The organism is Yersinia bercovieri ATCC 43970 (genome assembly GCF_013282745.1).
Classification (GTDB): domain Bacteria; phylum Pseudomonadota; class Gammaproteobacteria; order Enterobacterales; family Enterobacteriaceae; genus Yersinia; species Yersinia bercovieri.
Genome location: NZ_CP054045.1, coordinates 1 through 55,689, shown reverse-complemented (window position 1 = coordinate 55,689; position 55,689 = coordinate 1). Strand labels below are relative to the sequence as shown.

The following is a 55,689-nucleotide window of genomic DNA, read 5'->3' as shown; positions in this document are numbered from 1 at the left end:
CGATAAACAGGTAGAGAGCCATGTTCCTTATATTCAACTTCAGGGTTAGTCGTTACCTGGATTGGTTTTTCAGGGTTTAATTCAGTAATAAATGAGACAGTAGTAAACTGAGTGACCTTCTTCTCTCGTTCGTTGAATTTCTTCCTCATTGCTTCACTTCTTGTTGGATGAACCATCGCCAGGAGAGAAGCGTTAGAGTTTTTCACCGTGGTGGGCGAAACCGTCCCATAATAGGCGGTGACCAGTTTAGCCATACGATTAACATAACTCTCTGATGCTGTTGTTCCGGTCACCCAAAAATCACCAGAATCTACGCTAGCGAAAGGTGCAATAACGATTTTTGCGTTATCCGCCGAATTACTGACTTCGTAATATGTCAGCGCTGTTAAGACCAAAATGGCGTAGAGAATAAATTTAGTTTTCTTTTTATCTGCTTCATCTCGCTGAGATTCATTAATTGCGATCCCTCTTTGACGAGTTCTTTCGTTATTACGCTTGAATTTAAAATTCCCGATGCTCATAGAATACCCTTACTCGTCAAATTTTTCAGCGGTGGAGTCTGGATATAATTTGTATTCAACTAATCCAAATTTATATAGGAAATGGCGAAAGTATCCTCGACCATGACTACGCTTAATAGAGATAGCTATGGTTGTGGCGGTAAAAAAAATAAAATAACTAATACCACCAATTTGCATAGCACCAATGTATGATGCGATCAATAACAACCACTCATCACGGTCAAACCAAAATACCTGAATTGGTAAGTGGGGGTATTTATATAATCTGCCATTATAATCCATAGCTACCTCTGAATTTTTAGTGAATAAGAGCGCCGAGTGAAGTTGTTAATTCTTCTACTTTGATTAAGCAAGAACCCGCCAACACGAATGCAATTGCTTTAGGCCATGATTCATTGATTTTCATTGCACCCGCAGCAATAAGGAAAGCACCACCGGCAAAACCTATTGGGCCTTTGGCAATTTTATTGATGCCTACATCATAAATTTGATAACCAAAGTCACCTGCTGTGGGAGCTGTCCAGGCCATTGCAACCGTAGGTATCAACGTTAGTAATAAACCCAAGGTAAACCGCTGTGGAGCGTTAAGACTTAAGTACCAAGTTTTTAATTTAATAAAAGTAGATTGCGTATTCTCGTGAACATGTGTGCTTAGTGATAAAATCATGTTTTAATTCCTTAACGTAGATTAGTTTTAAGTTCAAAGATGTTTATTGGTTATTACTATTTTTGGGGCGAGTTTTGTTTTATTAACTCGTTGGCTTTAGCTTTTACTTTGTCTGTTGCTGTAGTTATTGCCTCCATAACTTTACTTTTATTAAATCCAACGATGAGTTCAGGTTCTTCGTTAACATCAAATACAAATGATGGTGTACCGTTCACACCTAATGCTTTAACGATGTCTTGATGTTGTTGAATAATGCCTTTTGCTTCGGGGCATTTTTCAAGTGCAACGGGTTTTTGTTCGAACATATCGTTAATTGCCTGTTCTTTATCTTTAGAACAAATGATGTGTTCAATTTTCGCCGGTGCTTCTGGATGACCAGGGTTTAACATAAAGATAAGATTGCGTTGTACAGGATTAGTTTTGGCGTAATCTTTTATCCATTCATGATAGGAATGGCAGTAAGGGCAATCAGGGTCAGTTATTTCATAATAGGAAGGTGCATTTTTATCACCGATTGAAATAGCACTACCCACTGGAAGTTTTTTCCATTCACTTTTGATTGCTTTTAATTTGCTTTCATTCGTCAGGCTTACACCATTTGAATCCCACATCTCACCAAAAATAATTACCCCTTTTCGGTCTTCCGATTTAGGGGTGAAATAAATAACATTGCCGCCAGTATGTAATTCATAAATTCCTTTCACTGGAGACTCAGCAAAGTTAGTGAAATTCATTTGAGAAAAAGTCTGTTTAAACTCATCTTGCGCGGCTTTAACTTCAGCAATTGAACCAGCTTGAGCTTCTTGAAGCTTTTTAAATGCCGGTGTCTCGGTTGCATTCAATGCTGCTACACCAGATGCGTTTTGTGCATGCACAAAACCGGAGAGAATAAATAGACTTAATAACGCAGGTTTAAACATTTTGCTAATTTGCATTTTCACGCTCCAAACGAATAAAAATAGAATCAGTATCTTTATGTTCGATAACTGTTCCGCTTTTCTTTTTGTCACTCTTCAAAAATGTACTTTTACGAGGAGTTGTAATCACTGTAGGTCGGTCAGCCAGTGTGGGTAGCTCTAAAAATCCAGTCAGATTCAAATCAAAAATTCGTTTTGCTTCGGCATTGGATACAATCAAAAACTCACCAGACCATTTTTGAATGATCGTATCAGCAAGGGCCGCGTTCGATAGAACCCCTATCCCTGCAACAAATGCTATCTTGAGTGTTGCCTTGCCTTTCATTTCCCCTCCATTCTCATGATATAAATTTGTATCATCAATGGGGTGATTATAGCTACTTCATTTCTTCAGGCAAACATCATTTCATTTTTTTATGAAACTTTTTTGTATCATCATTAGTTATTCAAAATTTGAAGAGTGTTTTTGGAATTAATAGGTGAGGTTTTTGAGAGGGAGGGAGCACAAAAAAGCCCACTCTAGGAGTGGGCTTTTTTCACTTTTTTTCTACATATCTTGCAAGTGCTGTATAAAGAACTCTTGAAGCATTTGTTCCATCAGTTTTTGCAAGTTCTTGAATTCTCTTTGCAGTTTCTTTTCTGATCCAGATGGGTTCATATTCGGCACACGTTGGACTTGCGAAATAGCGAGGGGGAATCTCCCCTTTACTACGTTGTGTTGCGAACCAATCAGCAGCATCAGAAATAAGGTCTTGCTTCATTCCATCTTTGATTTGCGTTTCACGATTAATTTTTTCTATGATATCTTCATCAATTCGAAGTCTAAAGAATTTTAAATGATCGTTTGGCGTACCCATATGATTTCCTTTGTTGTAGTTGTTTTATTTTGTGATGTATCCTTATCACTGCCTAAAAGCAGGAATGATAGCTATACTTTTAGTTGCTATTAGCGTTTTAGTTTTGTGCATTAAAGCAACTTATTGTTCAGTCCGTTGACCCTGGCATAACAAATGATAGCGTTGTAAACAATCTCTGCATTGCTCTTTTGATCCTCGATACCTCGATTTTGGATCTGAGCAAACACGCTATTACTTACGAATACATTATAGCGATTTTTATCATCATGGGTTGATGGCACGTATCTTATTTCTGTTTCTGCATGTTTAAGAAGAAAAGCCCCAACTATTTGATTTTGTAGCTCATAAAGAGAGAGGTTTCTGGATTTAGCGAGTAGTTTCAGATTATTCGCAATAACCTTACTTAACCGTTCAAGCGTTACATGCTTCATCATTCGAACGTTGTTAGTTTGTTCATTAGCCATAGAATGATCCTCGATCCAGAAATCTGCATATTTTACTGACTATGCTATATTTAATTGGTTCAATATAGTAATATTTATGGGTTTTTGGGGAGAGATCGCATGCGCTATGGTTGGTCACTTAAGACGGCTAAATTGCTCGTTGAGGAACGTTTCGTTACTCAGCTCGACATCGTTCTTGATCCTACTACTTTCTTGCGTCCGTGGGAGATCCATTTTAAAACGCTCTGTGGCGATAATGCTCGTTTGCTAACCAATGGCTATAGCGATAAATCTAAAGTTGGGGCAAGGCGATTTGCGTCAGTCAGCGCAGCACAGCGTTATATTGAGGAACGCTTACCGGAGGCTCATTACTTGATGGGTAAATCTATCGATTAGATAAAGCACAAAATATTACGCCCCTGATTTTCATCAGGGGCGTGAAAGTTGGCGGTAGTGTTACCGCGCTATAAAACATACTCCATTTAACTTCGAATCTGCTCTGTTTGGCGACGGCACAGAATCGAGGCTTAGGGTCATTATAGCAAAAAACTTGGGTAAACCAAGTGCGGCACTACCACATTTCCAATATTTTTGGGTAAATGTTATGGTTTTGGCCGCAAAAAGCTTTACATGTGATACAAATATGTATTACGAAGAGACTCCAGGTGCATTTTTTGATGCTCTTGGCGGCTTAACACCTTCCCAATACTGCCGGTGGTTGTGGCGGCGTAACTCGAATGAGAACGGTCGCCATTTATATGTCCCTGTAGGTCAAACTAAGCGGCAACGCAAAGTTATCTCTTCTCTATCTTCTTTCTACCTTCAAACCAATACAGATGAAGATCTCTACTTTACCCCCAATACGTTTTTTGATTGGCGTAAAAAAGCGCTGCTATCAGGGCTGTGTGCAAACTATGTCGAGATAGATACTTCTATTGAACGGATGCTGACTGCCAGTGAATCTCAGCAGGTTCTTGATGAGGTATTGCAGCAGGTGGCGGCTTCAGGTACACCAACCCCTAACGCCATTGTAGAGAGTGGCTCAGGAGGTCTTCATCTATATTGGTTCTATGAAATGATAGATGCTTTTCCCGCACAGAAACTAGCATGGGAGTCTATCTCTAAGAAGCTTACTGATAGGTTTACTGGTGGTGATCTATGGCATGTAGATACAGGTGCATCCCATGACATGACCAGGTTTTTACGGTTACCAGGTTCGAAGCATTCTGCTAGCGGGAAGCGCGTTAAGATTTGGTTGTCAGAACAACAATATTCTTTCAAAAGTTTGGCATCTAAGTTGGATGTTGTTTATTCGCCAACAGTGATGGAATCAATACGGGTAAGTGCATCAGTAGTTCCCAACGAGACACCGTTACCAAGATCTACGGAGCCAGAAAACAGTACACCGGCTAGACACAGTATTGCTAATTGGTGGAGCCGTATCTATTGGCACCTATCCAGCTTTATCAGAAGTTCTAAGCGAATTAAGTCAGGTCAGCGTGATAGCGTTGCGTTTATCGCCTTTGTTGCACTACGCCGCATTACGTCAATTAATAAGGCTTGGGAGTTAATTCGAGAGCTTAACGATAAGCATATAGGACTGACTCCAAGTGAGCTAGAACAGTATTTATCGAGTGCTGTAAAAACCATATATAGGTATAAGAAGTCAACGCTTGTGAAGTATTTTGCAGGGGCCGGTATCCCTATTCCTGATTTTCTATTAGGTGAAACCAAACGCTGGAATGTGTCACTTGGTTTAACTGTCGATGAAATAAAGAAAAGGCAAATAGAGTCAGGGATCAATTCAGCCAGGAAGAGAAGTGAGCGCAATAGGATAGCAATATTTAATGCTATTCAAACATTACTCTCACGGGGAACAAGTGTTATTTCGTCATTATCTGTTGCGTCGATGGCTGGGTGTTCGAGAAGGACGGCGCAACGTGTTTTAGCGTCATTCGGTACTATTGTATATCCGCCCCCCGCAGGGGAAGTGTCGTTTAGCTGATGTGCGCTGAGGATTATTGATTATTTGATTTGAGTGTTCTTTATTATTCGACGTTATTTTTGTCGGTATGATATGTCGAGTCTTAGAAGCTAGGTTTGGATAGCGTTATCACGGATGTGACGGTTTTCATTTTACTGATTACTCTATTTTGCTGTTTGGTCATCATTCATGCTTTATTTATTGTTGTCAGTGCAGAAATATTAACTATTCCACTAGATGTATATAATTCACCTTCTGATGCAATAAGTATGACTGCTTTGACAATATCTGACACGGTTGCTTTGTCGGACAGCATTAGTTTATTTTTCAATTGCTCTATTTGTTCCAGTTCTTCTTTCTCAAAGTATATTTTCTTTATAGCGCCACCTTGTTCTTTTAGTCGATTTACATAGTTCTGATAACGTTGTTTGTTGGGGATATAGTGCTTGGTTTTGATAGCCATTTTTAACCTCTTAAAAATAACACTTTTCTGTATCATAGATATGATATAAATTTGTATCAAGGACTGATGATGTTTTTTGTTAGATGAGTACAAATTTTTGTGCATGCACAAATTTGAGTCTGATTATGAGCGTTGTTTTGTGCATGCACAAAAATTTAGCAAAGTGAAATTTTAGATGTGAGTTTTGTGCATGCACAAAATATTGAAATTTTCTGATTAACTTGCTGTATAGACAGTGTTTTATGCAAATGACTGTCAAGAGATAAGTTTGTGATTGTGGTCAATTTTTTAGAATAAATCCTACAAAACTCAGTTGCTAATATGACAGATAAGTGTAATATCTATCATGAGAACGCCATCGGAGGCGCAGGATAATCATCCATAACCGGAGATTTCATTAATGGTTCAGTCTGTTAAGAGCAAGAAAAGTCTTTCGTCTGCTAGCTTGTTACATAAGAAAATTGTAGAAGCTATTCGTACTGCTCGTCCCATCTTTGGTAACTCTAATGATAAAGGTGGGGTTGGTAAAACGACAGTCACCGCGCATGAAGCTTGGTATTTAGCTAGCCTTGGCTTAAAAGTGTTGGTAATTGATTTTGATAAACATATAACGAAAATGTTTTTCGAAAATGTTATCCCTGATTTATCTGAGTTTGCGCGGGCCAGTGATCTCTTCAGTGATGAAGGCATTACAAAGCCGATTTATGAAATGCCCAACCACCCGAATATCTGGCTATTGCCTGCTGAACATGAAATGAAAGGCATTGATTCGCGTCCAATGAGTGATGGCATCGTTGTTTATCCATACTTCCATTTGCAATCTTTACGTGATGATTTCGACGTGATTGTAATTGATACCCCGCCAGGAGAAGGTAACCGGCAACAAGCAGGTCTGCTGGCATGCACTCATGCTGTTTTAGTTACTGAGATGGGGGGGCTTTCAATAGGCGGTGTAGGTGACGCCATTTCTATAACCAATGAACTTATTGACAATATTAATGCTAATAATCCAGGTCAGAATATGACGAAGCCCTCTTATATTGTCATTCCAAACAAATTTAACTCTCGTAGAAGCCGCCATAAAGACTATCTAGCACAACTTAAACAGCTAGACGTGAATTTGACACCGTGCATTAACGACCGTGAAACCTTCGGCATATCGACAGATACAGCGATCCCTGTCTGGAAATTTGATGATGGTAATGCCCGTCTAGCAGCTAAAGAAGTTAAGAATGTCTTAAACCATATTTTCTTAGGGGTGGCACAATGAGCAAGAAACCTATTACTTTAAATATTCCAGCGCTTGAATCAATTTCGCGTTCAGCTTCCGCTAATCAAAAAAACATTGCCGGTCAGGTGTTCTACGTTGATCCTGAAGAGTGTTATGTCGTAGTAAATCCACGAAAAAAATATAATGAAGCGCTGATTGAGTCCTATGTCAAAGAGTTCTTAGATGAGCGCCAGGGACAGCGTGAGCCTTGTACCGTATATCCCAAGGATGATAAAGGTTATCGCATTCATCATGGTGCTACGCGTACCCTTGCAGGTATAAAAGCTAAAGAGGCTAAGCCTGATTGGAAGTTGAAGATAATAATAGATCCAAGTTTGCAAAATCGTAGTGATTTCGAAAATTATTGGGAACAAGGCACTAATAATGTTGCCCGAGATAATATGAATTTACTCGATGTTGCTAATTGGATAATTGAATGTAAGGCGTTGGCAAAAGCTGAAGGCAAGACCCTGACTCAAGAGTCTATAGCGAAGAGTATTGGTCAAACAGGGGCTTGGGTATCCAAAGTGCAAGCTCTTGCTGAGTTACCGGACTACCTAATTAAAGTATATCAAAATGGTGAAACGGTTGATCCCTGGACGCTCAACTCTTTATTAAAAATCCATAAAGCCAATGAAAGTTTATGCCGAGCCTTTATTGACAGTGGAGAAGTAGATCGCAGTAGTGCACAGAAAGTGTTGAAAGCAATGTCTCTAGATGTGCTGAAAGCACCTACAGACAGCACTAAAGATTCAGGACACCAAGCGGTTAATAGTCAAAGTCTAACAAATGAAGTTACTTCAAAAGAAAATGTTGCGACTAAAAACCACAATGATGAAGTGGCTTTTGATTTTGTGCATGCACAAAAAATTGAAGTGATGGGAGGAGAAACGGGTGAAGCATTCATATATTTGCAGCCTGTAGATAATCAATGGATCTCTACAGCTGAGACTACTTTTGCACATGAGTTTAATGTCGCACCTTCAACTTCATCTAACTTGAAGTTTGCGAGTAAAGAGGCCGCCGAACTTGCAGCTCTCGTGTCGTTAAAATCAGTGGCTGAGAATATCCTAACGCAACGCCGCTCTCTGACTGAAGAAGAAAGTATGGATGCTGAAATGCTTCTATCTGTGATAGATATAAAATTAAGCACCAATGGTACAGAGAATAGTGGGGCAGCAGGAAGTGGCAAAGATAAAAAGAATAAGCCAGTTAAGAAAATTGAGTTACAAGTTGCGGGACGCTGGAATGATACCGACTGTGTGATTTTGATGAAAAAAGCAGAGCAGCCAAATCATGTGGTGATCAAACTTTTATCTGATAGTTCAATTAAAGAGATAGCAGCGGAAGAGTTTACCTTAACTGGCTACTTTGAAGGCGGTCAATAAATATGACTTCATCCGCTAAGCAAGAGGATCGGGGCGACCCGATCTCTTTACAAGAACAGCATGCAGCTACATATTATGCAGCCCTGACAAATAAAGACCGTGGGATTCCAATTTCCCTGTTTGTGCAAACTTGCGCAATGAACCAAGGTTTATCAAAAGAGGAAGCTGGAACACTTCTAGGTAAATTGGCGTTCGAGTTAGGATATAGGCAATTGGATAAGCCGATTTATTCGAATACGTTGTTTAGTTGGATGAGAAATAAGACCACCCCACTTTGGGCTGCGAAAACAGCTTGGCACTATTTGGAGAGTCAAAAAGTACAACCTACCAATGATCTTGATTGGTGTTCCTGGGCGAGAACGTTCACTGATTCAGGCCGAGATATGGATCAGGTGCCTGATTATTATGATGTAAATGAAGCTAGCAAATGGCTTATTGCTGCCAATAAATATCAGCAATTTAGGGATAAAGTTAGAGAAGTAAACCAGGAGCCATCGAAAGAATATTTTGATAAGTATTCAAATCCAGAATTAGCACTAAGAGCGTACTGTTTTTTATCTGTCTATGATGACCAAGACGGGTTCAGTAACGTCAACATCGCTATATCGATAAGTGCAAAAAGCTCGGTTCCTTTGATTACCGATGTTAGTGCTGTGTTAGATGAATTGCTTAAAGATGATTTGTTAATATGTTTTGAAGGAAAATATAAAATTAAAAAGTCTACGAATTATTTTCAATTATTCCATTAATAAACTCTAATATCCATTGGTTAGCTTTTTGCCTGGCATGACCTAGCCTTTTTAAATCTGATATTTTAGGGTCATGTAAATTTAAAAAGAAAACTTTAGTATATAAGCCAGCAATACGTTCTCTATAACGTTCGTGAAGCATACTCAATTTTTCAGCAACAAATATTCTATCGTCAATATGGCACATAATGGGCATAGGGATATATTTTAATTTATCAATTTGACTCTTCTTTTCAGCTTGCGACTTAGTTCGCATAAATAGCACCTTGCAGCTTTTGTCTGATTAAGAACAAAGATATAATTAGTTAGCGTAATAATATTAAAGTTCAGCGCTTACCTTATTTAATATAGCATTAATAATTAGGGATGGGAATAAAGTGAAAGAGTGTAGTTGGAGAGAAGCCACATATTCAAAGAGTTTTTTAAGCATGGAAAGTAGACCGTATAAATTGGGTGATTTTGCAGATCAATTAATAAAGATTTTTGATCGTTCGCATCACTGTTTTTTATATTTATTAGAGTCATCATTCCAACAGACCAGGTGCCTTTCAGACGCAGACCTTACAGCCATGATGGAGTACGTTCAAACCACGATAGGGACTATGAAAATAGAGCAATGCTTGACAAATTTAGGTGATGAAAATCGCTTAAGTTTAAGTGAGTTAACCCACTTGTCTGATGCAGCCAAGGATATCTGTAAGAGTCATAGCATTTGCCTGGATATCTACGTAACCAGGCACAGATATTGTGATTTTTCGGAGACTGAAATTGAAACTATCAACCAATCAAAACTGTCATTAAAGGAGAAGTCAGGTAATTATGTATCAACATATAAATTTAGACATCTTAACTTAATTATAACTACTAACTTAACTAAAAATACAACTGAAATTGATGTCTGCGTTTCATGATAAGTCATTTCTAACTGAGGTGAAAAACACGAATGGGTTTCGCCCTCCAGTCAAACTTGATGTTTTAGCACAATATTCTTTTAACTGATTTATTGGCCTATATGCATGAGTTGCATTTACACCTGAGTTAATTGCGCAGTTATAGATTGTATCGTTGGGTTTTTTTAAAAGAGTTTCAAACAATAGCTTATGATTACTATCTAAGGATGATTTCTTATTTTTTAATGTGATTAATAATGTGCAAAAAATTTCTATAGAAAACCCAAAATATTCTAATGATAATTCTGATTCAATAACAGATATATAATTATCACTTATTACAAAATCACATGACGGTGAATATTCTTTAGCCCAGGTTAAAAATGTTTTTGCATCCTGGCTGGACTTAATACGTAATATTGATTTTTTTTTAGTTAAATCATTTATATAATACATAGCAACCTCGCAATTAATAGATTATTTAAACATATAACTCATTACCATTCAAACGGTAATGGGTTTTTTGTTTTGTTGTCAACGTTTACCACAATCGCCGCCCCGTGCTTGCTCCGCACGGGGACACTCCCGCCACATCGCCCCCTTTGGTGGGGGGCTTACTGGCTGGCTCGGCTCATGTGGAAAACGGTGACAACGGCGGCTCTGGTTTCGACTGTTAGTATTAGGTGATTTTGTGCATGCACAAAATCAGGAGGCACTCAGTGATAATAGTTGCCAACGTTTACCACAATCGCCGCCCCGTGCTTGCTCAGCGCGGGGACGCTCCCGCCACATCGCCCCCTTTGGTGGGGGGCTTACTGGCTGGCTCGGCTCATGTGGAAAACGGTGACAACGGCGGCTCTGGTTTCGACTGTTAGTATTAGGTGATTTTGTGCATGCACAAAATCAGGAGGCACTCAGTGATAATAGTTGCCAACGTTTACCACAATCGCCGCCCCGTGCTTGTTCCGCGCGGGGACGCTCCCGCCACATCGCCCCCTTTGGTGGGGGCTTACTGGCTGGCTCGGCTCATGTGGAAAACGGTGACAACGGTGGCATTGGTGGCATTGGTGGCATTGGTGGCATTGGTATCGGCTGTTGGTTTTAAAAGTGCTTTATATATGAATGATAGATTTAATAACCCAGCCATCGAAGAACTTCTTGAGCGTCATAGTGTTCTTTTTCATTTAGCTCATTAAAAAATTCAGTTGGATCTTCAATACCATGTTTTTTGAGTTCTAATAGTGCTCGTTTCTTCGTAACTAATTCACCTTCAGCAGATTCGTAGTAAGGGTCTGTAAATATTGTATTCATAATCTATTCCTATTTTTAATTAGTTGTTTAGTAGTTATTAACTAAATTTCTACAGTGATAATTCTAATAATTTGACATATGTCGTATTTTGACGCGGCAACTTTTTTTCTGGTTAAAAAACTATAACAGATATCTGTACTTTTTACTTGTTTATTACCGTATAAATGGTAATATTGATTGTAGGGCAATCGCTCATAACCGGAGGTGAAGATGAAATACATAATGAAAGTTAAAGGCCATTCCATTGAGTTTCATTCAATTTGTGAATTAATAACTCTTAAGTTTGATAAGTTAGTTGATGTATTTTATGTGATAAAAAAACTTGGTGCCTTAAATTGTTTTGATAAAAAGATTATTATTAGTGCCATCAAAAATTGTGAATGTGAACTAACTTCTGGAATAGAAGTTTTAATTAACAAAATATCCGTATGTCGAATCAATCCAATTATTGAAGTTGAAGAACTACCACAGTTATTCATATTGCATGAAAAAGCTGCACTTTTGGCAATGTTATCTGAAAGAGGGGCTTTAGCATGAGAGTTTCAATGATTTGTTTGAATAGAATGGGGTTCCCTTTGGGGAAAGTAGTCGTGAAATCTCAATCAGATAATATCGATAGTGTAATCAAGAATAACATCCATGTAATTACGTCAATGTATCCTGCCGCCGTCAAAATTAAAATTAAAGGGAATATGCACAAAATTCCCAAGAGACATAAATAGGAAACAAATAAATAATTTCAGTACCTTATGGAGAATTAACGAATGAGTAAAACTAAAAGCACTGAACTAAAGGATCTTAAAACTCAGTTTGATATTGTAAACGCTAAACTACGCCATCTAGTTATTGAGAATTCGAGCCTGATAGAAACGTCAGCCAGGGAGTTGTCAAATTCATGGTTGTTATTTCGCACTTTTTTAGGTGCTCAAATAGCCCTTCACTGCTTACAACTCAATAATATGTCTGAGGCGCAACGTTGGCTTGATGGCACTATCGAGGGTGCCATAGATGAGTCTAGTCTCGAGATTCCTGCTGATATATCGATCTCAGACTTGCAGGTTTGGTTTGATAAAAAAATGGTTGGTAATATAACTCATGCTAAAGCAGTAGATATAATTAAAGCAGAAGTCCCAGTAACAACCCAGGCGCTTTTGACCTCTAACCACCTATTCCAGCCTTGGCGTTCATTTGTCACACATGATGATATTTCCGCGCTCAAGCGCTTTACTGAGTGTTGTGACGATCCGGACTCTGGGGGTCATGACCTTGAGCCTGAACAAGTGCAGCGGCTTGTTGTTATTGGTGTTCTGCGCAAAATTAAGCGCAATTATCATGAAACGACAGATTTCGGAGATTACGTGATTTCAGCTGTTATGCGAGGGGAGTAGATGTCTATCACTCACAATGAACTCAACTTGATAGCTGTGAAGTGGCTGAAACGCCCACAAAGTAATAATGGGCCAGGTTGCCAGGTTGCGCTAACGGAGGTTGGCGGGCTTTACGGCGGAGAGCGTGCTGATGTGTTCGGCTACCGCTGGGGTTTTGACGGTGGCTCAATTGTCGTTGAATCAAAAATTAGCCGCTCTGACTTTTTAGCCGACCGTTCTAAACCGCACCGCAATGGCCAAACTGCCGGAATGGGAACGTACCGATATTACATCTGTCCAGAAGGAATAATCGATATAGCTGATTTACCTAATGCCTGGGGGCTACTGTGGGTCAATAAGCGCGGTCATGTAAAAATAAAAGCCGGTCACGTCTGCTGCCATATATTCAGCGGTTACGGTGTGGCGCGTCAGATGTCCAACTTCTGGCGACACGATGCCGATCTGCGCTTTGAACTGGATATGCTGGCTCACTCCTTGGTACGGTTTGGAGATCCAGAGGAAGCGAAAACAATGGTGAGAGGTGCAACGCGTGAAGCTTCAAGATTAGCTAACGAAGTAAATAAGCTAAACGAAGAGCTGAAGCGCACACGAACTGACCGGTTTTGGTTGGCTCGATACAAAGAAAAATACGGGGAACTGACTCATGACTAACAAGGAGAAAGTTGCACAAAAATACCGCCATTGAAAGTGCTACAATGCCCACTAATCATATTAGATATGATTAGTGGGCATCTCTTGTTACTATAGAAGCGTTATATCCGAGGTGTCGCTACTGTGTTGTAGCACCTCGATAATAAGTTGCATGATGAGGCAATGCGTTGTGAGAATATCGTCAGTTCAGCAAACAACTTTAGTAGCTTTGTATATCATTGAAAACCGTCAGAGTTTCCAAGGTGAGGCGATTAGGCCCACACCCATAATGGATTTATATTCTATGATAAACAAGACTAAATCAATGGACATATACGTAAATAATTTTCGAGTATCATGTCACACGTTGTGCAAAAACAAGTTGTTAGCGAAGTATAGAAATGAATCGTTAAACTTAGCTTTTATGCTAACTGATAGCGGTAAGGTACTTGCCAAAGAACTTCACCAAAAACTACTTTCTACTCTCTAAGATAAATTTCGACCATGACGGATACCCGATCAGGCTTTACTCACTGTTTTACCGTTTGTGAACTGACCCCAAATTGATGCAATTGGGGTCGCGTGTAAGGGAAAAATCATTCAGCCTAATCGCTGCTTAGGAGTAGAATCTAGCCTCCCGTTCAAAACGTCCAACAGCGGGTATTGAGGCGACTTTTCATTGCATATTAGAGAAATCAGTTAGGAGTTGTGCAAATGTTTTTGCTGTGCGCGTTGGGTCATTAGTCCATGCTAATGTAATATTTCTTTCTTTAATAGATTCGATGAAATCTGATATATCATTATCACAGCCGTTAATGTATAGGTATAGTTTCCTCAGAGTTTTATCTTTAGGTCTACTTTTTTCTGGAAGCTTCTTCAGACCTATAAGGATGGTTCTATCTGCCTCGTCGATGATGTTTCTCATATCATCTTTTATATATTCCCATGTGTTCCTTAATGTTTCACCCTTCGTTGTTGGGGACAAGAATTGAGGGATGCTTTCATTTAGTTCATTGAGAAATTCATTGAAGTTAAAGGGATTTCCTCTGCCTTGTAATCGTAATTCTTTTCTAATTAAATCCTCTTCCTTTGCAGAAATATAAGCCTCGAAATTTCCACCTAGATGATAGCCATACAGCTTAATTTGGTGAAGGGTCTCTATGTTTCGAAAGTAAATAAATAGCCTGTCGTTTTTATCAGTATCTTCTTTGGATAAAAACATCATAAAGACAAAGCAACCAGCACCTATCCTAATTTCGAATGCAATAGTTGGGTCTTTTCTTTCCCATGCATCGACATATATTTTTTGTAATTTGCTGAAATTAAATTTTATTGATGCCATGTAAATATCCTTATTATAAACTTAATTTATTTCAATCGTTTCATGCATCAATATATAGCTTAAAACGTCAGGGCGCTATGTTGTGTTGTCGTATTGAGTCTGGTTGTTACAGCTATTGCGCATGAGACGGGGCCACCTTCGGCTCATGGCCCCAGCAGGGGCCAATCGTCAGCTCCACTCAGCTAAGCGGGTTCCCCGCCAAGCTTCGCAGAACCCCGCGAGCGGGTTTCTGGCCTTCGGCTAGGGTCTGATGGCTATAAACCGCCACGCGGCACTTGCTGGCTACGCCAGCGCCGCAAATGACGTCATCGACCCCGCTGCGCGGAGACGTTGCCGAGGTTGTCCCATTTCGTTTGCACGTTCAGTGAAATTTGTTGCCCCGAATCTCACCGCCCCGCTGTTGTACCCCAACCAGGACGCCCAACAATAGTTCGCTTACGCCGCCAGCGTCACCCGTTCGCACTCACTGCGTTCGCTTGCGCTGCGGCTTTCTTGTCGCTATTGCAGTTCGTCTTAACTGGTCGGTGTACTACGCGTTTTCGGCGGCGAGACACGGGGAAACAATCATCAATCACTAGAGGGGCAAACCAAATGGAACAACAGACAAATTCAAAAGCGGCAGCAAACGCCAGGGAAATAATTTTATAAACCAGAAGTGAAAAAAGATGGTGCCTGACACGGTTGCAACGTGTCAGGCAAATATCACATACAGTTGAATAGGAGTTGTATATGACATCTGAACGTATTGAATCATTAGTTTCTCTGATTGTAAATAGTATTAATGGTGACGTTAAAGAGTCTTTTAAACTGCCACCAATAAGCGGAAAAGAATTTAGTTTAGTTATGGATAAAGTGAGACAAGCCAATAAATCATTCACCAATGAAAACAAAATAAAAACTCATGGGTAGACTATAAATATGGTTAATAAAAAAATCATTGCTGATACTTATGTACATAACAATGGTGACATATATCACCGTTACCCTAATACCTCACTTTTATTCACTATTGTTGATAATTTTATTTATTGTTACGACGAGGAAAAACCAAAGATAAATATTCTACAATCAGTAGTTGATATGGGGCGAATGCTTATATCTTACGGGATTTCATTACAAGATTTTAAGCAGGACTTTGGAAATAAAAATCTTTTTTTAGCTGATTGGTTTCTTACAATGGACACATCAGTTGACCTATTAACTGAATAATAATAATCACTAAAACAAATAAAGGTCGCTTAACCGATCTTTATTTATTACCTTTTAAATGACAATATTGATATATAGGGTGATAACCCACAACCGGAGATAAAATGACAACTATTATTAATAGTAAAATTGGCGAGAATAAGGGTAATTTAAGAATCTGGCTTGAGGGCGGTAAATTATCACGTAACGGCTTTCAACCTAATGACTCATACAGTATTATCACAAATGAAGATTCTATCATTATCACTAAGTGCAATGATGGTGAATACAGTGTTAGTCGCAGAATGAAAGGAGAAAGGGCTGATCCTGTCATTGAAGTTACAAGCGTTCGTTGTAAGTCTATGATTGATTTTTTCGAGCAAGATCAATTAATTCGTGTTGTTGTGACGTCACAAAAAATTGTTATTACAAGCCATCACTTACGTAATCGGATCAAACAGCGTGAAGAAACCTTTTTAAATAAAATTAACGCTAGCGAAACAATGAATGTATGTGAGTTATTCTATGGTTACGGTGTTCTAGCGAGATCTGCACATGATGGATTTAAATCAAATGGCATTAAGCTGAAAAATTCAGTTATCGTAGAGAGAGAAAGAAAATACATTGATGCATCAATAGAAATGAATCCTGATATGTTCGATGCAGAAAGTATTATTATTGAGTCTGCAATCCAAGATGTTGACATTAAAAATAAAATGAAAGTAGACCTCTTATTTGCTGGTATTCCATGCACAGGTGCAAGCAAATCAGGAAGAACAAAAAACAAGCTAGCTTCAGCTGAAGAACATCCCGATGCTGGCAGCATGTTTTTTTATTTTCTCAAGTTTCTAGAGTCAAGTAACCCAGCGGCTTTTGTCATTGAAAATGTATGTGAGTATCTTAATACTGAGAGTATGGCTGTAATTCGCAGTGTAGCAAACCATTTAGGGTATGCCTTGCATGAAGTTATTATAGATAGCCGTGATTACGGTTCAATTGAAGAAAGAAAGCGTATGTTAGTTATTGGTGTGTCAGTGGGGCTAACTAATGTTGTTTCTTATTTCGATGATGAGATAGCGTTTTATAAAAAAGAGTGCATTCAAACATTAAATGATATTTTTGAACCTATTGCAGATGACCATACCGCATGGAAAGAATATTCATATCTTGCGGATAAAGAAATTCGTGATCTAAAGGCTGGTAAGGGATTCAAGCGCCAGCTTTTGACCGGTGATAATAATAAGTGCGGTACTATCGGGCGCGGGTATCATAAAGGGCGCTCAACTGAGCCTTTCATTAAGCATCCTACTAATCCTCACTTATCGCGTCTGTTAACGCCTGTTGAACACGCCAGAGTAAAAGATTTCCCTGAAAAATACCTAAATCCGCGCTTATCTAATACCTTAACACATGAGGTTTTAGGGCAAGGAGTTGTATATTCTGCCTTTTATGCAGCATTTGCAGCGTTAGCTAAAAGTATGATCAAGGCCCTCAAGGGGCAGCCACACCTTCTAAAAGTCGCTTAGTTTGTGCATGCACAAAATTTTGGAGGGGGTTTACCCCTTCAAATTAAGTTCAGTAAAATAAAAACGTTAGCGCTAACGTATATTAAAATCATACATTTGATTATTACCTTATATGTGGTAATATATATCTAGGGTATTCACCCATAACCGGAGATATACAAATGACTACAAAATCAATCACTGTGGGCAAAAATAAAATAAATGTAGATGATGTGTTCTATTCAGTTTGGGGATATGAACAAACAAACGTAAATTATTATCAGGTTACCGAAGTAAAGGGAAAGTCTACCGTTGTTCTTTGTGAAATACGCTCAGAAATTATTTCACATGGTTCTAATTTTTCTGGCGAAAAGCAGTTTATATTAAATGATTTTAAAGGTGATAAATTTACTCGGCGAGTGAAAGACAATGGCGATGGGGTATTAGTCAGAATCTGTGATTCTGAAAATGCGCATCTTAAATATGATAATAAACCAGTTTCATATTCTTCTTATGGTTAATTTTTAAGTTAGGCGTAATGTAACTAAAGTTTAAATTAAAGCTGTAATATTACCATTTACATGGTAATATTACAGCTAGTAGGGTAATCGCCCATAACCGGAGTAATAATAATGAAAGAATTACAGATTGAATCATTAACTCGTGCAGTCAGCAACCAAAGCACAGCTAATTATAAAGCCATCATAGATGGTTTTTTAGAACGGGGAATAGAGGTTGAAGAAATAAAACCTCGTGAGAATGTATTTACATTTAACGCATGGAAAGCGTTGGGCCGTGTAGTTAAAAAAGGTGAGCGTGGAATAGCTATTTGTACTGTTATTCATTGCAAAAAAATAGACCCAGAAACAGGAGAGGAAAAAGACGTTAGCAAACCTCAAAAAACACGGGTATTCCATATTTCTCAGACTCAACTTTTATCTGATCCTCAGAGCCAGCCAGAAGCTCAGCCAGAAGCCCACATGTTTAAGGGGATAGATTTTCCTTTACCTGAAAATATCAGTGGAAAATTTTCATTTCTGACTTCAGTTTCCTATTTTGATTCATATATTTACGCGGAGTTATTAACAGGGCATCGGGTGCAGATTGGTAAAGTGCTGAATAAAGAACACGCACAAAAATTAGTCGATGATTTAAATCATCACTATGCCTATATCAGCGATGAAATTGCAGCGCAGAAAGCAGCTCGCTTAGATAATTTGCCTAACAGTTATGAACAGCGATTAGAGGAAAAGCGCGACCGCCTAGAGAGTCGGGCGCTTAAAAGTCGCCGATTGAGTAATGAAGCATATGAGCAAAGTCACCGGTTAACGGAAATGATCCCTTTTGGACAGCCTATTTTAGTAGGACATCATTCAGAACGTCGCCACCGTGCCGCGTTAGATAAGAGTTGGAATAAAATGGGGCAGTCTGTAGCCCTTAGTGAAAAAGCTGAATATTACGATCGTCGGGCGGCGGCGGTCGGTTCTGCTGGTATATCAAGTGATGATCCTAGCGCGATTGAGAAGTTAGAGGAAAAATTAGCCAAACAGAAAAAGGCACATAGCCAAATGATTGCGGCTAATAAGGTAATTCGTTCAAAATCAGATGATGAAAGTAAGCGGTTGAGTTTGTTTGAAATTGGGTTTAGCGAAGCATCTATTAATGCATCATTAAAGCCAGATTGCATGGGGGTTATAGGTTTTGCATCCTATCAACTGACAAACAGTAATCAAAGAATTAAAGCAACAGAAAAACGCTTAAATGAGCTGAAAAAAGTTAGAACAATAGATGTGCCGGCCATGCAAGAATTCAATGGTTTTGCTGTCACCTATGATATGGATGAAAACAGAATTCTAATCAAATTTGATGCTAAACCGTCTGCGGAAATCTGCAAGCTGATGAGGCGTTACTCATTTAATTTTAGCCCTACACGTAATAATTCATGGGTAAGAAAAATCACCGGCAACGCACTGGCTTCTACTAAGTATCTGATAGCCGAATTACAAAAAACCTTCTAAATGTAGGAGGGGGCAACCCCTCCAATTTTGTGCATGCACAAAAAGTAGCAACATTGATTACTTAGGTTGAAGCCGGAAAATTATCTTACATTAAAGTAATCTAGTTGGATTACTTTTCCTTTTGTGCTAAAGTAATCTTATTGGATTACATGGACGAATAATATGTTTTCAGCAAACATTATAAAAGTGGCTCTTAAAGAGTTATCCAAACTTCCCACTGGCCTTAAAGCTGAAATGATTGAGGCCATAGAAGAACTGGAGCAGTTAGGTACAAACCTGAAAGAGCCAAAGGTTAGGGATGTTGGAAATGGACTTAAGGAGTTAAGAGTCAGTGCTCAGGAAGGGATAGCAAGAGGGTTTTTCTTTTTTACGGTTGGGAAACAGTTTTACGTTGTCCACGTCTTGCACAAGAAAACCCAAAAAACTCCAAAGCCGTCTCTTGAATTAGCTTATCAACGAATGAACGATATTAAACGGAGCCTGAAAAATGTCTGATCATGATCTCGATATCATTCCATTTTCTGAAGCTAAAGCCCTGCTTTTAGAAGATAGTGCAACACTTGAAGCCTATAACGAAATCCAGATCCGTAAGGCTTTAATGCAACAGTTAAAAGATGCGCGGAAGGCTTTGCATCTTACTCAGCAAGATGTTGCTCAGAAAATTGGAACACAGAAGCAAAATATTAGCCGCATGGAAAATGGCGGGAGTGTGCCAAATTTGGCAACATTAAGCCGTTATGCCGCCGCCCTAGGTGGTACTTTTGTTTTCCAATTGCCTGCTAATCAATAATACTTAAATCAGGGGCCACACTTCGGCTCATGGCCCCAGCTGGGGCCAATCGTCAGCCCCACTCAGCTAAGCGGGTTCCCCGCCAAGCTTCGCAGAACCCCGCCAGCGGGTTTCTGGCCTCCGGCTAGGGTCTGATGGCTATAAACCGCCACGCGGCACTTGCTGGCTACGCCAGCGCCGCAAATGACGTCACCGGCCCCGCTGCGCGGAGACGTTGCCGAAGTTGTCCCATTTCGTTTGCACGTTCAGTGAAATTTGTTGCCCCGAATCTCACCGCCCCGCTGTTGTACCCCAACCAGGACGCCCAACAATAGTTCGCTTACGCCGCCAGCGTCACCCGTTCGCACTCACTGCGTTCGCTTGCGCTGCGGCTTTCTTGTCGCTATTGCAGTTCGTCTTAACTGGTCGGTGTACTACGCGTTTTCGGCGGCGAGACACGGGGAAACAATCATCAATCACTAGAGGGGCAAACCAAATGGAACAACAGACAAATTCAAAAGCGGCAGCAAACGCCAGGGAAATAATTTTAAACCAACAAATTCAGAAAATTAGCGCTGTAGTAGACGAGCAGCGGGCTTTAGTCGCGCAGTTGATACAACTTGGTTTTGAGGAAATGCCTGAGTATGACTTAGCAGAGTTAGTGTGTGGCACTTTGACACGCCTAGCAATGAACGTAGTTAATGAAGTGACTGATTGGGAGCGAACTAAGCCTCTTATCTTATGGGATATAGCTAAATATTGGTTACAAGCACGAATTATTTCACAGCGAATGTATGGTGAGCTAGGCGTGAATGCTTGGGATTATGCGCGTCAATCACTAGCTACAAATTTAGCTTTCGAGGAAGCAATGTATCGGCTAGATAGAGATGACTAGTAACACTCTGAGCGGGACATTAAACCTATAACGAGGTAAATTAAATGGTCAATAAAATGAATTCGGCAGACTCAGAAAATACTAATAAAGACCAGCCACTACAATATATTGCTACTCCTTATAAATTATATAGCTATGGTGAAGAACATGGGAAAATGCACAAGTTGTATGCTGAATATTATTTAGGTACAGCTTTAACTATTAGTGATGCTGTAAAAATAATTGAAAGAATCCATAAGGAAAACTTGTATGAAATTGGAAGTGATATAACAATTTTTATGCCGATGTCTTTTGAGATCATAGATAGACAAGGTGATAGAGTGCTTTGTGGGCAGTCATATAGAAAATCGATTCTTTGGGTAGCGGCAGCTACAACGTGTGAGGAAATTGATGTTATTAATGAAAAAATTAATAAATTAGAAAATTCAGCAAATGTAGCATTGCGAACTGATTATAACTTGGCTGATTACATTAGAAATCAGAGTCAAGAAGTTGGTCATGCTATCGTTGGTTATCGATACAGGGAAAATAGTGAAGTAAGGGATATTGTCTTAAAAAGTGAACGTGATTTTATTATAGCAACAGGAATAATTAAAGAAATTAGCTTTGCTGAATATCACTCAGCATTGAAAGTCATTGATAATAACACTATAATTAATAATGGCGAATATATAGCCTTTGAAATAAAAAGTAATGATGAGTTATCTACGAGTAAATATACATATGTATTTATTGATGAAGTCTATTTAGTGGTAAAAACAAGAGATATTGATGCTCATGAATCAATTTTGGAATTAATTAGAGGTTTTTTGGAATTAAAAAGTAAAGAAAAAAATGAAGGGCTATTTTGGGATTGTATAGAGGAATCTTTAGAATCTTGGAAAATTAAACACTTATGATTTTTTAGCTAATATAAAGTAAAACTTATAGGCTAAGACATATCTCATTAAGCAATTTCAAGCGCCTTGGAGATCTACCACTACAGGGCGAAAAAATAAAATAAATCACTGCTGCGCCTACGGCGCGGCGGTGCATTATGGATTAAGTATTGTCAATTATAAGTTAACTCTCTCATTATCAGGGATTATGCATTTTGCTTAGATGTCTTCATTACCCCTGATTATTTTCATTTCAAATACGCAGATTTTATACTTGGGGCCACACTTCGGCTCATGGCCCCAGTGGGGCCAATCGTCAGCTCCACTCAGCTAAGCGGGTTCCCCGCCAAGCTTCGCAGAACCCCGCCAGCGGGTTTCTGGCCTCCGGCTAGGGTCTGATGGCTATAAACCGCCACGCGGCACTTGCTGGCTACGCCAGCGCCGCAAATGACGTCACCGGCCCCGCTGCGCGGAAACGTTGCCGAGGTTGTCCCATTTCGTTTGCACGTTCAGTGAAATTTGTTGCCCCGAATCTCACCGCCCCGCTGTTGTACCCCAACCAGGACGTCCAACAATAGTTCGCTTACGCCGCCAGCGTCACCCGTTCGCACTCACTGCGTTCGCTTGCGCTGCGGCTTTCTTGTCGCTATTGCAGTTCGTCTTAACTGGTCGGTGTACTACGCGTTTTCGGCGGCGAGACACGGGGAAACAATCATCAATCACTAGAGGGGCAAACCAAATGGAACAACAGACAAATTCAAAAGCGGCAGCAAACGCCAGGGAAATAATTTTCGAACATCAAAAAGATGAAATGATCGAGTTTAATGATATTTACCGTTATATAACTGAATATGGTCAAAATACCAATACAGTTGAATCTCTAGATTTTATTAATGCAAGCTCAATCACTTTAGCAAGCAGGAATGCCCCTGATATCTACACGATATATTTTCAAGATGGAAATTTAATAGCAGCATGTGATGAATTATCTTGGAATACATGGTTGATTTAATGGCTGAGTATACACCTGTTAAATTAACTAATAAGGTGTTAATAATGAAAAAATTAACTTGTACTTTCTTAGGTAAAGATGTCAATGAATATAGGGTTTACTGGGTTCTATTTAAAGAATATCCGTTGAAGCGTGAAACTAAAACGATGTGGTTTATAAGTGATGAATTAGGGTTTGAAAGAAAAGTAAGTAAAAAATCAGGTTTAATTACAGGCATGAAAGCGGGATACGCAACAGAATTCACTGAATGATATTTCTTCTACCTATCAGTTATTGATATGGTGATTTTTAAGTTAAGGGGATTTTACTAATGGAACAGTTAGAAACTACTACCGAAGAAACTAAATATAATATGCCGGAAAAGAGGTTTTATATACCTGGGAATTTATGGGCTACAGGTGTGGCAACTTGGAAGGATGGAGCTTATATTTGTGCTTATACTAAGCAAACACTTGAGCAGTTGAGACAGCAACACCCAACAATGGTTTTGCTATCATTTGATGCTGTAGAAAAGGCGATTGAAGAAAGTGCAATAACAAGTGTAATAGAGATAAGTGAAGAGAAATACAATGAGTTCCTTAATGTTTTACCGCCTCTTGATTGGGCCGGAGGGGAGGGGCATTGCACATTTAAGTTACGAGCGATGTATGTTGGAAATATAACGTCAATATATGTTCGTTATCATGTTGGAGAATGTAGATACAAATATTTTACATTTAGGAATCGAGTGACAATTAAGCATATTGAAATACTTAATTTAGTGAGGAAGTATATTTATAATTGAGTCTAATAATTTAAAACAAAAAGCCTGAATAATCATCAGGCTTTTGTTGCATATCTCTATTGGTTAACTTGTGCATTAAGAGTTTTAGATTCGAGTTCTTCTATTTGTTTTGTCATTTTTAATGTGGCATCCTTAATTACTTTTAGAATATCCTCTTGTATATCTATCGTGAATCCATAATTCAATAACTCTTTTTTTGCTTTGTCAAAGTCATCTTTTATATCCCCTGGACACGCAAAAGCGATCCTTTTTTTTGTTGCTTTAGACTGTTCAATTATTTTCGCCATAGTGACATTTCCTTGTTTACTAATGATATCAATTTGTATCATAGTTTTTTGTTTCTATTTTTTCAACCTTGGATCATAAAGCTTCTAGTTTAGCGACCGCCAGCGCATCAGTATCCGGTGTCACCCTTAGCCCCAGCGGAGCGCGGCAGCATGAGCGCCAGCGCATCAGTATCCGGCGTCACCCTTGGCCCCAGCAGAGCACGGCGGCATGACCGCCAGCGCATCAACATCCGGCGTCACCCTTGACCCCAGCGGAGCACGGCGGCTTGAGCGCCAGCGCATTAACTCCGGCATTCACCCTTAGCCCCAGCGGAGCGCGGCAGCATGACCGCCAGCGCATCAACATCCGGCGTTCACCCTTAGCCCCAGCGGAGCGCGGCAGCATGACCGCCAGCGCATCAACATCCGGCGTCACCCTTAGCCCCAGCGGAGCGCGGCAGCATGACTGCCAGCGCATCAGTATCCGGCGTCACCCTTAGCCCAGCGGAGCGCGGCGACATGAGCGCCAGCGCATCTGTATCCGGCGTCACTCTTGACCCCAGTGGAGCGCGGCGACATGAGCGCCAGCGCATCTGTATCCGGCGTCACTCTTGACCCCAGTGGAGCGCGGCGGCATGAGTGCCAGCGCATCAACATCCGGCATTCACCCTTAGCCCCAGCGGAGCGCGGCAGCATGACCGCCAGCGTATCAACATTCGGCGTCACCCTTAGCCCAGCGAAGCGCGGCAGTACGACCACAAATACAGAGATATTTTGAACAAGTCAGGAGTGCATAAAAACTCCAAGGGAGTGCAACAATTTGAGAGTAAAAAGAAGCACAGAGTAAGACACAGGACATGTGCAGAACAACACGCAAAGGACTATGCAACCTGCAAACCTAAATCAAATAAAGCCCTACTCACCGGCATAAGGATCGCCTCTAGGTCGCTGTGCGCGATCTGGTGGCACAAAGCAGAAAGGACGAACCCAAAAGAAAAGGCAAAATCAGGGCATAGGGGGTTAGGGCAAGAAAATTTTTATCACACCCGACGCATGTAAACATGCTTTTCCCGCAGACCGCGCCAGATAAGGGATTGGAGTGTTAACAGTATACTATTTAGTCGTTATCAGCTTGCATTAATTCAATATTAAATTCAATCACTTAGCGCGTTAACGCGCTAAGTGATAAGAAATCTCCCATTTCATTTTGTCATGATATAAACTTGTATCATCATATGGCGAGGGAATTAAGATGATAGGTTTCAGATTAACCGATGAAATGGACAAGGCTTTTCTACATGCAGGAAAGGCAAAGGGTATTTCAAAACATGAATTTGCTAAACAAATGGCGTTAAAAGGATATGAGTCTTTATCAATTTCAAGTGAAAAAAAGATAGAGGCGAATATAAAAGTATCCGCATCAACAATGAATACTTTGAATAATCTTGTTGTGATGATTGTGAAGCAACTGAACCCACAAATGAGCACTGATGAAGCAATCATATTGGCTAATGAGCAGGTCTTCTCTATTTCTAAGTTACAAACAGAGCAGATAGTAAAATCGCTTGGGCTAGGGGATTAATATGTTAGATAGAAAGAAAAATGATGGTTCTTTAGTTGAGTTGACAAGAGGGGGACAAACACTAACTCACTTCTTGAGAATGCTTCACCAAATACTTTCGAGATATATAAAAATTGTTTTATTGGCGTATGTCATCGGTAGTGTTGGTATAGGTTATTTTCTCTCATCTGAGACGGATTTGAAGATGGGATCTCAATATGCAATATCAGCATTTCGAGTTGAATATTTGCTGGATAAAAATGTGAAAACACAATTGATTCTGCCTAGTGGTAAATCAGTGACGGTTACGCACGGGCAAATTGTTAGCAGTCCAACAATGAAGAACCACTTTGAGATTATCAAGGGGAAAATTTACTTAGGTGCCATTGCATCATTATTTTTATCAGCGCTAGTTGCAGTGTTTTTGTTTCGGTACTTAAGAAAGAGAGGTAAGAATGATGCTAAAGATGAGCATATAAGAGGGGCCGCTATAGGCAATAAAGAAGAACTGATCTCAGCTGTGAAGGAGAAATTGAAAACAGCACATTTGCCAAGCCGATACTCACTTAATAATGTTCCGTTACTTCCCGCGCAGGAGTGTACAAGCATTCTTTTAGCTGGCTCACCAGGGGTAGGTAAATCAACGGTAATTAGAGACATATTACGGCAGGGACGCATCCATAATGACAAAGCCGTCATCTATGATATTTCGGGGGAGTTTACCAAACGATTTTATCGCAAAGGCTTCGACGTAATATTAAATCCATTCGACAAACGTACTCATTCTTGGACTTTGTGGAATGAGGGAAGAAATGAAATTGCTTACAACCGGTTATCCCAGGCTGCTATTCCTCCGGTTGATAAAGGTGATCCATTTTGGTCTATGGCACCTCAATTAGTGTTTTCATCCATAATGGATGAGTTAGGTAATCGCACAGAAACACCTTCCCATGAGCATCTTATGAATATTATTCTACGGATGAGCGATGACAAGCTGGCACAGGTCGTTGCTCATCAGGATGCAAGGACAGTATTCAACCTTGATGTTGAGAAAATGGCGGGTTCACTCAGAGCGGTAATAACTGCATATACTCGCAATTTGAAATACCTTTCACATATGACAGGGCCGCAATTTTCTTTTAGAGATTGGGCGCGTAATGAAGATGATAGACGCTGGGTATTCCTAACTGTCAGAGATGATTTAAAAGTCACTATGATGTCTGCTTTAACCATGTGGATAGAGTCTGCATGTTCAGCAATTCTCTCTCTCGAACCATCTGATGTGCGTCGAATTCTTTGTGCTTTTGACGAAATACCGACACTACATCCAATCCCTTCATTACTTGATTTTTCAGGCACAGGAAGAAAATTTGGTGCTGTACCAATTCTTGGGTTTCAGAGTAATAGCCAACTATTAGAGAAATATGGCGAACATAGAACTAAGACATTAACAGATGCAGCCGGTGTATTTATGGGCTTTAGCATTAAAGGTTCTGATGGTGCCAGTTGGATTGCAAAACAACTTGGTAATAGTGAAATTGAAGAGGCAACAGAGAACTTTTCAATTGGTGCAGCAGATGTTCGTGATACTACCAATGTTAATAGAACGACACAAGAACGTGAACTGCTTCTTTATAGTCAAATTCAAGGTCTGGAAGATTTGCACTGCCTAATAAGAATGGGGAATGGTTTACCGGTAACCAAACTTGAATATAAACACGACAACATGCCTACAATTGCTAATGCGATAGAGGAAACGGATATATTTAAAGCACAAACATTCCAGACTGAGTTCCATATAGAAAAAGAGACAGATGCGAAGAGCACTGTTGAAGGGGTTATTAAGCATGCGAAAGCAAATAACATCAATGATCTTTTAAGCTGGGAAGCACATAAGGCCATAAAAGAAAAACAAGATGCAGCTCGCAAACAAGCGACAACAGGCAATTCATCGACGACAGATAGTGACTCAGAAAACAAACCGTTTAACTCCCCACAAAATAAAATTGAAGAAGCAATATCAAAAGCAGCCGAAGAGGTAAATAAGAACGCCTCCCCATCAATTACCATCGATACTTTTAAATTTGGAGACTAAATGCTCAGTCTTAAAAAAATAGGTAATGTTAAAGAGGCGGGTAATTACTATCTTAGCCATGATAGTTATTATAATAAAGATACTGGCGAAGTTCACAGTGAGTGGGGAGGTAAGGGGGCTGAAGAGTTAGGTTTGTCAGGGGCTGTCGATACAGATAGATTTATAGAATTACTTGAAGGAAAAATAAAAGCTGATATTCAGCTCGGGCGCACGAAAGTTAATGGAGATTTAGAACATGTACCAGGTTGGGATTTTACATTCAGTGCTCCCAAAGGTGCTTCTATATTAGCCTTGGTGGGGGATGATAAAAGGCTTATTCAGGCCCATCAGGAAAGTGTCATTGAAGCAATGAAATTTCTTGAAAAGAATTATGCTGCTACTCGAACGTATAAAGACGGGAAAACTCACCTAGAGAAAGTAGATAATCTTTTATATGCATCTTTTATACATACCGAGTCAAGATCTCATGACCCTCAATTGCATACGCATAATCCAGTAATTAATGCAGTCCTTGATAGCGAAGGAAAATGGAAGAGCCTAGAGCCGGTAGAAATGTACCGTGCAAAGATGATGGCGGGACTGGTGTACCGTTCTAGCTATGCTAGTAAGGCAAGAGGCTTAGGATATGAAATTGAAGTCACTGATAGGGAAAAAGGCTTCTTTGATATCAAAGGTATCCCCGATCCATTAAAGGGGTCTTTTTCAAAGAGACGGCAACAAATACAAGCTGCAATAAACCAAAGGGGGCTATTCGATCAAAAATCCATCGAGAAGGCTACGTTATTTACCCGTGATAAGAAAACATCTATTGCTCAAGAAGAACGTAATGAAATTTGGAAAACTACAGTCACAGAATCTGGTTTCGATATTGATTTATTTATAAGTAATGCCAAAGAGCAGCAAATTCAACAGCAGAACAGGGGGGAGCGTGATATCCATGATAACAACGGAATCGAGTCACCGGCCCCTGAAAGCAAAACAGAGTCAACAAGCAAGACAAAAGAACGACCGGAGGCAAAGGAATCCTTTTATGAAAATCATAAAGAGCAATCTGAAGCTTTTGCAGAGAAGGGAGATACAACCGATTTTTTATCACAACAAGAGCACATACACTTAGAAGAGAGCAGACACTTTGACTACGATAGCCAAAGTCTAAATGACGTTAGATTAGCCTATAAGGTTTTAGCTGAAAATGAGTCTGTATTCTCATATAAAGCGTTGCTGAAAGAAGCGATGAAATTGAGGCTTGGGTTGGAGAACTCTAGCAAAGCCGACATTGATTTGGATATTGACAGACTAATTGATGTAGGTGAGTTAATTCCAAGAAAGACTGGTTTTACAACAAAAGAAGCGCTCAGCCGTGAGCGTTTCATAGTAACAACTATGCTCAATGGTAAGGATACTTATCAAGCAATTGGTGACTTAAAAGGAGTTAAGACTCACATAGATGCATTTGAACAAAGACAAACAGAATTATTAGGACAAAAATTTACTTTCTCAGATGATCAGCGTCAAGCTATCCAGGATATGCTTTTGAGCAAGGATCTTGTTAGCGGTATTCAAGGATACGCGGGTACGGGGAAAACAACATTACTATCATGTGTTATTGAATACGCTACTAACCAGGGATACATAATTAAAGGGCTTGCACCAACAGGTTCAGCGGTGGAAACACTTCATAAAGATACAGGGATAGTAACATCAACAGTAGATAGTTACTTGTTTACTCGTAAACCTGAAGATATAGAAAGTAAACAAATAATATTGGTAGATGAGGGTAGTCTTTTAAATGCAAAGCATGTTCAAGATTTGCTTATAGCAGCTAAAAACTCAGGGGCTAAATTATTCCTGTTAGGCGATAAAGATCAACACGCGGCAGTAGAGGCGGGCAAACCATTCATTATTATGCAGGCATTTGGGATGCAGGTAGCAAGTGTTAAGACTATCATTCGCCAAAAAAATGAAGAATTACTTAATGCTGTGAAAGATGCAATAAATAATAACTTTTCTGAATCACTAAATTGGATGGGTAAAAATGTAGATGTTGATGAAAATCCGCTTGGAAAAATGGCAACGGAATGGCTATCACTCACTAGTGAAGAGAGAGAAAAAACATTAGTTATAATTCCAGAGAATAAAACAAGACGCAAATATAACTCAACAATAAGAAGAGAATTACAAGAGGAAGGTGTTGTTTCTAAGGATGAGATATCTACCAGAGTTTTATTAAATTCAAGAATGAATCACGCTAAAATGCGTGACACAAGATATTATAAAACAGAACATCTGATAGAGTTTCAAAAAGAAACCCAAGGAATTAAACCTGGATTTTATAAAATAACACTTTTTAATCACCTGGATAATGAATTAACGATTAGTTCTGATAACAAAGATGTTCATGTTTTTAGGCCAGGAGAGCTAGACGAAAAAGATAGATATCAGCTTGATGTATTTGAGGAGGAAAACCTAAAAATATCAAAGGGTGACAAGTTGCAATGGACTAAATCAAGAAAAGGACTAGGTTTAAAAAATGGAGATATGCTAGAAGTTATTAGTACGGATAGTAGTAAAGGAACATATCAGGCGATTAGAGAGAACGATGGGCAGATATTTGAACTTGATGCAAACCAACGTTTGAATGTTGATTATAGCTATTCACTTACATCCTATAAAGCGCAAGGTAAAACATGTGATCGTGTGTATGCATTATTAGTCGCAAGTAAAAATAAATTGGTTAATAATAAGTCATTTTATGTATCAATATCCCGAGCTAAGCATATCGCAAAGATTTTCACAGATAATAAAGCTAAGTTGCTCGATGCTATAAATAAGAAAGATAGTGATAAAACAACGGCACTGGAAGGCTTTTCTACAGGTCAGATGAAAAGAGAGGCTAATGATGAGAAGAATATACCGAAGGATAATCGGAAGCTTCACCAAGCTATTATGGAGGTAAAAACAGCTTCCGAGAAACTATCAGCTAAACAAGCGGTATTTAGTCATACCGACTTACTCAAAGAAGCGATGAAATGGACACTCGGTATTTATGATGCCAACGATATTAGTGATGCAATAGCTCATCTACGCCAGGAAGGTAATTTAGCTTTGTCTTCAATTCAAAAAAAAGGAGAAGGGTCTGAACACTATTATACCTCAAGAAATAACGTTCTTATTGAACGTGAGTTAGTCGTCCATCTTCAGCAAGGGAAAGGGAGGTTAGCAAAATTAGCACCTAAAGGTGTGATTAAGAGCTATGTAGACTCAAGGAATGAACGCGCATTGTCTGAAGATATTATGCCAATAAATGAGAGTTCTTTGTTTGCTCTTGAAACTATATTCAATAGCAAAGATGAAGGAATTTTAGTTCTAGGTTCTGATAATACAGGCCACAAGAATTTACTACGAACTGTAGGTAAGTCGATTGCAGAGCACCAAGAATACAAAGTTCATGCTTTTAGTACCAATAATACAGGGGTGAAGCAGATGAAAGATGATGGCATGAAGAATGCCATGTCTATTTTTTCTCATATGGATCGAATAGAGGCAAGCATTGCTAAAGGAGAGCCGCTTAAGGGGCGTAGGCAGCTTTGGTATGTAGAGAACATATCAACATTAGGGGCAGAGGAAACGCTTCGCCTACAGCGACTGGCGCGTTTCTCTGGGGCAAGGTTGATTATGGTAGCCGACAAAAATGAAAATGCGTTGTCTTGGGGGGCTGTACCGACTCTACTAAACCATCACGGAATGCATACAGTTAACTTTAATGCAGCTGTGATGGCACATAATCCCGAAATTAATAAAGCGTCAGATGCCTTAGTGAAAGGCAGGATAGAAGAGTCCCTCTCTGCTCTATCACCAATGGTTCATGAAGTTGATAGCCAGATAAAGGCCGAGGCAAAAATAGCGCGAATAGGCGTGGTTAAAGATACCTATCTCAACCTCAGTACGGAGGAACGAGCACAAACAGCGATTATTTTACCCGATCATCATACGCGGCATGCAGTAAACAGTATGATAAGGGAGGGATTAAAAGCCGAAAAATCACTTGCCTATAATGGAACTGAAACTACTGTGTATCGCCAGGTTACTTTAGATCCCTTTGAGAAGAAGGAAGCTAGATTCTATAAAGTAGGCATGGTATTAGAATCGGAATCAACTACGCAGAATGGAACTAAAGGTGATAAATTCACAATTGTAGATGTGGATAAGAAAAATAATATCTTAGAAATAAAATCTTTAGCTGAAGGTAAAATATTAAGTATTAAAACAAAGGATATCCCAACAAGTAAGGGGAATGGATTCATTTCATATGCAGTAGAAAATAGAGAAATTGTTAAGGGTGAACGAATTAGGCTCACCAGAGCGTTTCCATTGCCAAAGAAAAAGCAAACAGACAAAGGAGGGTATCTGCCAAAAAATACTGAAGCCATAGTTAAGGATATTAATGTAAGCACGGGGGATTTAATCCTGACATTAAACAATGGACAGCAAATAACATTAAACGCACAGCAATGGAAACACTATGAATGGGGATATACTCATAATCATTATCAGGTAAAAGATTCTGCATACAAACAAGTTATTACTATTATGGAATCATGGAAAAAAAACTTTGCTACGCAAAATGCCTTACATAACACGTTATCGCGTTCTACACACAACCTGACTGTTATTACAGATAATAAAGAAAAGCTATTTGATACACTGAGAGCAAACACAGGCTTTCAGAAAATGGCACTAGATAATAAAAAAGTATCTGTAACTCAGGCTGACATTAAGAATTTTGATGAGCTATGGGGAAAGTCACTTAGTCCGTTTGAGAAGAGAATTACACGCTTAGAGTTAGCTGTTAGTAAGGCCGTATCGAAGTTTGTAGAAGTTACAGCCAAAAAAGAGATTAAGACTCCTGAGTTTCCGAATAAAAATCAGCAACCGGAAAAAAATAGACCAACTAAACAACGGTCATTATGAATTAAAGCAGCTGCGGAATATAACTATCTCGCAGCTGCTTTGCATTAACGGATAGAAATCAAATTGAGTAGACGACTACCACTTACAAGCTCAATGCAACCAGATTCTTTAACTATTTGTTTAACGCTATCAGGAGTTGTACCTGTATGGCAAAAAACGCCCTTACAACCTTGGGAGTTAACCACATTTATAAAGTTTATAACATGTTGTTTTTGAATTGCCCCGTTATAACGTTTAGCTTGAATTAGGCATAATTGATGACCTATCCAAATACGTCCATCAATACCCCCATCACCGCTATAACATTTATTGCGTTCTATTGCATGACCTTGATACTCAAAACCAGTTAGAATTAGCTCTTCAAAAACATAAGGGTCAATTTTTTTAAGGTAGGCCATTTTTTGCGCGTCATTATTAAAAGCTGCTAATTTTCTTATAACGGTTTTTGCGCTATTGATCTTCATTTTATGCCGGTTAAATTTTTTCGGTTTGAAAATGAGGACGCAGATCACAATAAAAATAATAACCATAAATTTAAGAGTTATTGTATCACCCATTTTATCGACTCCATTTAGTTCGGGATATTGGCTGTAGTGGGTTTGGTTTCCGGTTCTGAATTAGTAGGGAGAGTTGCAGACACCTTAGATTCTTCAGGAACCGAGACAAGAGAGGCGGTTTGTTCGCGTTCTATCATGCGTTTTTTTTCTAAGTCGGCAGGAAGTATGGATGTTCGGATATTTTTACTGCCTTTGGATACTTGATCCTTACTGTTTACAAAACAACCTATCAAAGTTAGAAGCCCTGCGCCCAAGACTATGAGTACAAAACCTAGAACGGTACTATTCATCGTTATCACCATTTTCATTTTTTTGTGCATGCACTAAATTGAAACTCTTTACCGTCTTAATTTCAGGCTCAGTGAACAGGGAATAGAAGAGCAACAGCCAGGCACCGCTAAAAATTGTGGCCTCAAACCAAAATGATTTGGAGAGCAACAAAGGATCACCCCCGTTCGTTTGAATAGTTAAGATTGCGGCTAAAAGTAAAAGCGTACATAGATGTAAATAGGTTCCAAATTTCCAAGACGTTACAAAAACTAGGCGTAAAATAAAATGAAGAATAACGACATTGACTAGATTTAAGAAAATCAAAAGACTCGTTGGAAAAATAATAATTCCGAATAATTTATTTAAACTAACGACAACAGGAAATGCAGAATACAAAAGTAATGATTTATCGTTCATCACATACCACCTACTAGTTTCATATCGCTGTCTCTTGAATGGAAAAATGACTTAGTGACAAGTTCTGTATTTGAGCTTGATTTACTATGGTTCTGAGAAGGAGGGGATAATTCGGCAGTAAGCAAACCTAAATTTGAATCATTCATTTCTGATGAGGATGGCGAAACACCAGACTCACGCTTTAGGCGCTCATAGATGGGTCTAATTTTATTAACGTAGTTTTGCCTTGCTGTTGCCTTACTTTTGTCCCAACCAGCGTTATAGGCACCCACGGAGTTCCAATTCACACCACCTATAGAAAAATTACCCGCAAGTACCCATGCCCCAAAATTTATACTAAGGCACGGATCTTCCATTAGTTTTTGTCTGCTAAGCTTGTTATCTGTGAAAACCGGTTTATCATGCCACCAAGAATTAATTTGCATCATAGTGGCGTCAGTTGTTCTATCTGAGTTTTTCAAGTTTATGGCGCGATTGTTATACTTAGACTCACCTTCCGCAATTGCCTGGATCAACAATGGCGATACACCATACTGTTGCCCTGCACTTATGAAGCAGTCCATAAATGCGTAACTTGGAAGGGGAATTAAAAACGAAGAAGAAAATAAAGAGACTAATATTAATTTTCTCATTTCAACCCTCTGTTAGTCTATGATATAAATTTGTATCATCAAAGATTAGCATAAATGCAATTTGATGGCATAAAAAAACTATGCCAAAATTAACTAAACTTGGTTCTGGTAAATGAGCGATGAGTAAAATCAAATCGAAGCAAGAAGAACAGAAGAAAAATAAAGTAGTCAATTTGCTAACCGGCTTTTCAAGGGTAAAAAGTGATATCGCAAAAATTACAGCTGAGCATGTCGTTGATGATATCCCGGCACCTGAATTTGGTGACGGGAAAATCACGACTCAGATTTACCGCAATAAAAATATATTCGCCAAGATAGATAACAAGATTAAGCAGGTTTTACCTTATTACACAGCGCTTTACGCAGTAATAGGAACTAATTCAGAACCAGTGCCAGTGCTCATTTCGCAAGAACCCAATGATATTTCAGACGGATTCCCTCTTGTTGATGCTAAAACGTTCCAACGTCTAAGGGTTGAGGACTGCGATTTTTATGTGCTGCAAGGGGATGATTTTGTCCCCATAGCGAAGCCATTTTCTAAGTAGGTATATTGCATGAATGACACTCAAAAAATTACAGCTGAAGATGTTTCTCAATTTCTTAATCAGTTAACGCGTAGAAAAAAAGTATTGCGCCTTATGACTGCTGATCAGATAAACATCCTAATTTCAGATGCGAAAGCAGTTTTGGAAGATGTAATAGCTGATGAAGATATCAAAAAACGGCAGGAAGCAGAGCGACAAGCCAAAATCAAAGAGACGGCAAAACTACTCAGAAATGAAGGCATTGGCCTTGATGATCTAGAAAAACATATGGTAAGCCGACGTTCGCCAACTGTAGAACCAAAAACCTATTTGATTAATGGAAGGAAGATTATCTATAAGGGGTCTGGACGAATGAATAAGGCGCTAAAAGCCATAGTAGACAAAGAAGGTCATGATGCGCTCGAAAAATACTTAGTTCGGGAATGATCAGTTCAAGGCCCTGATTTTGTGCATGCACAAAATCAGGGCCTCTCCTTTTTGCACGCTAATGACAGCGAAAAATTAAAGCCCGAACAACATTGTCCCGTTACTCAGCGTTAGCGTTGCCAGCTCCAGTTCGTGTATCCTGAACCGCTCATTGCCTGGTTGTCCGTTGTCATACTGCCAGCTGCACCAACAGTAATCTCCCATTACAGACATAACGGTCATAGTCTGCATACTTCCTTCTTTGCGCATCACTGGCGCACCCACATAAATTTCTGGCCTCATGATTGTTACCTCAGAGTGAAGTGGCTCTGTCGCCACCCGTAAAATCATGCTGTCACGACCTGCGGCGCACAAGATCCATTGCGTCAGCCGGTGCCATACTAAATCTCACCCCATACTGCGCCCCCACATCCAGCGCAAATATTCGCGTATACACTTCTGTGCTTGCCGCGTCTTTGTGGCCCATAAAGGTTTGCACCACTTTAAAGGCCACACCGCTTTGCACTAAATGCATGGCGAACGAGTGCCGAAAGGTTTTCGGGGTAATGACCGGCAGACTAAAGGTGACACCGTCACGCCTTGCGCGTGTCACGGCGGCACGTAACCAGCTGCGCGGGGTTTCATCACTGATGGTGTCGCCGTGCTCGTTCACCCACAGCGGTGCATATTTCCTGGGCCGGAACGTAGCCAGGTATTCGTGTACCAGGCGCACATAGTTTTCATCGAGCAGCGGCACGATGCGTTTCAGTGCCTGGCCCTCTTTCGGGCGGCCCCGTCCTTTTTGCCGTTGCTTCAGCGTCTTCAGTACCACAAACGGCGAGTCGCCCTCGATGTGAAAACAGGCGGGCGTCAGGGCCAGGGCTTCGTTTAATCGTGCGCCGGTGTTCCACAGCGTTTCTATCAGCAGCCGTTGCCGTAAGTCAGGCAGATAGGAGAGCAATACCGTGACTTCGGGGGCCAGCAGATAGAGTGGCAATTCCGCATCACCGGAGGCCAGCACTTTTTCACGTAACGCCAGGGCATGACCATAGCTAAACAGCGGAGCCGGTGCGCGGATCGCGCTACGTGAAATCTGCCCCAAATCGTGAGGAATGATGCTCGACATTTCATTATCCGCAATTTGTCCTGAATGAGACTATTTTGACGCAATTCAGGTCGATGTACGATCACAATAAATAGGTGATCGGTCACGGCGGGTTTTGGGAGTTTTCGCTATAGACGGGAAAAGCCAAGTTAAAAAGGGTGACAACCGGAGCGTAACGCGCCCGACACGCCCCGATTGTCGGTCTCTGGCGGTATGCAAGCCCCTGAGACAGAACGGATTATAGCAGACATTCCGCGCGGGAGTAGGGGACTCGTCCGAGTTTGGCACTCTCCGCGTAAAGCCAAGTGATGCAACAGCGGTGACGTACAGCGTCGCAAAGTCGCCTTGGCAGGTATTAGAACAAGAGTATGACAAGTGATTCTCATGGTAATATAATCAGTAATACAAATTTTTGGACGTCATAATGAAAAAATTGAAATTAAATTATCTCCTTTCTCATGTATTTTTCTTTTTTTTAGGTATGTTCGCGACTGTGGTTGTTTTATGGGGCCTCTATAAAGATCCAACAAGGATAACTGCACCAGCTTTAACGGCGCTAATTGCCATGTGTACTTTCTTACTTGCTTTATGGTCTGCATTTAAAGTTAACAAATGGTTGAGCAATAAAGTTAATGATGTCGCATTCAAAAAAGCAGAAAATATTTTAGAATCATTAACTGAAATGAAACTTACTACAGATTTTATAAAATCACGCTGTACCATACTTGAGGATATAACTATTTATAGTGAAAAAGATGAAGCATGGCTTAAAGATTTACGTGAATATCTTAATAAGTTGGATGAAAAAGCGTTTCAATCTTATATAACTACATGGTCACTAATTAGAACGTTAAAATTATTTAACACTAGCGTAAATGAACTTAAAGTAATACCACTATTATCCAATATCGGAAAATGTAACTCTAAATTAAGACTGGAGCTGGTTGAAATAAATAACACCATCATGTATAAAAACTACCACTTGACGGTCGAAGCCTCAAAGAAATATATTATTTTGCATAGACAATTATCTAAATTATTTTCAGAACTATATGAATTAAATTATGATGATATTTTCGTACACAACGTAAGATCTACACCACCCGTAAAGAAAACTTCTCCGTAGTGGCTATAGTGTGCCATCAATTGCTAAAATAGCCGCCTTACCAGTTAATTTTGGGTGGTTTTTACGGGTAAACACAAACGCACTACTAGGGAAGTGACATACAACCATTAAAGCGCCACTGGCAACAGCTGGTTAGTGTTTTGCACTCTTCGCGTAAACCCTGGAAGCGGGGGGGAAAGCAGCATCAACGTAAACTGTACTGCAAAAATGCATTATCAACTTGCGCGTACTGCATTTTTGCAGTACATTTAATAAGGGCACATACCGCAGGGAGAAAGGCAATGGCAACAATTACGATACGTATTGATGATGAATTAAAACAGAGCTTTGATGATGTGCTCAGCGAATTGGGGACATCTCAAACCGAAGTAATTATTAATACCTGTAAATATATCGTCCAGAATAAGAAACTTCCTTTTGTTGTGATCGAGAAACTGAAAACTCCAGAAGAGCTGAGAAAAGAAATTCTTGATAAATTCAATCTTGCCTATTGGGTCATTAGAGATTTGGCGAGCAACCAAAAAAATAACAACCCAATATATCCCAATCACTGTAGGATTATTATCTCTACATTACGAGGTTTCACTGATTTGTTTAATAGTTTCGATGAGGCTATCGAAAATTCTGTCCCCCGCGATGAATATAAGTCTCTATTAGCGGCCTGTGGGGATGCCTTATATATCGCCAATAGATTAGACCATAGTGTTAACTATTCTGGCGCGGAATATGTTTTGCTAAATGAATTGGCCGCCTATATCAATATCGCGGTCATATCGTTCGGACGGGTATTAAGTATAGGGAAAGACATTATCCGTCATTTTCAGGTTATATTGATTGAAAATAATATAGCAATAAAGCATTGGGACACCTTTGAGGCCCGTCTCACGGAAGCGCTGGAGGAAGGCACTTTATTCCAGACGGCGGTCATTAATCTAGTCATGACAGGCCGTAAACAAGGGATTCGATTCAGGGTTAGGGACAATAGCCAGGGGCTTGATGCGGGAGCCTTACATCATGCGTTGATACCCTTTGGATTCTCGCGTGAACAGGCAGAGATCATCATCAATAATTGCCAAACCGATATACCTGACTCCCTTAATAAGGAAATACAAAATCATGACTAATATGATGATAAATAAGTGATACTGAGTGTCAGCCAAGAAGCTGATAGCCTTGACAGACATATGTCACAACCCACGATTAACAAGAGGGTCTAAAGATGGCAAGACTGAGTTTTGAGAGAAAAAAATTACTGTACCGTACCGCTGATGCGCTTTCTGTTGCCTATGATAATTTGGAATCTCTATCCTCCGATGAAGTGAGGGAGTTTATCGAAGGTGGTGACATTACCGTTGCTGCACTGGCGTATGTTACTGGTTTGCAAGAAGATGAAATCATTGAAGAGGCCGTTAAACAAGCTAAAAAACGAGAGCTTAAGCAGGGTTAATCGATAAAGATAAGCTACATATAAACCATGACGGCTATCATAATACGAAGCACCATAAATAAGGAATGAAACGATGCAAATCAAAGCTGAACAGTTTGTAACTCATAGCGGCAGGAGAGTTCTAACAGATGAAGGGCATCAAGGAATGGACGGTAAACCGAGTGTAGGTTCTACAACGGAGAAGAAACAAGGACTTGTAGCTGCTGCAATTTTTGCGAATTGTACTGATTTGGACAGCAAACAGCTTGATGAGATTATTGAGTGGGTTTGCCTCTTCAAGTCTTGATCTGGCCTAAACTGATGCAGCAAAGCCGCCATTTTGGGCGGTTTTGAGTTTTGGCACTCTAGGGGTAAACACAACAGACATAGCCAGTAGAGAGAAAGCGAGGGGCCACTGGCATGTTTCATGCCGTTAACCGGTTACTCCGGCAATAAAGGAAAGCGTATGTCAGAATTTTTCCTTCCCACGGAAACATAACCAGATATCCCTACGTTATGCTTTCAGCATGAAAGGAAAATAAGAAACAGAGGAGGGAAATATATTGTCTTCACGGGGTTTATTGCGCTAGTAAAAAATCAATCTACCTTTTAGGTTTTGAAAAAACCTATTAACAGGTAAATTGAAATCGTTGCAAGCATATTTGTATGCAAAATTTGCTTGCATATTTACGGCGATTTCCTCCTGCCAAAACAGGATTAAAAAACATGATATACTGATTTTTTTAAAAATGATAATACAACCCAGCGACACTCAATTAAGTTAAATCAGATTACATCTTATAAGGTATCCGTATGCAAATTGATAATGCGTTAACAGACAAAATTTTAAATCTTGCACAGAACGGCATTGTGCAAATTACTGATTTGCACCATTACGATAAAGATACGGTGCTCTTCCATTTTGACCATCTATGCGCGCAAGGGTGGGCAGAGCCGCGTCCTGTCAGAAATGACCGTGATGGAATTTATGGGTTTATGCTCCAGGGAATTACAACGGAAGGGCGGAGAAAATTGCACATTAAAAATCATCAAGAACACACCGAGACACCCGCCGCTTTACTGGAAAATTGCACTATCAATGGTGGGCTAGTACAGATACAGGTCGGAGGTGGCAATAACCAGACGGGAGCGTATACCGCGCAGTCTGATGGGGGCCGTCTGTTGATATGGGCTAAACGAGTGTGGGGATGGGTAAAGCGTTGGTGGGGGGGAGTTAAGCTTGGCGGGACAAACGGCCAGTATTTACCTGGCCGAGTTTTTTACATTTTTGGCCTTTTTGTCTACGATCTACGAATCTTACTGATTTTTGATTCCAACTGAGCCACGGCTTCCTGAACAGCGGCAAATATATCTCGCGGATAACTCTTTTTTTCTTTAAATATACTTTCTGCTTTTAGTGCCACATCTTCAGATAATTGGAATTGATGACAAGCTATAGTGTTTTTTACCGAAAAAGATAACGTAACTTTAAATGATTTACTCTCTTCCTGAGTAATTTCTATCATTGGGAAACCAGAAAAAGAAAAGTTGTTATCTTTTAGATCATCAATAATGGCTAAAGCAATAGCTCCTGCTACTCGGCTATTTTGCAAATCAGGACTATATAGCATGGGGAAGCCTTATATAAAAAAACAGAATACCACTTAATGTATTAAAACCAAAGCCACCAACTTTAGTGGTTCACTTCGAACTGGCGGGGTTATGTTTTGGCCCTTTGCGGGTAAAGCCAAGCTTAGAGAGCTTAGGAGAGACGGTGGTGCAACTCGTAACGAATGGCTTGAAGTTTCCGATCTACTACCTGTTGCCATTCGTATCGTGTTAATGATATTTGCTTACTTTGTCGGATCAATATTGAGGGTGTAAATTTTTGCTTTCAATTTTGGCAAGGCAGACTCGCAGTATGAATAATAACCACTATTATTGACATAATATAAAGCATGGTTATAAATAAATTTATTCATATTTACTCCGATATATTCATGTTTCATACTACGTAGATCATTAAGATAACTTGAATTATTCGTTGCATCTTTCAATAAGGTACAATATTTAACAAAGAGTTGTATTGAATCATCGGTTGCTGCTTTTCCTGGATTAGATTTTCTCTGTGATTTTTTATTTTCTAATGCATCAGCTTCCCGAGAATTACTTTCCTCCATTACAGTCATTGTTTTATTAATATAGTTTTCAACATCAATATTTATATTCTCCTGATTAATGTCGCAGCTTGCCATTGACGGCCCACCAGGATAGCGCAGGTATACAACGCCATCATTTTCATCATATGACAAACTGGCTTGTAAAATTTTATTTGGTGTTAACGGGCCTGTAGCAACACAATTATTTAAATATTTGTAGCTCGAACTTTTGAATCCTTGTAAATATAATCCATCGAAACGTTGGAAACCTGATTTTGGCGTATACACAACATAGCCTTTATCTGGCTTATCATAGGATTTTACTATGACAGGGGTTGTGCTACACCCATATAAAACGACAAGAGATAGTAACAATAACCTTTTCATTTCAAATCCTTACAGTAAACGACGAAATAACAAGTAGAGCAAAAGGTACGACAGTTTAGCTTATAAACAGGATAAAATTGATACTTGGGCGCTGCGGGGTATTTGAACATAAACCTACGGTTTATGGGGCTATACCGTAACCCCGATTGTCAATTTTTCGACCTTTTTCCACTCTTTCTACATAGCTTGCAATGATTATCACTCATTTGATGGATCATGTTGAGCCATTCGTCAGGAGTGATCAAACAGGGTGCGCCTTTATCAGGGTGAATTTTCAACAATAACGAAGGGTTCTCTAAAGAGCTGGGGTCGAGGGGTGGGGTAATCACCCAGGTAGGGAGATTTGTCTGTACAACGGGCACTTTCATCAGTCTTGCGTATGCCTCCAGCCCGGGGACATCGGAAGCGCTATCACCGAAAATCAGCAGAGCTATATCTTCACCGCAATGTTCACATTGTTGCAGACTGGTGAGAATCTCCCGTGGTGCCCGGAAAGGTAGCTCATACCGCTGTTCCACCTTACGTTCGTTCTCCAGAAGGACATCGAGCATATGTAGGGCAGATTCATCTTTTTTTGTCAGACGATTACGGTTTTTCATGGTGTTCTATTCCTATATATTTTCGACAGCCATGGAACCCCATCCTACATAGGGTCAACCATCAATAACTTCCGAAAGGGTTTCGATGACGGCATCAACACCATCTAAGGCATCGTCAAGCTGAGTTATGGCATCCTCTGACGCCTGTCCGCGTTCAGACTGCTGTAACCCTTCCGGCATGTTTTCTAAGTATTCTTGCTCCTCATCACGAAGGACTTCGAGATCGGCTTTCAGGCTTTCGAGTTGAGAGCTGATTGCCGCCAGAGACTTTCTGCGAGCTTTGTTCATTTTCTCACCTTCATTAATAACTAACTGTGAGTTTTATACGTAAACTTACTGTTTGAATTCTGTCAATACAGTAATACCATAAATCTCTGTTCAAATGCTCCCGCGAGTCTATTTGGCACTCTGCGGGTAAAGCCAATAGGCAGGGGAAAAGTCGCCAGTGTATGAGTGTTCGCCAGGAAACCTTATAGGGGGAAACAAACAAAAAGGTGCGCTAGGCACAGTGGGAGCGTAGCTGAAAAATACGACATTTGGCTTTCATGACAGATAATCACTCACGGAAAATTATAAAGTAACCAATATTAATATTCCGGTTTATCAGATATTCTGCTGAAGGCTATTTGCAACAATGCCATTATTAATAATGATAGTCCTATCTGCTGATGAGATGGTTGACGGCCGGTGCGCAATAATAACTCGTGTTATATTGAGGCTGGAAATTGCCTTATTTATCAATGCTTCATTACGCTCATCTAAATGACTTGTTGCCTCATCCATAAATAGGATTCCAGGCTTGCGATAAAGTGCCCGTGCAATAAATATTCGCTGTCGTTGCCCACCGGAGAGGCCCTCGCCGAGTTCGCCAATTAAGGTATCGAATCCCATCGGCATATTTATAATATCTTCATAAATATAACTCAGTTGTGCGCACTCCTTTAACCAACCTTCATCTTCTACTACACTGAATCCAGATATATTCTCCCGCAGAGAGCCAGCAAACAATCTGTCTTCCTGCAAAATACAGGCGACGACTTTGCAGTAATTATTCACACCAACCCCATGGATATCTTTTCCGCTAGCTAATATTTTCCCTTCAGTCGGTTTTGTTAGCCCGCAGAGCAGTTTCATCAGTGTTGTTTTACCACAGCCAGAAGGGCCGATAATCGCCACGCTCTCCCCTGCATTAAGCGACAAATTTAAATTACTGAAAGTATAAGGTGACTGATTATCATAACGAAAAGACAGGTTTTCTGCGAACAGACTGAGTGCAACCCCAGGTGGAAATATGTCCCTTTCAGGTGCGTTGTACTCTGCTTTGGTTAAAGCGATATCGGCAACACGTTCGTTATGCATGGAAAGCATGCGAAAATGCAAAAATATATCGGTGAGAGAAAGTGCCCGATCAGAAAAAATAGCACGGAACGTCCCAAAAGCCACAAAAGTCCCGATAGTCATTTGTCTTTCCATGACGAAAGAAATGCCCAGCCAGAGAATGACAAGGTTATCGCAGGTGTTAATAAATGTACTGACAATGCTAAATAGCATATCAAATTTATTAAGTGTCACCGATGCATTAGCCGCATCGGTAGTCAATGTGAGCCAATTGCGGCGACGCAGCCCAGCAATGCCCTGAGCGCGAACGGTAGCAATACCAAATAATGTCTCAGTCAGGTAAGAACTCGCATTAGCGTCTTTTATTAAGCGCTCTTCTGAAAGCTGCTTATAACGGGAGAACGTGAACATCCGCAGTAAAACATAGAGGGCAGTAAAACCAAGCACAATAAAAACCAGCGAATGTCCATAAAGTATTAACATGGCCAGTGAACCGATCACCATAATGCCATTAATAATACTGCCGGTGATATCATGTATAAATGTCAGACGCATGGTGCCTAACGAGCCAAACCGCGATTGTATATCACCCAGTTTGCGTTTTTCAAACCAAGACAAAGGTAAACGTAACAGATGGCGGAACAGGCCATCCTTCCACTGAATATCAGTCAGTGTGTCCATAATAATGACCGACCAACTCCGCCATACAATAACGCTGGCCTGAAGTAGCGTTATGACGAATAAGCTCAAACAAATTAAGCTGAGTAAGCCAAAATCAGTGGCGGGAATAACATGATCCATGACCAATTGTGTGCCAACAGGCAGTAACAGACTGATAAATTCAATGATCAGTGAGAGGCAGAATATCTTTAGCAAAGCACTTCTAAAGCCGCTGATGTTGCGCAGTAGTTCTGAGATTTTTATCCGTACCTGCCGATTTTCGCGAATAAACCCCGTTTCAGGCCACAATTCCAAGGCAACGCCAGTGAAGTGCTCTGATAACTCTTTTCGTTTAACGACCCTTCTGCCGATAGCGGGATCATGGATAACAACACTTTCACCTTTGATCTGAGTCAGCACCACAAAGTGGTTGAAATCCCAGTGTAAAAGACAAGGCAGCGAGAGTTGGTTAAGCTCATCAAGATCCAACGAGAGTGCTCTTGATGCCAAGCCTAACGCCCCTGTTATGCCTGTCAATGTCGTGAGAGTAGCCCCACGAGCCGAAATACCAAAATCCTGCCGCAGTGCGAGGATATTTGTTCTCCGACCGTGATAACTGGCGATCATCGTCAGGCAAGCCAGCCCACATTCTGCGGCCTCTGTTTGTAGCATTACCGGCACCTTGCGACGGAATGACAGGCTTAGATGATCCTTAAGCCAAGTCAGGGCATCATTTTCCATTGACCGGCCCCCCTGCGCTATTTCTGATGTCATAAAGAGGCGAGAGTATCCACTGATAGAGTCTTCGCTTTTCGAGGAATAACGTACTGGTGGCTTTCATGCCGCTTTCAGCATCCAAACGGCGACCTTGATAACTGAAAGAACTGTTTTCCGGTAATACAATCACTTTATACCAAGTTTGTGGAATATCAGGTGTTTTTGGCGGCGCTGCGGGATAAGTTGCCATTTCCTGTTGAGTAGCTGGGGTGCCAGAAATAGAAAGGATCTTACCGGGAAACTGACCAAATTTTTCCGCAGGAAATGCATCGTAGCGGATATTCACTTTGTCACCGATGGAGATATACGGAGCCGCATGGCTTGGTATCCATAGAACCAAAACATAGTGGCTAGCCTCCCCAGGTATAATTTGCAGCAGACTATCACCAACGTTAATCATCTGCCCTTGTGTTACACTCAATGAATCAACCAATCCCTCAACCGGCGAAGTCACAACCAATGTCCCACTGGCGTCAGCATCAGCGAGTTGGCGGGCTAAATCATTTTTCTGAATTTCCAATTGATATATTTGATTATCATAATCTGCGGCTTGGGTCTGAATTGTGCTCTGCAACGTTATTACCTGAAGGGCATTTTGTTCATTCTGGCTACTGATGCCGAGTAAGTCATTTTGTTGCTGGTAGTACTGAGCCATTTGACCAGTAAATTGATCTTTATTAACCAAGCCTTGATGTAAATAAAGTCGGTAATTCTCCATATTTTTTTTCATCATACTCAATCCCACCTGCGCTTTTTTGAGTATTTCAGCGGAATGCTGCAACGCCGTTTCGTAACTTGATTTTTGCTCATTCAGATTGCTTACTGTGACTTTTTTATTTTCTTTAATACGTAAAATGATATTTTCAATAGCACCAATCTGTTTTTCAATACTAGCCTTTTGGTTCTGACTGACTACCCCAGATGTAGTCGTTCGGCTAATATCTATCTGATATAAGGGCTGACCTTTTTTCACTTTATCGCCAACATCCACGAACTGGCTTACCACATACCCCTGCTGTGAAGAGAAAACCGTTACCGCCCTAGGTACAGAAATCAATTCACCAGAAATCTGGACTCTTCGGTGATAACTTCCAAAGATAATAATCGCCATAAGCAGTGTAAAAAATAACACTGTGAAAGTGACAATAATCCAGACAGGAGTACCCGATATCAGGAGTGACCTTCCTGACCAGTAATTCTTTTTATTATCAATGGCATCCTGTCTAAAAATCATATTTAGATATCTCTAACTCATAATGTTCCATACTGGAATTATTCGATATTTTTATAGAGGAAAATATCTTTCATCATCTTTTTTGTTATTTCATCATCTGTTTTTTCGAAAATGTATTCATCATCTATTTTGCTCTCTAATGAAGAGTAAATAGTCTCAACTTCATTAATTATAAGCATGAAGTTATTCCTGGCTTCAAAATATTTGCATGATGCATACAATAATGCGGTGATTTTATCGGTGTAGTGTTCAAATAAAACCTGAGCATGACAGCGTGCATCATGATATTTACTCTCACGCATGAGTTTTTTAATTAGCATTATTTTTACATTTAATGCGTAAACTTCAATGGATGGTTCATAAGGGAGAGGTAATGAACCAAAGAAATCAAGAATACTGCTGTGCTCAGCATCATCACACGCCAAATAACGCAGCATAAAATATTTCCATCGTGGGTTTTCAGGCTCTAAGAAAATTTGTTTTGATAATATATTTTTATTTCTACCATGTTTATTTTTATCATGATAGACCTCGCTAAGGTAGCCGGTGTGGTTTATTTTTATCTGAGGGATAGCAATTAAAAAATCATTGTCTGCATCCAGATATTCATGAACTTTACCTCTATATTTTAAGGATGGTCGCTTTTTGAAAATTCTGGCATTGTTAGTTAAATACGTCCCATTCAAATTATCGATGAACGGGGCATATAAACGATCACTATCTTCATTAATTATCTTATAGAACTCATCTTTAAATATAGGCCTGCAAACCTCATCAATATACTCATCCGCATCGAGGACGATACACCACGGGTTTTGAGTAACAGAAATACCATAGTTTCTTATTTCAGAGAAGTCGTCATTCCACGATGTCTTATATAATACAACCTTGGAAGTATAACCTAATACTTTTTCAACTGTATTGTCAGTAGATCCTGTATCAACTACGACTATTTCATCGACCAAGTCTATAACTGAGTCAATGGCAGTCGATATCGTATTCTCTTCATTGTAAGAGAGTATTAATGCGCTGATCCCTAATATATCATTTTTTGAATTTTCCAATGTGGATGTTAACCCTAGAGGGGTGTCCATATTTTGTTTTAAAAAGGCTATACCAAAACTGTCATTCTGCATAAAAGTAGCAATTAATAACGGCGAGATATCATCATCTAATTCCAATACTTTATATGATAATGCCAGTAATACCTCGCAAATTAGCCGTGGGCCAGTAAGCGATTGTGTTACAAAATTAGTTTTTCTAAACTCGTCATATCTGTACTCAAGAAGCCTGGCAAGATAACCATTGTTCTTGCTGTTTGTTTTTATATTAAATAATGCATTATTTTTTTCAATGTATCTATATCTCTTCTTTATAGACATCAAAATTATCATTAATGCTTTTGATTTTGCACAAGAACAGATGATGTTATTAAAATACACACCATTTAAAAAAACAAGAGAACTTAATGAAAGGAAGTTTTCATAAACTAACACATCCCCTAACGGCTTTATTTCTTTTAATGAAAATGTTGATAAGTCATTAAATATGCTATTAGTTATCTGATCTTTGACATTACGAGGAGTATCATGGATAAGATTGATGTAATGTTCTATATTGTCGGCGATTTTATTATCATTATTTAGCTTGCTTAAAACGCCTTCAGACTTTGCCAATGCTAGATTTTCATCATTTGAGTATTTAGCTGATGAGATTAACTTATTAGTCTCCAAAAAAATATTATCTAAGTAAGGTAATGTGTCAATATCAATATAAATACCACCAAATTTATAGAGTAATATTAATCTAACAATGTCACTGGCACAGGTGAGATTTCCTCGCAGTATTACTTCATAGTAATAATACTTCTTGTACTCTTCAAATTCATCAGTAAATAGCGAAGGGATATCTTTGTCATGTAATAGAATATTATTATAGGTGTTATAACCTTTTCCTGAAAAGACCTTTTTATTGATTGTTTTTGATATTTTATTTTTGATTAAGAATGAATTGGCAACAACATTAAAATTTTTATCATGGGTTATATTATTGACTATATAATGATAGGCTTTATTTTTTAATTTTAATAGACTTAGCTCTGGATTGTCACATTTATTTTCTTTTATGTGTTCTTTAAGTGTGTTGTGGAAATCTAAGCAGGAAGAACTGGATGGATCACTCCATAGATTAAATGTTTTTTCTGGATTTGTTTTTATCCATAATTCAATATATTCATAATGTGTTTTTGTTAAGTCACCAATCCATAGGAAATGAATGATGTTGGGTACGGCCTTTTTTCCGGACTGTAATGTGGCTAATGCACTTAGTGCATTAGCTTTTAGCAGGTCATCGCTATCCAGCTCAGGGTATTGATGATGGAAATCATTAATCCCTTTTCGTAGGGCCGCGACCACATCATTTTTATTAACACTATCACGTGCGGGATTACTCAGTCTTACGTCCATGTGTTGATGAATCCTTTCTATCTGATTAATGACTCAATGACCGAAGATACAGAAGACACTTTAATATCTTTGTTGAATTCATTATTCGATTTTGAATTTTCATCAGTCTGTTTTATCAATTCTCCGATCGCTTCATTTTCATCTTTTGCTTCAATTTCAATATTTATTTTTTCAAAACCATCACTCAATAAGTTTTTAATTTCATTGGTGCTAAGCTTGTTTTTTTCAAAGATTTTCAATTCTATATCTTTTTTATAAAAAACATAAGAAGGCATTTTTTTCTCCTTTTAAGCTGTACAGAATGCAATATCACTCTGTACAGTATATTTAGACTCTATTAGTTACGCCCATGACCGCTTTCAGCACGACCACCACCAGTACAGCCACCACCTGAACTTAGAGAACCGGGGTTACCAAAGTGATTTGCCTGACTTCCACTACCCCTATTTGAGGTTTGATAGTTACGGTCTTGAGAATTGCTCCCGCTGTTACCTCCCTGGGAGCTACTGCCACCACTCGAACCAGAACAGCCGCTACCTGAGCTGCTAGAGCCACAACTTCCAACACCAAATCCGCCAGCGATATTATCGTACTGAGTAGTCGATATTTCCTTCATAATCGTCCCTTATTAAATGTCATTCAATTTGCTTAGCATCTGGATATATTTGTAAGGGTTTTGTTAAAAACACGCCCTCACTTTTAATTTACTCTTAACATTCGCTTAAAGGGTAATCAATATTTGTAACTAAGGGTTACTACATTTCTTTTGGCGCAGTGAAAGCGAAGTTGCGATTTGACGACATTTAGCCATCAATAGTTTTCAATTCTCGTTATGGCCCACGGAAAGCTGCTTATGGCGCAGTTTTCTTTCTCGCTCTGGATGGGTTTGAATGATAACCGTTTAGATATATTTGATACCGCAGCTACGCTTGATGATAAAGATCGATTAGTCATTGCTAAATGATTAGCCGTTCCATTTTAGCCTCAATGAAAAGGCGTTTTTTACATCTTGGCTCTTTTGGGGTAAACCCAAGAGGAAAGCGTTAGGGCAGAACAGGGGGCAGGAGAAACATAAATTAGACGTTGGTCTGGCATAACGATAGAATATCACCACGCAGAATAAAGGAGATAATGCGGTGACAGAATCAGAAATGGAAAATAAACTGTTGGATAACGGCTTTACGGCCAAGAATATTGCGCACATGCGGAAAATAATTTCGCGTGATGACACACAAAAAGAAACTTATTCCAGTTTACTCAAAGACCTTAAGAAGCGTTTTTTTGCGGGGTGTTTGATTTGTGCGATTTTCCTTACTGTTTTAGTTATTTTCATTATTAAATATTCAGTCAGTGAAACGTCAAGTTACCTTATTGTCATGTTTTTTGGCTTGTTTGCTACTTATTATATAATCCCAATGAATCTGGCGTGGAAATCATACCGATATCTTTGCAAGGAGGAATAACCCTCCTTTTTATCTATTTTTTTTCGTATTTCGAATTATCATCTGAATAGGTGCTGCCGATAACTCTTAATTTATTTGCGGCCTTAACTCCTTGTATAGCAAGGGCTGGCTTACTCATGCTGTTTATTTTTCGGTAGTAATCGGATGGGATATATTTATACAATCGCCACGCATCGGGTTTTAATGACAATTTTATGACACCATAGAATGACGTCGTTAAATCTGCCGTATAATAGGCCAACATACCGGTTTTTCTTTCAAATCCAAAGAATTCAGCCGTTCCCATATAAGCATCCTGCATAAAGTCTGTAGCATTTTCATTGCCTTTCAATCTTTCTATAGCCGCAATAGAACTACTGGCACCATTTAGTATTAAATGAACACCGACAATAGTACCGACAACATTTCCTGTCGCTATTGAACCAGCAATGATCCCCAAACCGGCTACTAACTGCATACCACCTAAAATCACCGCTATTCCATCAATAACATAGCCGACAACTTTATCATGCTCTTCAATTTTAGCGGATATATATACCCTCGCCTGTTTTAATGAGAGCATACTGTCTTGCCTGGAAAGGTGATAGCATTCCATTTTCAAGTTATCTATCCCTTCTTTGCACTCGTTGTCTGTTCTGGCGTTCCGTATAAAGGTAAGATTTTTTTGCGCAAACTCTTTGATATCATTCTCAAATTTCATTCTCAAGAAAACATCTTTTATATTATTAAACGAAACTCTTCTTGAGAGATTGATTAAGTTATCAGCCTCTATTTTTGCCATTGCATAAAAATAGTTATTATTTCTTGATTGCAAGCTCAAACCAATATCCATTTGCTCACTCCTTTGTTTATGGGGGCAATCTAACGAGGTATTATATCTATAGATAGAGCCTGTTCCTCTATGCATTCTATAATTTTAGGATTATTGCCCTATTAAAACAGGATATATTCAGATGTTTCTTAATACATTTGGCACTCTTCGTGTAAATCCAACCGAAACGGCTTTAGTGAGATGTTTCGGAAAATAATCAATCTACCCGCCAGGCTTAACCATTGCACCGAACGGGGGATTGAGAAGGCTACTGGTTATTGGCGAGCGAAGCTCACCTTAATTTGGTTGCCATCCTGATTAAATGATTTGTGTTCACCAGGGGTCATCATACCCGTCCAATTAATTTGTTTATGATCTCGTATGGCCTGGAAACGTACACTGTACTCTTCCTCCTTCTTAGTGATTTGAACCGTCAGTAACTCTGAATCTCCGCTACTTTTAGCATGATAAGTCTGTGGGACGATAAGCCCGATCCCCTGAATCGGAAAATGTAACCCGTTAATATCTACCTTCACCCAGAACGTTTCATGCGGATCAGCGCAGTCCCTTACCGTTTGTTTGGGTTCACCAAATGCTTGGAAGGTGACAGTCGAGCAAAGATCCTGGTTCACTGTGGAGGCATTGGCTGAGCTTGAAATGATGAGGGCGAGAGCTGAAATGATTATCTGAAGTTTCATAAAAGACCATGTTTTTTTAAGGTTATTAGATTTCATCGGCAGCAAACAAATAAACTTGAGAGAAGGATCACATGACCAGACATCAGCTAAGGCACCGACTGTAAGAAAAACACCGGAATCATAGAGGCAAGATGGCATGAGTCAGCACAGATTTATTGAGGTTTGCGGCCCGTTATATAGGAATACTCCCCATAAGCTAACATGCCATACGATACCGCAGTGATCACTATATCCCTATGAATAGTATCGGATTACCATGTCAGCAAAAAAGAGACAGCAACCCAATAAAACAAGACATAAGTTCGTCTACATGAATGGATACTTCAAATTGTGGCTGATATGGCCTGTGTTTGCTACGTTGTCGGGATCAGACTGAGGAAAGAAGGTTTGCTAGCTTGCGGCTTGCGATTAGGTAGGAGTAAGCGTCTGGTTATGTAGCGATCAAAAAAGGCTCCTTTTTGGGGAGCCTTCTTTAAAAAAGAATTTTTCGCATTCCGACCATCGTTGAGTAGGGGCGGGTGCTTACACAAATAGAGTTGCCTCTGGATGAAAAGATTACGGCACATTGACCGAGCTGTCAACAGTTTTACAAGTCGATGACATAGTTACAAAAGGTTTTAAAGAAAGAAATGGTGTGAGTATACTTTTAGCCACATCATGAGGAATAAATATAATGACGATAGCAGCAATTACCGAATCCCTTTCTACGCCAAGATTTGCTACATATCAGCTGCCAATCTTAGGGGGAACCTCACCAGAGCAATGTCTAGGGGTCTATCTTTGGAATAAGCAGTTAGCTAGCGCCTTTCTTCCGGCCCTTCAGATTGTAGAAATCTCACTGAGAAATGCGATCCATCAAGCATACGTGGCTTCACTCTATCTTGATATAGAGAACAATCATCCTCAAAATACATGGGATGCTAAAAAGGCTGAAGCGAGGGGATGGTTTATTACTACCTTTACTGAACAACGAAACCGCCTAGCTTGGCAGCAGATTAAGATGGCAAAAGATCGTTTGATAATTGATAAAAAACCTCTAACACCAGAAAATATTTTACCGAAACTCACTTTTGGATTTTGGGTATCTTTAGTAAAGAACTCATTTGATGTACAGAAAGCATCATATTTAACATTATGGCCTAATTTGCGAGGCTCTGTTTTTCCGTATGCTTTGGATTCAGTGACAAATACGCCATTATCTATTAATAGCATAGGGAACACATTGCAAGATATTAATAAAATAAGAAACCGCCTATCACACCATGAACCATTATGGAGACATAAGGATGCGTATCAAGTTGAAGATATCATTAATGCCGTTATAAATAAGTATGATCTTTGTTTGAAAGTTATTGGTTGGATTAATCCTTCAAATTTAAAATTGTTAAGTCTTATCGATAATAATAGGAAGATGGCAGAGTTATGTAGTCTTCATTCTCTTTGGCTTAATAAGCAATTGCCCGTTGGTTTATCGTCATTACCATCACAAACAGATTGGATTGGACAAACCTTACTTGACACGACTCATACTGGTGAGGTGATCAGTGTATTCCCAAATGCAATTATGATTAAAAGTGATAAAAATAGAGATATATTCTATTCTGACCGTGCCGAATGTGATGGTGATATTGCGGATTATATTATAGGTGCTAAAGTTCATTTTTATCCTGAAATAAGCAAAAGAAAACATGCAAATGCAAAAAAAGTATCACATTTGTGATATAGATATAGGCCCCAGTTATGGGGCTTGGTAATTGATTTGTTTGATATATTATCGTTCGATTTTGCTACAGCTTTTATATATTTCGAAGTTCTCTATATGGATTGCATCCAATAATAAGTGAAGGCATATATCTATATTCAGCCAGGAGGTAAAAAACTGGGCTAACTAAGAGCGTTAGCCCATCCCTGGTGCATGGTGCAAAAAGGAAAATCATATGTGTCTAGTACATCTAAACAACTCTGATGTTAAGGGATGCTAAACATTACGTCAACATTAGTTGATGGCTAACATAAAATGATCCCATATCGCCTCAAATCAGCTCGATTGAGGGCCGGAATGACACAAGAACGTTTAGGTGTTCTCGCTGGAATTGATGAGTCAACAGCTCGATCAAGGGTATCCCACTATGAGACAGGAACGCATAAACCAACGTATGACACAATGTGTTTGTTCGCGAAGGTTCTTGATGTACCAGAGTGTTATTTCTACATATTGGATGATGGCTTTGCGGAGTCTGTTCTGAATCTTTATTACACATCCAAGTAATATTTATTTATAGGCGGTTCTATCTGACGGTCGCTAAGTAAAATGCCGTGTAGACAATATATCGAACGCCCCGAACGATACATCATTTACCGGCATTTTCTCTAGTATAAATTATTTATGATGACTTAACTATTAACGCAGACGAAATCGATAATGGTACTCGCTGATTCAATTATTTTTTCATCATTTTCAATATCATTTGGAGAAAGTGTACAAATGCCAATTTCTGCGCCATTAAGCATATTGCTTTTAATTGAATATACAATGTCATTATTTTTATTTTTCAATGAGTCATCATAGAAAATGACACCTAGCAAAGCTGTACGGGATTCAACACTGCAAACTACCATGTCGATAGGGTTATACGAGATGTATCTTATTGTTGCCTGATCGAACCCTTCAGCGTTAGCTATAACTTCATTTAACCTTGGTTTTAGCAGAATGAAGTATTGGCTCTTATCGAGGGTTTTATCTAACTCTTGATAGAGTTTTAGTATATTTGAGCTTATAACTTCCTTCCTCTGTAGATTGTAGGATTTAAGCATTCTTTGTTTTTTTCTGTATACAGTAAAGTACCAGAAGGCCAAGGTCATAGTCGCTATAGCTAGAAAATTGATTACAGTATCATTCATATATTATTTTCTCTTTTTACATAGTTTGTCTATTTTTTCATGAAGTATGAATTTTGCCTTATTTACGCCGACCGCTTTCCCATCCTGCATTTCACTTTTTAACTCTGCAAATTCTGCCGATGTGGAGATACTATTTAGTTCTGCGACGGTAATATTTCTATTGCAGCTTTGTGTAAAGGCCATGCTCGCCATGTTTATTGCGCCTTTGTCACTGTAATTTAATCCTCCGTAGCTACTTAAATATCTAACTGTTCTCTCTTGTTCACTGGTGTTAGCGCTTGCTGTACTGGTTATTAGCGACAGCAGGAAGAGTGATAAATATTTTTCCATGATATAAATTTGTATCATTCCAATTTAAAAAAAAACAAGCCGCAGCCTGCTACATTTTGTGCATGCACAAAAGCCGGTATTTAACGTTTCTTTCCAATAGGTGTATAGCGATTCCCACCAGAGGAAATTAAGTTAAATCTCTCTCTTGAAGCTTTTCGGTCTAAAGCCTGTTGATTCAGTGACGAATCATTCAGGGAGTCAGCTTTTATGGCTTGGCCCAGCTTTTTGTATGTAGCCGGATTAAAGAAAGATTTAAGGTATGCTTTCAACAATCTTCTGGATTTCCTTAACAGAAATCTAAGGTCAGACCAGAATGTAAACTTTGAGGCTTTTTTGCTCATATTTGAGTCCTCCTATACTTTATATAACACTTATCTGTCATGTTTTCAAGTGTAAGCCGTGAATAAACACGGCTTATTTGCACTTCATTATTACTTTTTACCTACGGGTGGCATATCTGATTTTGACCTGGTTTCTCCTTTAACTGGTGGCATAGTTGAAGGTGATGTGCTGCTTTGCTGAGTCATACCCTGTGAAGATTGAATCTCAGAACTCGATGTATCGGCGCTCACTCTTGGCGGGGCTTGTACTTTAACTTCTCTTACTATGGTTTCCGGTTCAC

The 55,689-nt window shown here is 39.5% G+C and carries 70 protein-coding genes (1 of these 70 only partly in view); 36 read left to right on the top strand and 34 right to left on the bottom strand.

Going from position 1 to position 55,689, the window contains the following annotated elements; translation table 11 throughout:
- The 7 genes from HRK25_RS19995 to HRK25_RS19965 form a co-directional block, all read right to left on the bottom strand.
- Positions 1-521, bottom strand: the 5' portion of a protein-coding gene (locus tag HRK25_RS19995) for a TraE/TraK family type IV conjugative transfer system protein (RefSeq protein WP_005278718.1). It extends 130 nt beyond the left edge of the window; the window shows 521 of its 651 coding nt (coding positions 1-521); its start codon is at positions 519-521; its stop codon lies beyond the left edge, outside the window.
- Positions 522-530: 9 nt separating this feature from the next.
- On the bottom strand, positions 531-803 hold the full coding sequence (locus HRK25_RS19990; RefSeq protein ID WP_005278716.1) for a hypothetical protein: 273 nt from the start codon (positions 801-803) through the stop codon (positions 531-533).
- Between the two features lie 16 nt (positions 804-819).
- Positions 820-1,188 carry a hypothetical protein gene (locus HRK25_RS19985; protein ID WP_050413712.1) on the bottom strand — a complete coding sequence of 123 codons (369 nt, stop codon included), beginning with the start codon at positions 1,186-1,188 and terminating at the stop codon, positions 820-822.
- Between the two features lie 56 nt (positions 1,189-1,244).
- On the bottom strand, positions 1,245-2,123 hold the full coding sequence (locus tag HRK25_RS19980) for a DsbC family protein (RefSeq protein ID WP_152411982.1): 879 nt from the start codon (positions 2,121-2,123) through the stop codon (positions 1,245-1,247).
- Positions 2,113-2,430: a hypothetical protein gene (locus tag HRK25_RS19975; protein ID WP_005278707.1), complete on the bottom strand. Its 318-nt coding sequence runs from the start codon at positions 2,428-2,430 to the stop codon at positions 2,113-2,115. The genes HRK25_RS19980 and HRK25_RS19975 overlap by 11 nt, the downstream gene beginning before the upstream one ends.
- 211 nt (positions 2,431-2,641) lie before the next feature.
- Complete coding sequence (locus tag HRK25_RS19970; protein ID WP_012291420.1) at positions 2,642-2,962, bottom strand: hypothetical protein; 321 nt, start codon at positions 2,960-2,962, stop codon at positions 2,642-2,644.
- Positions 2,963-3,072: 110 nt separating this feature from the next.
- Positions 3,073-3,426: a hypothetical protein gene (locus HRK25_RS19965; RefSeq protein ID WP_032898791.1), complete on the bottom strand. Its 354-nt coding sequence runs from the start codon at positions 3,424-3,426 to the stop codon at positions 3,073-3,075.
- Between the two features lie 99 nt (positions 3,427-3,525).
- Between HRK25_RS19965 and HRK25_RS19960 the strand changes: the two genes are divergently transcribed.
- The gene (locus HRK25_RS19960; protein ID WP_012291424.1) at positions 3,526-3,801 is read left to right on the top strand and encodes a hypothetical protein; all 276 of its coding nucleotides are present in this window, start codon (positions 3,526-3,528) and stop codon (positions 3,799-3,801) included.
- A gap of 154 nt (positions 3,802-3,955) precedes the next feature.
- The gene (locus HRK25_RS19955; RefSeq protein WP_152411981.1) at positions 3,956-5,410 is read left to right on the top strand and encodes a hypothetical protein; all 1,455 of its coding nucleotides are present in this window, start codon (positions 3,956-3,958) and stop codon (positions 5,408-5,410) included.
- 166 nt (positions 5,411-5,576) lie between these two features.
- On the opposite strand, the gene HRK25_RS19950 is transcribed toward HRK25_RS19955, so the two are convergent.
- A complete protein-coding gene (locus tag HRK25_RS19950) occupies positions 5,577-5,852 on the bottom strand; it encodes a hypothetical protein (RefSeq protein ID WP_005278699.1) in 276 nt (91 codons plus the stop codon).
- 400 nt (positions 5,853-6,252) lie between these two features.
- Between HRK25_RS19950 and HRK25_RS19945 the strand changes: the two genes are divergently transcribed.
- Genes HRK25_RS19945 through HRK25_RS19935 form a run of 3 tightly spaced genes read left to right on the top strand, consistent with a single transcriptional unit; the run spans position 6,253 to position 9,259 of the window.
- A complete protein-coding gene (locus HRK25_RS19945) occupies positions 6,253-7,122 on the top strand; it encodes a ParA family protein (protein ID WP_032898789.1) in 870 nt (289 codons plus the stop codon).
- Positions 7,119-8,510 carry a ParB/RepB/Spo0J family partition protein gene (locus HRK25_RS19940; protein ID WP_032898788.1) on the top strand — a complete coding sequence of 464 codons (1,392 nt, stop codon included), beginning with the start codon at positions 7,119-7,121 and terminating at the stop codon, positions 8,508-8,510. Before HRK25_RS19945 ends, HRK25_RS19940 begins: the two co-directional genes overlap by 4 nt.
- Positions 8,511-8,512: 2 nt before the next feature.
- Positions 8,513-9,259, top strand: a complete 747-nt coding sequence (locus tag HRK25_RS19935) for a hypothetical protein (RefSeq protein ID WP_005278692.1) — start codon at positions 8,513-8,515, stop codon at positions 9,257-9,259.
- Here the strand turns inward: HRK25_RS19935 and HRK25_RS19930 are convergent.
- A complete protein-coding gene (locus HRK25_RS19930) occupies positions 9,231-9,515 on the bottom strand; it encodes a hypothetical protein (RefSeq protein WP_032898786.1) in 285 nt (94 codons plus the stop codon). The genes HRK25_RS19935 and HRK25_RS19930 overlap by 29 nt on opposite strands.
- Before the next feature lie 172 nt (positions 9,516-9,687).
- Between HRK25_RS19930 and HRK25_RS19925 the strand changes: the two genes are divergently transcribed.
- Positions 9,688-10,170 (top strand): hypothetical protein, encoded by a 483-nt coding sequence (locus HRK25_RS19925; RefSeq protein WP_032898784.1) that lies wholly within the window; start codon positions 9,688-9,690, stop codon positions 10,168-10,170.
- On the opposite strand, the gene HRK25_RS19920 is transcribed toward HRK25_RS19925, so the two are convergent.
- Positions 10,165-10,605 carry a hypothetical protein gene (locus HRK25_RS19920; protein ID WP_005278689.1) on the bottom strand — a complete coding sequence of 147 codons (441 nt, stop codon included), beginning with the start codon at positions 10,603-10,605 and terminating at the stop codon, positions 10,165-10,167. The genes HRK25_RS19925 and HRK25_RS19920 overlap by 6 nt on opposite strands.
- Positions 10,606-11,038: 433 nt before the next feature.
- Between HRK25_RS19920 and HRK25_RS19915 the strand changes: the two genes are divergently transcribed.
- Positions 11,039-11,254, top strand: coding sequence for a hypothetical protein (locus tag HRK25_RS19915; protein WP_173361794.1), 216 nt, complete (start codon positions 11,039-11,041; stop codon positions 11,252-11,254).
- A gap of 26 nt (positions 11,255-11,280) precedes the next feature.
- On the opposite strand, the gene HRK25_RS19910 is transcribed toward HRK25_RS19915, so the two are convergent.
- The gene (locus HRK25_RS19910) at positions 11,281-11,460 is read right to left on the bottom strand and encodes a hypothetical protein (RefSeq protein WP_032899189.1); all 180 of its coding nucleotides are present in this window, start codon (positions 11,458-11,460) and stop codon (positions 11,281-11,283) included.
- A gap of 210 nt (positions 11,461-11,670) precedes the next feature.
- Between HRK25_RS19910 and HRK25_RS19905 the strand changes: the two genes are divergently transcribed.
- From HRK25_RS19905 to HRK25_RS19895, 3 genes are all read left to right on the top strand, one after another.
- Positions 11,671-11,997: a hypothetical protein gene (locus tag HRK25_RS19905; protein ID WP_032899188.1), complete on the top strand. Its 327-nt coding sequence runs from the start codon at positions 11,671-11,673 to the stop codon at positions 11,995-11,997.
- A gap of 227 nt (positions 11,998-12,224) precedes the next feature.
- Positions 12,225-12,848, top strand: a complete 624-nt coding sequence (locus tag HRK25_RS19900) for a hypothetical protein (RefSeq protein WP_173361793.1) — start codon at positions 12,225-12,227, stop codon at positions 12,846-12,848.
- Entirely contained in the window at positions 12,849-13,499 is a 651-nt protein-coding gene (locus tag HRK25_RS19895) for a hypothetical protein (protein WP_050413718.1), read from the top strand.
- A 655-nt stretch (positions 13,500-14,154) separates the two neighbouring features.
- Here HRK25_RS19895 and HRK25_RS19890 read toward each other — a convergent pair.
- Entirely contained in the window at positions 14,155-14,820 is a 666-nt protein-coding gene (locus tag HRK25_RS19890; protein WP_005279890.1) for a hypothetical protein, read from the bottom strand.
- Between the two features lie 729 nt (positions 14,821-15,549).
- Here HRK25_RS19890 and HRK25_RS19885 point away from each other — a divergent pair.
- From HRK25_RS19885 to HRK25_RS19830, 12 genes are all read left to right on the top strand, one after another.
- A complete protein-coding gene (locus HRK25_RS19885) occupies positions 15,550-15,729 on the top strand; it encodes a hypothetical protein (RefSeq protein ID WP_005279772.1) in 180 nt (59 codons plus the stop codon).
- Positions 15,730-15,738: 9 nt separating this feature from the next.
- Positions 15,739-16,029 (top strand): hypothetical protein, encoded by a 291-nt coding sequence (locus HRK25_RS19880; protein ID WP_005279769.1) that lies wholly within the window; start codon positions 15,739-15,741, stop codon positions 16,027-16,029.
- A gap of 104 nt (positions 16,030-16,133) precedes the next feature.
- On the top strand, positions 16,134-17,534 hold the full coding sequence (locus tag HRK25_RS19875; protein WP_005279767.1) for a DNA cytosine methyltransferase: 1,401 nt from the start codon (positions 16,134-16,136) through the stop codon (positions 17,532-17,534).
- A gap of 161 nt (positions 17,535-17,695) precedes the next feature.
- A complete protein-coding gene (locus HRK25_RS19870; RefSeq protein WP_050413717.1) occupies positions 17,696-18,034 on the top strand; it encodes a hypothetical protein in 339 nt (112 codons plus the stop codon).
- 111 nt (positions 18,035-18,145) lie between these two features.
- Positions 18,146-19,531: a DUF3560 domain-containing protein gene (locus HRK25_RS19865; protein WP_005279762.1), complete on the top strand. Its 1,386-nt coding sequence runs from the start codon at positions 18,146-18,148 to the stop codon at positions 19,529-19,531.
- A 162-nt stretch (positions 19,532-19,693) separates the two neighbouring features.
- Positions 19,694-20,026: a type II toxin-antitoxin system RelE/ParE family toxin gene (locus HRK25_RS19860; protein ID WP_012291259.1), complete on the top strand. Its 333-nt coding sequence runs from the start codon at positions 19,694-19,696 to the stop codon at positions 20,024-20,026.
- Entirely contained in the window at positions 20,019-20,321 is a 303-nt protein-coding gene (locus HRK25_RS19855) for a helix-turn-helix domain-containing protein (RefSeq protein WP_005279759.1), read from the top strand. Before HRK25_RS19860 ends, HRK25_RS19855 begins: the two co-directional genes overlap by 8 nt.
- 475 nt (positions 20,322-20,796) lie before the next feature.
- On the top strand, positions 20,797-21,195 hold the full coding sequence (locus tag HRK25_RS19850; RefSeq protein ID WP_173361792.1) for a hypothetical protein: 399 nt from the start codon (positions 20,797-20,799) through the stop codon (positions 21,193-21,195).
- Positions 21,196-21,239: 44 nt separating this feature from the next.
- Positions 21,240-22,094, top strand: a complete 855-nt coding sequence (locus HRK25_RS19845; RefSeq protein ID WP_005280045.1) for a hypothetical protein — start codon at positions 21,240-21,242, stop codon at positions 22,092-22,094.
- Between the two features lie 718 nt (positions 22,095-22,812).
- On the top strand, positions 22,813-23,085 hold the full coding sequence (locus HRK25_RS19840) for a hypothetical protein (RefSeq protein ID WP_145522595.1): 273 nt from the start codon (positions 22,813-22,815) through the stop codon (positions 23,083-23,085).
- A gap of 44 nt (positions 23,086-23,129) precedes the next feature.
- Complete coding sequence (locus HRK25_RS19835) at positions 23,130-23,336, top strand: hypothetical protein (protein WP_145522597.1); 207 nt, start codon at positions 23,130-23,132, stop codon at positions 23,334-23,336.
- Positions 23,337-23,395: 59 nt separating this feature from the next.
- Positions 23,396-23,869 (top strand): hypothetical protein, encoded by a 474-nt coding sequence (locus HRK25_RS19830; protein ID WP_032899247.1) that lies wholly within the window; start codon positions 23,396-23,398, stop codon positions 23,867-23,869.
- A gap of 56 nt (positions 23,870-23,925) precedes the next feature.
- Here HRK25_RS19830 and HRK25_RS19825 read toward each other — a convergent pair whose 3' ends face one another.
- Complete coding sequence (locus HRK25_RS19825) at positions 23,926-24,156, bottom strand: hypothetical protein (protein WP_032899246.1); 231 nt, start codon at positions 24,154-24,156, stop codon at positions 23,926-23,928.
- Positions 24,157-24,379: 223 nt separating this feature from the next.
- Positions 24,380-24,613, bottom strand: a complete 234-nt coding sequence (locus HRK25_RS19820; RefSeq protein WP_173361791.1) for a hypothetical protein — start codon at positions 24,611-24,613, stop codon at positions 24,380-24,382.
- 99 nt (positions 24,614-24,712) lie between these two features.
- On the opposite strand from HRK25_RS19820, the gene HRK25_RS19815 reads away from it, so the two are divergent.
- The 4 genes from HRK25_RS19815 (at position 24,713) to mobF (ending at position 32,762) form a co-directional block, all read left to right on the top strand.
- Positions 24,713-24,913: a hypothetical protein gene (locus HRK25_RS19815; protein ID WP_152411978.1), complete on the top strand. Its 201-nt coding sequence runs from the start codon at positions 24,713-24,715 to the stop codon at positions 24,911-24,913.
- 474 nt (positions 24,914-25,387) lie between these two features.
- On the top strand, positions 25,388-25,717 hold the full coding sequence (locus HRK25_RS19810; protein ID WP_012291270.1) for a hypothetical protein: 330 nt from the start codon (positions 25,388-25,390) through the stop codon (positions 25,715-25,717).
- 1 nt (position 25,718) lies between these two features.
- On the top strand, positions 25,719-27,791 hold the full coding sequence (locus tag HRK25_RS19805; RefSeq protein WP_005276929.1) for a type IV secretion system DNA-binding domain-containing protein: 2,073 nt from the start codon (positions 25,719-25,721) through the stop codon (positions 27,789-27,791).
- Positions 27,792-32,762 carry a MobF family relaxase gene (gene mobF / locus HRK25_RS19800; protein ID WP_173361790.1) on the top strand — a complete coding sequence of 1,657 codons (4,971 nt, stop codon included), beginning with the start codon at positions 27,792-27,794 and terminating at the stop codon, positions 32,760-32,762.
- A 44-nt stretch (positions 32,763-32,806) separates the two neighbouring features.
- Here the strand turns inward: mobF and HRK25_RS19795 are convergent, their stop codons facing one another.
- From HRK25_RS19795 to HRK25_RS19780, 4 genes are read right to left on the bottom strand one after another with little or no spacing between them, the layout of a single operon-like run.
- Positions 32,807-33,319 (bottom strand): restriction endonuclease, encoded by a 513-nt coding sequence (locus tag HRK25_RS19795; protein ID WP_005276926.1) that lies wholly within the window; start codon positions 33,317-33,319, stop codon positions 32,807-32,809.
- A gap of 14 nt (positions 33,320-33,333) precedes the next feature.
- The gene (locus tag HRK25_RS19790; RefSeq protein WP_032898454.1) at positions 33,334-33,609 is read right to left on the bottom strand and encodes a hypothetical protein; all 276 of its coding nucleotides are present in this window, start codon (positions 33,607-33,609) and stop codon (positions 33,334-33,336) included.
- The gene (locus tag HRK25_RS19785; RefSeq protein ID WP_032898453.1) at positions 33,602-34,006 is read right to left on the bottom strand and encodes a hypothetical protein; all 405 of its coding nucleotides are present in this window, start codon (positions 34,004-34,006) and stop codon (positions 33,602-33,604) included. The genes HRK25_RS19790 and HRK25_RS19785 overlap by 8 nt, the downstream gene beginning before the upstream one ends.
- The gene (locus tag HRK25_RS19780; RefSeq protein WP_050413700.1) at positions 34,006-34,638 is read right to left on the bottom strand and encodes a lytic transglycosylase domain-containing protein; all 633 of its coding nucleotides are present in this window, start codon (positions 34,636-34,638) and stop codon (positions 34,006-34,008) included. The genes HRK25_RS19785 and HRK25_RS19780 overlap by 1 nt, the downstream gene beginning before the upstream one ends.
- Positions 34,639-34,757: 119 nt before the next feature.
- Between HRK25_RS19780 and HRK25_RS19775 the strand changes: the two genes are divergently transcribed.
- Positions 34,758-35,183 carry a hypothetical protein gene (locus HRK25_RS19775; RefSeq protein ID WP_005276924.1) on the top strand — a complete coding sequence of 142 codons (426 nt, stop codon included), beginning with the start codon at positions 34,758-34,760 and terminating at the stop codon, positions 35,181-35,183.
- 9 nt (positions 35,184-35,192) lie between these two features.
- The gene (locus tag HRK25_RS19770) at positions 35,193-35,609 is read left to right on the top strand and encodes an H-NS family histone-like protein (RefSeq protein WP_005276923.1); all 417 of its coding nucleotides are present in this window, start codon (positions 35,193-35,195) and stop codon (positions 35,607-35,609) included.
- Between the two features lie 334 nt (positions 35,610-35,943).
- On the opposite strand, the gene HRK25_RS19765 is transcribed toward HRK25_RS19770, so the two are convergent.
- Positions 35,944-36,714 (bottom strand): tyrosine-type recombinase/integrase, encoded by a 771-nt coding sequence (locus HRK25_RS19765; RefSeq protein ID WP_005276922.1) that lies wholly within the window; start codon positions 36,712-36,714, stop codon positions 35,944-35,946.
- Positions 36,715-37,117: 403 nt separating this feature from the next.
- Here HRK25_RS19765 and HRK25_RS19760 point away from each other — a divergent pair, with 403 nt between their 5' ends.
- The 5 genes from HRK25_RS19760 to HRK25_RS19740 all read left to right on the top strand — a co-directional run bounded on the left by HRK25_RS19760 (position 37,118) and on the right by HRK25_RS19740 (position 40,586).
- Positions 37,118-37,819 (top strand): hypothetical protein, encoded by a 702-nt coding sequence (locus tag HRK25_RS19760; RefSeq protein WP_005276921.1) that lies wholly within the window; start codon positions 37,118-37,120, stop codon positions 37,817-37,819.
- Between the two features lie 281 nt (positions 37,820-38,100).
- Entirely contained in the window at positions 38,101-38,943 is an 843-nt protein-coding gene (locus HRK25_RS19755) for a type II toxin-antitoxin system RelB/DinJ family antitoxin (protein ID WP_005276920.1), read from the top strand.
- Between the two features lie 95 nt (positions 38,944-39,038).
- Positions 39,039-39,266 carry a hypothetical protein gene (locus HRK25_RS19750; RefSeq protein WP_005276919.1) on the top strand — a complete coding sequence of 76 codons (228 nt, stop codon included), beginning with the start codon at positions 39,039-39,041 and terminating at the stop codon, positions 39,264-39,266.
- Positions 39,267-39,339: 73 nt separating this feature from the next.
- Positions 39,340-39,552, top strand: a complete 213-nt coding sequence (locus tag HRK25_RS19745; RefSeq protein WP_032898451.1) for a hypothetical protein — start codon at positions 39,340-39,342, stop codon at positions 39,550-39,552.
- Between the two features lie 506 nt (positions 39,553-40,058).
- Positions 40,059-40,586 carry a hypothetical protein gene (locus HRK25_RS19740; protein ID WP_173361789.1) on the top strand — a complete coding sequence of 176 codons (528 nt, stop codon included), beginning with the start codon at positions 40,059-40,061 and terminating at the stop codon, positions 40,584-40,586.
- Here the strand turns inward: HRK25_RS19740 and HRK25_RS19735 are convergent.
- The 9 genes from HRK25_RS19735 to HRK25_RS19695 form a co-directional block, all read right to left on the bottom strand.
- Entirely contained in the window at positions 40,547-40,876 is a 330-nt protein-coding gene (locus tag HRK25_RS19735; RefSeq protein WP_173361788.1) for a hypothetical protein, read from the bottom strand. The genes HRK25_RS19740 and HRK25_RS19735 overlap by 40 nt on opposite strands.
- A 222-nt stretch (positions 40,877-41,098) precedes the next feature.
- Positions 41,099-41,791, bottom strand: a complete 693-nt coding sequence (locus HRK25_RS19730; protein ID WP_032898450.1) for a hypothetical protein — start codon at positions 41,789-41,791, stop codon at positions 41,099-41,101.
- Positions 41,792-41,940: 149 nt separating this feature from the next.
- Entirely contained in the window at positions 41,941-42,390 is a 450-nt protein-coding gene (locus HRK25_RS19725; RefSeq protein ID WP_005276914.1) for a hypothetical protein, read from the bottom strand.
- 54 nt (positions 42,391-42,444) lie between these two features.
- Positions 42,445-42,678: a hypothetical protein gene (locus tag HRK25_RS19720; RefSeq protein ID WP_005276913.1), complete on the bottom strand. Its 234-nt coding sequence runs from the start codon at positions 42,676-42,678 to the stop codon at positions 42,445-42,447.
- A 315-nt stretch (positions 42,679-42,993) separates the two neighbouring features.
- Positions 42,994-45,129, bottom strand: coding sequence for a peptidase domain-containing ABC transporter (locus HRK25_RS19715; protein WP_032898449.1), 2,136 nt, complete (start codon positions 45,127-45,129; stop codon positions 42,994-42,996).
- Positions 45,119-46,396, bottom strand: coding sequence for an HlyD family secretion protein (locus HRK25_RS19710; protein WP_032898461.1), 1,278 nt, complete (start codon positions 46,394-46,396; stop codon positions 45,119-45,121). Before HRK25_RS19710 ends, HRK25_RS19715 begins: the two co-directional genes overlap by 11 nt.
- Before the next feature lie 41 nt (positions 46,397-46,437).
- Positions 46,438-48,864, bottom strand: coding sequence for a TcdA/TcdB catalytic glycosyltransferase domain-containing protein (locus HRK25_RS19705; RefSeq protein WP_005276910.1), 2,427 nt, complete (start codon positions 48,862-48,864; stop codon positions 46,438-46,440).
- A 17-nt stretch (positions 48,865-48,881) separates the two neighbouring features.
- Entirely contained in the window at positions 48,882-49,139 is a 258-nt protein-coding gene (locus HRK25_RS19700) for a hypothetical protein (RefSeq protein WP_173361787.1), read from the bottom strand.
- A gap of 62 nt (positions 49,140-49,201) precedes the next feature.
- Positions 49,202-49,480, bottom strand: a complete 279-nt coding sequence (locus HRK25_RS19695) for a hypothetical protein (protein ID WP_145592793.1) — start codon at positions 49,478-49,480, stop codon at positions 49,202-49,204.
- Positions 49,481-50,000: 520 nt separating this feature from the next.
- Here HRK25_RS19695 and HRK25_RS19690 point away from each other — a divergent pair.
- Positions 50,001-50,327, top strand: coding sequence for a membrane protein (locus HRK25_RS19690; protein ID WP_032898448.1), 327 nt, complete (start codon positions 50,001-50,003; stop codon positions 50,325-50,327).
- A 13-nt stretch (positions 50,328-50,340) separates the two neighbouring features.
- Here the strand turns inward: HRK25_RS19690 and HRK25_RS19685 are convergent, their stop codons facing one another.
- Both HRK25_RS19685 and HRK25_RS19680 read right to left on the bottom strand, forming a co-directional pair.
- Positions 50,341-50,922 carry a DUF4225 domain-containing protein gene (locus HRK25_RS19685; RefSeq protein WP_173361798.1) on the bottom strand — a complete coding sequence of 194 codons (582 nt, stop codon included), beginning with the start codon at positions 50,920-50,922 and terminating at the stop codon, positions 50,341-50,343.
- A gap of 491 nt (positions 50,923-51,413) precedes the next feature.
- The gene (locus HRK25_RS19680; RefSeq protein WP_152411976.1) at positions 51,414-51,974 is read right to left on the bottom strand and encodes a hypothetical protein; all 561 of its coding nucleotides are present in this window, start codon (positions 51,972-51,974) and stop codon (positions 51,414-51,416) included.
- A 535-nt stretch (positions 51,975-52,509) separates the two neighbouring features.
- Here HRK25_RS19680 and HRK25_RS19675 point away from each other — a divergent pair.
- Both HRK25_RS19675 and HRK25_RS19670 read left to right on the top strand, forming a co-directional pair.
- Positions 52,510-53,556: an Abi family protein gene (locus HRK25_RS19675; RefSeq protein WP_005276905.1), complete on the top strand. Its 1,047-nt coding sequence runs from the start codon at positions 52,510-52,512 to the stop codon at positions 53,554-53,556.
- A gap of 297 nt (positions 53,557-53,853) precedes the next feature.
- Positions 53,854-54,105, top strand: a complete 252-nt coding sequence (locus HRK25_RS19670) for a helix-turn-helix transcriptional regulator (protein WP_012291369.1) — start codon at positions 53,854-53,856, stop codon at positions 54,103-54,105.
- Positions 54,106-54,230: 125 nt separating this feature from the next.
- Here HRK25_RS19670 and HRK25_RS19665 read toward each other — a convergent pair whose 3' ends face one another.
- The 4 genes from HRK25_RS19665 to HRK25_RS20105 form a co-directional block, all read right to left on the bottom strand.
- Positions 54,231-54,737 carry a hypothetical protein gene (locus HRK25_RS19665; RefSeq protein WP_032898446.1) on the bottom strand — a complete coding sequence of 169 codons (507 nt, stop codon included), beginning with the start codon at positions 54,735-54,737 and terminating at the stop codon, positions 54,231-54,233.
- A gap of 3 nt (positions 54,738-54,740) precedes the next feature.
- Positions 54,741-55,067 carry a hypothetical protein gene (locus tag HRK25_RS19660; RefSeq protein WP_005276903.1) on the bottom strand — a complete coding sequence of 109 codons (327 nt, stop codon included), beginning with the start codon at positions 55,065-55,067 and terminating at the stop codon, positions 54,741-54,743.
- 80 nt (positions 55,068-55,147) lie between these two features.
- The gene (locus HRK25_RS19655; protein ID WP_032898445.1) at positions 55,148-55,408 is read right to left on the bottom strand and encodes a hypothetical protein; all 261 of its coding nucleotides are present in this window, start codon (positions 55,406-55,408) and stop codon (positions 55,148-55,150) included.
- Between the two features lie 90 nt (positions 55,409-55,498).
- Positions 55,499-55,689 (bottom strand): hypothetical protein (locus HRK25_RS20105; RefSeq protein WP_217364412.1); only part of this gene is annotated, 191 nt, incomplete at its 5' end.

Coding starts and splice junctions, on each gene's coding strand:
- HRK25_RS19750 (WP_005276919.1), top strand. CDS start 39,039: ATGGCAAGACTGAGTTTTGAGAGAAAAAAATTACTGTACCGTACCGCT.
- HRK25_RS19685 (WP_173361798.1), bottom strand. CDS start 50,922: ATGGAATGCTATCACCTTTCCAGGCAAGACAGTATGCTCTCATTAAAA.
- HRK25_RS19785 (WP_032898453.1), bottom strand. CDS start 34,006: ATGAACGATAAATCATTACTTTTGTATTCTGCATTTCCTGTTGTCGTT.
- HRK25_RS19850 (WP_173361792.1), top strand. CDS start 20,797: ATGGAACAACAGACAAATTCAAAAGCGGCAGCAAACGCCAGGGAAATA.
- HRK25_RS19735 (WP_173361788.1), bottom strand. CDS start 40,876: ATGCTATATAGTCCTGATTTGCAAAATAGCCGAGTAGCAGGAGCTATT.
- HRK25_RS19705 (WP_005276910.1), bottom strand. CDS start 48,864: ATGGACGTAAGACTGAGTAATCCCGCACGTGATAGTGTTAATAAAAAT.
- HRK25_RS19760 (WP_005276921.1), top strand. CDS start 37,118: ATGAAAAAATTGAAATTAAATTATCTCCTTTCTCATGTATTTTTCTTT.
- HRK25_RS19945 (WP_032898789.1), top strand. CDS start 6,253: ATGGTTCAGTCTGTTAAGAGCAAGAAAAGTCTTTCGTCTGCTAGCTTG.
- HRK25_RS19795 (WP_005276926.1), bottom strand. CDS start 33,319: ATGGGTGATACAATAACTCTTAAATTTATGGTTATTATTTTTATTGTG.
- HRK25_RS19740 (WP_173361789.1), top strand. CDS start 40,059: ATGCAAATTGATAATGCGTTAACAGACAAAATTTTAAATCTTGCACAG.
- HRK25_RS19770 (WP_005276923.1), top strand. CDS start 35,193: ATGAATGACACTCAAAAAATTACAGCTGAAGATGTTTCTCAATTTCTT.
- HRK25_RS19715 (WP_032898449.1), bottom strand. CDS start 45,129: ATGGAAAATGATGCCCTGACTTGGCTTAAGGATCATCTAAGCCTGTCA.
- HRK25_RS19930 (WP_032898786.1), bottom strand. CDS start 9,515: ATGCGAACTAAGTCGCAAGCTGAAAAGAAGAGTCAAATTGATAAATTA.
- HRK25_RS19820 (WP_173361791.1), bottom strand. CDS start 24,613: ATGCGCTGGCAGTCATGCTGCCGCGCTCCGCTGGGGCTAAGGGTGACG.
- HRK25_RS19725 (WP_005276914.1), bottom strand. CDS start 42,390: ATGAAAAACCGTAATCGTCTGACAAAAAAAGATGAATCTGCCCTACAT.
- HRK25_RS19900 (WP_173361793.1), top strand. CDS start 12,225: ATGAGTAAAACTAAAAGCACTGAACTAAAGGATCTTAAAACTCAGTTT.
- HRK25_RS19880 (WP_005279769.1), top strand. CDS start 15,739: ATGGTTAATAAAAAAATCATTGCTGATACTTATGTACATAACAATGGT.
- HRK25_RS19975 (WP_005278707.1), bottom strand. CDS start 2,430: ATGAAAGGCAAGGCAACACTCAAGATAGCATTTGTTGCAGGGATAGGG.
- HRK25_RS19745 (WP_032898451.1), top strand. CDS start 39,340: ATGCAAATCAAAGCTGAACAGTTTGTAACTCATAGCGGCAGGAGAGTT.
- HRK25_RS19965 (WP_032898791.1), bottom strand. CDS start 3,426: ATGGCTAATGAACAAACTAACAACGTTCGAATGATGAAGCATGTAACG.
- HRK25_RS19990 (WP_005278716.1), bottom strand. CDS start 803: ATGGATTATAATGGCAGATTATATAAATACCCCCACTTACCAATTCAG.
- HRK25_RS19985 (WP_050413712.1), bottom strand. CDS start 1,188: ATGATTTTATCACTAAGCACACATGTTCACGAGAATACGCAATCTACT.
- HRK25_RS19925 (WP_032898784.1), top strand. CDS start 9,688: ATGGAAAGTAGACCGTATAAATTGGGTGATTTTGCAGATCAATTAATA.
- HRK25_RS19755 (WP_005276920.1), top strand. CDS start 38,101: ATGGCAACAATTACGATACGTATTGATGATGAATTAAAACAGAGCTTT.
- HRK25_RS19730 (WP_032898450.1), bottom strand. CDS start 41,791: ATGAAAAGGTTATTGTTACTATCTCTTGTCGTTTTATATGGGTGTAGC.
- HRK25_RS19950 (WP_005278699.1), bottom strand. CDS start 5,852: ATGGCTATCAAAACCAAGCACTATATCCCCAACAAACAACGTTATCAG.
- HRK25_RS19700 (WP_173361787.1), bottom strand. CDS start 49,139: ATGCCTTCTTATGTTTTTTATAAAAAAGATATAGAATTGAAAATCTTT.
- HRK25_RS19805 (WP_005276929.1), top strand. CDS start 25,719: ATGTTAGATAGAAAGAAAAATGATGGTTCTTTAGTTGAGTTGACAAGA.
- HRK25_RS19865 (WP_005279762.1), top strand. CDS start 18,146: ATGAAAGAATTACAGATTGAATCATTAACTCGTGCAGTCAGCAACCAA.
- HRK25_RS19665 (WP_032898446.1), bottom strand. CDS start 54,737: ATGAATGATACTGTAATCAATTTTCTAGCTATAGCGACTATGACCTTG.
- HRK25_RS19775 (WP_005276924.1), top strand. CDS start 34,758: ATGAGTAAAATCAAATCGAAGCAAGAAGAACAGAAGAAAAATAAAGTA.
- HRK25_RS19830 (WP_032899247.1), top strand. CDS start 23,396: ATGGAACAGTTAGAAACTACTACCGAAGAAACTAAATATAATATGCCG.
- HRK25_RS19765 (WP_005276922.1), bottom strand. CDS start 36,714: ATGTCGAGCATCATTCCTCACGATTTGGGGCAGATTTCACGTAGCGCG.
- HRK25_RS19695 (WP_145592793.1), bottom strand. CDS start 49,480: ATGAAGGAAATATCGACTACTCAGTACGATAATATCGCTGGCGGATTT.
- HRK25_RS19970 (WP_012291420.1), bottom strand. CDS start 2,962: ATGGGTACGCCAAACGATCATTTAAAATTCTTTAGACTTCGAATTGAT.
- mobF (WP_173361790.1), top strand. CDS start 27,792: ATGCTCAGTCTTAAAAAAATAGGTAATGTTAAAGAGGCGGGTAATTAC.
- HRK25_RS19875 (WP_005279767.1), top strand. CDS start 16,134: ATGACAACTATTATTAATAGTAAAATTGGCGAGAATAAGGGTAATTTA.
- HRK25_RS19935 (WP_005278692.1), top strand. CDS start 8,513: ATGACTTCATCCGCTAAGCAAGAGGATCGGGGCGACCCGATCTCTTTA.
- HRK25_RS19675 (WP_005276905.1), top strand. CDS start 52,510: ATGACGATAGCAGCAATTACCGAATCCCTTTCTACGCCAAGATTTGCT.
- HRK25_RS19940 (WP_032898788.1), top strand. CDS start 7,119: ATGAGCAAGAAACCTATTACTTTAAATATTCCAGCGCTTGAATCAATT.
- HRK25_RS19895 (WP_050413718.1), top strand. CDS start 12,849: ATGTCTATCACTCACAATGAACTCAACTTGATAGCTGTGAAGTGGCTG.
- HRK25_RS19815 (WP_152411978.1), top strand. CDS start 24,713: ATGAGCGCCAGCGCATCTGTATCCGGCGTCACTCTTGACCCCAGTGGA.
- HRK25_RS19905 (WP_032899188.1), top strand. CDS start 11,671: ATGAAATACATAATGAAAGTTAAAGGCCATTCCATTGAGTTTCATTCA.
- HRK25_RS19810 (WP_012291270.1), top strand. CDS start 25,388: ATGATAGGTTTCAGATTAACCGATGAAATGGACAAGGCTTTTCTACAT.
- HRK25_RS19835 (WP_145522597.1), top strand. CDS start 23,130: ATGAAAAAATTAACTTGTACTTTCTTAGGTAAAGATGTCAATGAATAT.
- HRK25_RS19870 (WP_050413717.1), top strand. CDS start 17,696: ATGACTACAAAATCAATCACTGTGGGCAAAAATAAAATAAATGTAGAT.
- HRK25_RS19790 (WP_032898454.1), bottom strand. CDS start 33,609: ATGAATAGTACCGTTCTAGGTTTTGTACTCATAGTCTTGGGCGCAGGG.
- HRK25_RS19910 (WP_032899189.1), bottom strand. CDS start 11,460: ATGAATACAATATTTACAGACCCTTACTACGAATCTGCTGAAGGTGAA.
- HRK25_RS19855 (WP_005279759.1), top strand. CDS start 20,019: ATGTCTGATCATGATCTCGATATCATTCCATTTTCTGAAGCTAAAGCC.
- HRK25_RS19980 (WP_152411982.1), bottom strand. CDS start 2,123: ATGCAAATTAGCAAAATGTTTAAACCTGCGTTATTAAGTCTATTTATT.
- HRK25_RS19885 (WP_005279772.1), top strand. CDS start 15,550: ATGACATCTGAACGTATTGAATCATTAGTTTCTCTGATTGTAAATAGT.
- HRK25_RS19860 (WP_012291259.1), top strand. CDS start 19,694: ATGTTTTCAGCAAACATTATAAAAGTGGCTCTTAAAGAGTTATCCAAA.
- HRK25_RS19825 (WP_032899246.1), bottom strand. CDS start 24,156: ATGGCGAAAATAATTGAACAGTCTAAAGCAACAAAAAAAAGGATCGCT.
- HRK25_RS19670 (WP_012291369.1), top strand. CDS start 53,854: ATGATCCCATATCGCCTCAAATCAGCTCGATTGAGGGCCGGAATGACA.
- HRK25_RS19655 (WP_032898445.1), bottom strand. CDS start 55,408: ATGAGCAAAAAAGCCTCAAAGTTTACATTCTGGTCTGACCTTAGATTT.
- HRK25_RS19890 (WP_005279890.1), bottom strand. CDS start 14,820: ATGGCATCAATAAAATTTAATTTCAGCAAATTACAAAAAATATATGTC.
- HRK25_RS19660 (WP_005276903.1), bottom strand. CDS start 55,067: ATGGAAAAATATTTATCACTCTTCCTGCTGTCGCTAATAACCAGTACA.
- HRK25_RS19845 (WP_005280045.1), top strand. CDS start 21,240: ATGGTCAATAAAATGAATTCGGCAGACTCAGAAAATACTAATAAAGAC.
- HRK25_RS19680 (WP_152411976.1), bottom strand. CDS start 51,974: ATGCCATCTTGCCTCTATGATTCCGGTGTTTTTCTTACAGTCGGTGCC.
- HRK25_RS19840 (WP_145522595.1), top strand. CDS start 22,813: ATGGAACAACAGACAAATTCAAAAGCGGCAGCAAACGCCAGGGAAATA.
- HRK25_RS19960 (WP_012291424.1), top strand. CDS start 3,526: ATGCGCTATGGTTGGTCACTTAAGACGGCTAAATTGCTCGTTGAGGAA.
- HRK25_RS19720 (WP_005276913.1), bottom strand. CDS start 42,678: ATGAACAAAGCTCGCAGAAAGTCTCTGGCGGCAATCAGCTCTCAACTC.
- HRK25_RS19780 (WP_050413700.1), bottom strand. CDS start 34,638: ATGAGAAAATTAATATTAGTCTCTTTATTTTCTTCTTCGTTTTTAATT.
- HRK25_RS19920 (WP_005278689.1), bottom strand. CDS start 10,605: ATGTATTATATAAATGATTTAACTAAAAAAAAATCAATATTACGTATT.